Annotated in this window: 66 protein-coding genes (1 of these 66 cut by a window edge); 43 read left to right on the plus strand and 23 right to left on the minus strand. The window is 55.3% G+C overall.

Annotated elements, in window-relative coordinates:
• From VNX88_13480 to rplQ, 30 genes are all read left to right on the plus strand, one after another.
• Window positions 1-265 (plus strand): hypothetical protein (locus VNX88_13480; GenBank protein HWY69675.1); only part of this gene is annotated, 265 nt, incomplete at its 5' end.
• Between the two features lie 110 nt (window positions 266-375).
• Window positions 376-693 carry a 30S ribosomal protein S10 gene (gene rpsJ / locus VNX88_13485; protein HWY69676.1) on the plus strand — a complete coding sequence of 106 codons (318 nt, stop codon included), beginning with the start codon at window positions 376-378 and terminating at the stop codon, window positions 691-693.
• Window positions 694-758: 65 nt separating this feature from the next.
• Complete coding sequence (gene rplC, locus VNX88_13490) at window positions 759-1529, plus strand: 50S ribosomal protein L3 (protein ID HWY69677.1); 771 nt, start codon at window positions 759-761, stop codon at window positions 1527-1529.
• A 2-nt stretch (window positions 1530-1531) separates the two neighbouring features.
• A complete protein-coding gene (rplD, locus tag VNX88_13495) occupies window positions 1532-2206 on the plus strand; it encodes a 50S ribosomal protein L4 (protein HWY69678.1) in 675 nt (224 codons plus the stop codon).
• Entirely contained in the window at window positions 2206-2547 is a 342-nt protein-coding gene (gene rplW / locus VNX88_13500; GenBank protein ID HWY69679.1) for a 50S ribosomal protein L23, read from the plus strand. Before rplD ends, rplW begins: the two co-directional genes overlap by 1 nt.
• Before the next feature lie 78 nt (window positions 2548-2625).
• Window positions 2626-3447, plus strand: coding sequence for a 50S ribosomal protein L2 (rplB, locus tag VNX88_13505; GenBank protein ID HWY69680.1), 822 nt, complete (start codon window positions 2626-2628; stop codon window positions 3445-3447).
• A 7-nt stretch (window positions 3448-3454) separates the two neighbouring features.
• Window positions 3455-3769 carry a 30S ribosomal protein S19 gene (rpsS, locus tag VNX88_13510; protein ID HWY69681.1) on the plus strand — a complete coding sequence of 105 codons (315 nt, stop codon included), beginning with the start codon at window positions 3455-3457 and terminating at the stop codon, window positions 3767-3769.
• 12 nt (window positions 3770-3781) lie between these two features.
• A complete protein-coding gene (rplV, locus tag VNX88_13515; GenBank protein HWY69682.1) occupies window positions 3782-4264 on the plus strand; it encodes a 50S ribosomal protein L22 in 483 nt (160 codons plus the stop codon).
• Window positions 4265-4266: 2 nt separating this feature from the next.
• Complete coding sequence (gene rpsC / locus VNX88_13520; protein HWY69683.1) at window positions 4267-4932, plus strand: 30S ribosomal protein S3; 666 nt, start codon at window positions 4267-4269, stop codon at window positions 4930-4932.
• A 51-nt stretch (window positions 4933-4983) separates the two neighbouring features.
• Window positions 4984-5391 (plus strand): 50S ribosomal protein L16, encoded by a 408-nt coding sequence (rplP, locus tag VNX88_13525; protein HWY69684.1) that lies wholly within the window; start codon window positions 4984-4986, stop codon window positions 5389-5391.
• A 6-nt stretch (window positions 5392-5397) separates the two neighbouring features.
• A complete protein-coding gene (rpmC, locus tag VNX88_13530; protein ID HWY69685.1) occupies window positions 5398-5784 on the plus strand; it encodes a 50S ribosomal protein L29 in 387 nt (128 codons plus the stop codon).
• Between the two features lie 40 nt (window positions 5785-5824).
• Entirely contained in the window at window positions 5825-6148 is a 324-nt protein-coding gene (rpsQ, locus tag VNX88_13535) for a 30S ribosomal protein S17 (GenBank protein HWY69686.1), read from the plus strand.
• A 30-nt stretch (window positions 6149-6178) separates the two neighbouring features.
• Window positions 6179-6550 (plus strand): 50S ribosomal protein L14, encoded by a 372-nt coding sequence (gene rplN, locus VNX88_13540; GenBank protein ID HWY69687.1) that lies wholly within the window; start codon window positions 6179-6181, stop codon window positions 6548-6550.
• 96 nt (window positions 6551-6646) lie between these two features.
• On the plus strand, window positions 6647-6976 hold the full coding sequence (gene rplX, locus VNX88_13545) for a 50S ribosomal protein L24 (GenBank protein ID HWY69688.1): 330 nt from the start codon (window positions 6647-6649) through the stop codon (window positions 6974-6976).
• A 3-nt stretch (window positions 6977-6979) separates the two neighbouring features.
• Window positions 6980-7525, plus strand: coding sequence for a 50S ribosomal protein L5 (gene rplE / locus VNX88_13550; GenBank protein HWY69689.1), 546 nt, complete (start codon window positions 6980-6982; stop codon window positions 7523-7525).
• Window positions 7526-7571: 46 nt separating this feature from the next.
• Window positions 7572-7796 (plus strand): type Z 30S ribosomal protein S14, encoded by a 225-nt coding sequence (locus tag VNX88_13555; protein ID HWY69690.1) that lies wholly within the window; start codon window positions 7572-7574, stop codon window positions 7794-7796.
• Window positions 7797-7955: 159 nt separating this feature from the next.
• Complete coding sequence (rpsH, locus tag VNX88_13560) at window positions 7956-8354, plus strand: 30S ribosomal protein S8 (protein ID HWY69691.1); 399 nt, start codon at window positions 7956-7958, stop codon at window positions 8352-8354.
• Window positions 8355-8422: 68 nt separating this feature from the next.
• A complete protein-coding gene (gene rplF, locus VNX88_13565; protein HWY69692.1) occupies window positions 8423-8962 on the plus strand; it encodes a 50S ribosomal protein L6 in 540 nt (179 codons plus the stop codon).
• An 81-nt stretch (window positions 8963-9043) separates the two neighbouring features.
• Window positions 9044-9415, plus strand: a complete 372-nt coding sequence (gene rplR, locus VNX88_13570) for a 50S ribosomal protein L18 (protein ID HWY69693.1) — start codon at window positions 9044-9046, stop codon at window positions 9413-9415.
• Window positions 9416-9419: 4 nt separating this feature from the next.
• Window positions 9420-9932, plus strand: coding sequence for a 30S ribosomal protein S5 (gene rpsE / locus VNX88_13575; protein HWY69694.1), 513 nt, complete (start codon window positions 9420-9422; stop codon window positions 9930-9932).
• A gap of 4 nt (window positions 9933-9936) precedes the next feature.
• Window positions 9937-10152 carry a 50S ribosomal protein L30 gene (rpmD, locus tag VNX88_13580; protein ID HWY69695.1) on the plus strand — a complete coding sequence of 72 codons (216 nt, stop codon included), beginning with the start codon at window positions 9937-9939 and terminating at the stop codon, window positions 10150-10152.
• A 58-nt stretch (window positions 10153-10210) separates the two neighbouring features.
• A complete protein-coding gene (rplO, locus tag VNX88_13585) occupies window positions 10211-10654 on the plus strand; it encodes a 50S ribosomal protein L15 (GenBank protein HWY69696.1) in 444 nt (147 codons plus the stop codon).
• 15 nt (window positions 10655-10669) lie between these two features.
• Window positions 10670-12061 (plus strand): preprotein translocase subunit SecY, encoded by a 1392-nt coding sequence (gene secY, locus VNX88_13590; GenBank protein HWY69697.1) that lies wholly within the window; start codon window positions 10670-10672, stop codon window positions 12059-12061.
• A 196-nt stretch (window positions 12062-12257) separates the two neighbouring features.
• The gene (gene map / locus VNX88_13595) at window positions 12258-13010 is read left to right on the plus strand and encodes a type I methionyl aminopeptidase (protein HWY69698.1); all 753 of its coding nucleotides are present in this window, start codon (window positions 12258-12260) and stop codon (window positions 13008-13010) included.
• A 25-nt stretch (window positions 13011-13035) separates the two neighbouring features.
• On the plus strand, window positions 13036-13254 hold the full coding sequence (infA, locus tag VNX88_13600; GenBank protein ID HWY69699.1) for a translation initiation factor IF-1: 219 nt from the start codon (window positions 13036-13038) through the stop codon (window positions 13252-13254).
• Between the two features lie 143 nt (window positions 13255-13397).
• Entirely contained in the window at window positions 13398-13784 is a 387-nt protein-coding gene (gene rpsM / locus VNX88_13605; GenBank protein HWY69700.1) for a 30S ribosomal protein S13, read from the plus strand.
• A 2-nt stretch (window positions 13785-13786) separates the two neighbouring features.
• Window positions 13787-14224: a 30S ribosomal protein S11 gene (gene rpsK / locus VNX88_13610; protein HWY69701.1), complete on the plus strand. Its 438-nt coding sequence runs from the start codon at window positions 13787-13789 to the stop codon at window positions 14222-14224.
• Window positions 14225-14386: 162 nt separating this feature from the next.
• Window positions 14387-15016, plus strand: a complete 630-nt coding sequence (gene rpsD / locus VNX88_13615) for a 30S ribosomal protein S4 (GenBank protein HWY69702.1) — start codon at window positions 14387-14389, stop codon at window positions 15014-15016.
• Between the two features lie 157 nt (window positions 15017-15173).
• Window positions 15174-16241: a DNA-directed RNA polymerase subunit alpha gene (locus tag VNX88_13620; protein ID HWY69703.1), complete on the plus strand. Its 1068-nt coding sequence runs from the start codon at window positions 15174-15176 to the stop codon at window positions 16239-16241.
• 136 nt (window positions 16242-16377) lie between these two features.
• Complete coding sequence (gene rplQ, locus VNX88_13625; protein HWY69704.1) at window positions 16378-16881, plus strand: 50S ribosomal protein L17; 504 nt, start codon at window positions 16378-16380, stop codon at window positions 16879-16881.
• 116 nt (window positions 16882-16997) lie between these two features.
• Here the strand turns inward: rplQ and VNX88_13630 are convergent, their stop codons facing one another.
• Together VNX88_13630 and VNX88_13635 are read right to left on the minus strand one after the other, a co-directional pair.
• Window positions 16998-17243 (minus strand): hypothetical protein, encoded by a 246-nt coding sequence (locus tag VNX88_13630; protein HWY69705.1) that lies wholly within the window; start codon window positions 17241-17243, stop codon window positions 16998-17000.
• A 45-nt stretch (window positions 17244-17288) separates the two neighbouring features.
• Window positions 17289-17822, minus strand: coding sequence for an isoprenylcysteine carboxylmethyltransferase family protein (locus VNX88_13635; protein ID HWY69706.1), 534 nt, complete (start codon window positions 17820-17822; stop codon window positions 17289-17291).
• Window positions 17823-17922: 100 nt separating this feature from the next.
• Between VNX88_13635 and VNX88_13640 the strand changes: the two genes are divergently transcribed.
• The 4 genes from VNX88_13640 (at window position 17923) to VNX88_13655 (ending at window position 22304) form a co-directional block, all read left to right on the plus strand.
• Window positions 17923-18579, plus strand: coding sequence for a nitroreductase family protein (locus VNX88_13640; protein ID HWY69707.1), 657 nt, complete (start codon window positions 17923-17925; stop codon window positions 18577-18579).
• Window positions 18580-18835: 256 nt separating this feature from the next.
• Complete coding sequence (locus tag VNX88_13645; protein ID HWY69708.1) at window positions 18836-21217, plus strand: adenylate/guanylate cyclase domain-containing protein; 2382 nt, start codon at window positions 18836-18838, stop codon at window positions 21215-21217.
• A gap of 21 nt (window positions 21218-21238) precedes the next feature.
• Window positions 21239-21817, plus strand: a complete 579-nt coding sequence (locus VNX88_13650; protein ID HWY69709.1) for a hypothetical protein — start codon at window positions 21239-21241, stop codon at window positions 21815-21817.
• Window positions 21786-22304 carry an NUDIX hydrolase gene (locus tag VNX88_13655; protein ID HWY69710.1) on the plus strand — a complete coding sequence of 173 codons (519 nt, stop codon included), beginning with the start codon at window positions 21786-21788 and terminating at the stop codon, window positions 22302-22304. Before VNX88_13650 ends, VNX88_13655 begins: the two co-directional genes overlap by 32 nt.
• Here VNX88_13655 and VNX88_13660 read toward each other — a convergent pair.
• From VNX88_13660 to VNX88_13695, 8 genes are all read right to left on the minus strand, one after another.
• Entirely contained in the window at window positions 22279-22821 is a 543-nt protein-coding gene (locus VNX88_13660) for a hypothetical protein (GenBank protein HWY69711.1), read from the minus strand. The genes VNX88_13655 and VNX88_13660 overlap by 26 nt on opposite strands.
• A gap of 91 nt (window positions 22822-22912) precedes the next feature.
• Complete coding sequence (locus tag VNX88_13665; GenBank protein HWY69712.1) at window positions 22913-23938, minus strand: hypothetical protein; 1026 nt, start codon at window positions 23936-23938, stop codon at window positions 22913-22915.
• A gap of 64 nt (window positions 23939-24002) precedes the next feature.
• Window positions 24003-24344 carry a PilZ domain-containing protein gene (locus VNX88_13670; GenBank protein ID HWY69713.1) on the minus strand — a complete coding sequence of 114 codons (342 nt, stop codon included), beginning with the start codon at window positions 24342-24344 and terminating at the stop codon, window positions 24003-24005.
• Window positions 24345-24474: 130 nt separating this feature from the next.
• Window positions 24475-25632 (minus strand): aminotransferase class I/II-fold pyridoxal phosphate-dependent enzyme, encoded by a 1158-nt coding sequence (locus VNX88_13675; protein ID HWY69714.1) that lies wholly within the window; start codon window positions 25630-25632, stop codon window positions 24475-24477.
• A gap of 91 nt (window positions 25633-25723) precedes the next feature.
• Window positions 25724-27094 carry an NAD(P)(+) transhydrogenase (Re/Si-specific) subunit beta gene (locus VNX88_13680; protein HWY69715.1) on the minus strand — a complete coding sequence of 457 codons (1371 nt, stop codon included), beginning with the start codon at window positions 27092-27094 and terminating at the stop codon, window positions 25724-25726.
• Window positions 27091-27432 carry an NAD(P) transhydrogenase subunit alpha gene (locus tag VNX88_13685; GenBank protein ID HWY69716.1) on the minus strand — a complete coding sequence of 114 codons (342 nt, stop codon included), beginning with the start codon at window positions 27430-27432 and terminating at the stop codon, window positions 27091-27093. The genes VNX88_13680 and VNX88_13685 overlap by 4 nt, the downstream gene beginning before the upstream one ends.
• 14 nt (window positions 27433-27446) lie before the next feature.
• On the minus strand, window positions 27447-28595 hold the full coding sequence (locus tag VNX88_13690; GenBank protein ID HWY69717.1) for an NAD(P) transhydrogenase subunit alpha: 1149 nt from the start codon (window positions 28593-28595) through the stop codon (window positions 27447-27449).
• A 661-nt stretch (window positions 28596-29256) separates the two neighbouring features.
• Window positions 29257-29772, minus strand: coding sequence for a hypothetical protein (locus VNX88_13695; protein ID HWY69718.1), 516 nt, complete (start codon window positions 29770-29772; stop codon window positions 29257-29259).
• A 552-nt stretch (window positions 29773-30324) separates the two neighbouring features.
• Here VNX88_13695 and VNX88_13700 point away from each other — a divergent pair.
• From VNX88_13700 to VNX88_13730, 7 genes are all read left to right on the plus strand, one after another.
• Window positions 30325-30699: a hypothetical protein gene (locus VNX88_13700; protein HWY69719.1), complete on the plus strand. Its 375-nt coding sequence runs from the start codon at window positions 30325-30327 to the stop codon at window positions 30697-30699.
• A gap of 1 nt (window position 30700) precedes the next feature.
• Window positions 30701-30970, plus strand: a complete 270-nt coding sequence (locus VNX88_13705) for a hypothetical protein (GenBank protein ID HWY69720.1) — start codon at window positions 30701-30703, stop codon at window positions 30968-30970.
• A 156-nt stretch (window positions 30971-31126) separates the two neighbouring features.
• A complete protein-coding gene (locus tag VNX88_13710; GenBank protein HWY69721.1) occupies window positions 31127-31606 on the plus strand; it encodes a hypothetical protein in 480 nt (159 codons plus the stop codon).
• Window positions 31607-32030: 424 nt separating this feature from the next.
• Window positions 32031-32522, plus strand: coding sequence for a gamma-glutamylcyclotransferase family protein (locus VNX88_13715; GenBank protein ID HWY69722.1), 492 nt, complete (start codon window positions 32031-32033; stop codon window positions 32520-32522).
• 5 nt (window positions 32523-32527) lie between these two features.
• A complete protein-coding gene (locus VNX88_13720; GenBank protein ID HWY69723.1) occupies window positions 32528-33937 on the plus strand; it encodes a protein kinase in 1410 nt (469 codons plus the stop codon).
• Entirely contained in the window at window positions 33915-35090 is a 1176-nt protein-coding gene (locus VNX88_13725) for an ATP-binding domain-containing protein (GenBank protein HWY69724.1), read from the plus strand. Before VNX88_13720 ends, VNX88_13725 begins: the two co-directional genes overlap by 23 nt.
• A 290-nt stretch (window positions 35091-35380) precedes the next feature.
• Window positions 35381-36499, plus strand: a complete 1119-nt coding sequence (locus VNX88_13730; GenBank protein ID HWY69725.1) for a hypothetical protein — start codon at window positions 35381-35383, stop codon at window positions 36497-36499.
• A 28-nt stretch (window positions 36500-36527) separates the two neighbouring features.
• Here the strand turns inward: VNX88_13730 and VNX88_13735 are convergent, their stop codons facing one another.
• From VNX88_13735 to VNX88_13755, 5 genes are all read right to left on the minus strand, one after another.
• A complete protein-coding gene (locus VNX88_13735; protein HWY69726.1) occupies window positions 36528-37058 on the minus strand; it encodes a BglII/BstYI family type II restriction endonuclease in 531 nt (176 codons plus the stop codon).
• Window positions 37059-37913: 855 nt separating this feature from the next.
• A complete protein-coding gene (locus VNX88_13740; protein ID HWY69727.1) occupies window positions 37914-38675 on the minus strand; it encodes an HNH endonuclease in 762 nt (253 codons plus the stop codon).
• A 287-nt stretch (window positions 38676-38962) separates the two neighbouring features.
• Window positions 38963-39526: a hypothetical protein gene (locus VNX88_13745; GenBank protein ID HWY69728.1), complete on the minus strand. Its 564-nt coding sequence runs from the start codon at window positions 39524-39526 to the stop codon at window positions 38963-38965.
• A 256-nt stretch (window positions 39527-39782) separates the two neighbouring features.
• Complete coding sequence (locus VNX88_13750; GenBank protein ID HWY69729.1) at window positions 39783-40490, minus strand: helix-turn-helix domain-containing protein; 708 nt, start codon at window positions 40488-40490, stop codon at window positions 39783-39785.
• 143 nt (window positions 40491-40633) lie between these two features.
• A complete protein-coding gene (locus tag VNX88_13755) occupies window positions 40634-41023 on the minus strand; it encodes a DUF5681 domain-containing protein (protein HWY69730.1) in 390 nt (129 codons plus the stop codon).
• Between the two features lie 691 nt (window positions 41024-41714).
• Between VNX88_13755 and VNX88_13760 the strand changes: the two genes are divergently transcribed.
• Entirely contained in the window at window positions 41715-41882 is a 168-nt protein-coding gene (locus tag VNX88_13760) for a hypothetical protein (GenBank protein HWY69731.1), read from the plus strand.
• Window positions 41883-42032: 150 nt separating this feature from the next.
• Here VNX88_13760 and VNX88_13765 read toward each other — a convergent pair whose 3' ends face one another.
• From VNX88_13765 to VNX88_13800, 8 genes are all read right to left on the minus strand, one after another.
• A complete protein-coding gene (locus tag VNX88_13765; protein HWY69732.1) occupies window positions 42033-42236 on the minus strand; it encodes a cold-shock protein in 204 nt (67 codons plus the stop codon).
• 167 nt (window positions 42237-42403) lie between these two features.
• Window positions 42404-45418 (minus strand): Rne/Rng family ribonuclease, encoded by a 3015-nt coding sequence (locus VNX88_13770; GenBank protein ID HWY69733.1) that lies wholly within the window; start codon window positions 45416-45418, stop codon window positions 42404-42406.
• Window positions 45419-45890: 472 nt separating this feature from the next.
• On the minus strand, window positions 45891-46985 hold the full coding sequence (rodA, locus tag VNX88_13775; protein ID HWY69734.1) for a rod shape-determining protein RodA: 1095 nt from the start codon (window positions 46983-46985) through the stop codon (window positions 45891-45893).
• On the minus strand, window positions 46985-49066 hold the full coding sequence (gene mrdA / locus VNX88_13780) for a penicillin-binding protein 2 (GenBank protein HWY69735.1): 2082 nt from the start codon (window positions 49064-49066) through the stop codon (window positions 46985-46987). Before mrdA ends, rodA begins: the two co-directional genes overlap by 1 nt.
• Window positions 49067-49209: 143 nt before the next feature.
• Complete coding sequence (gene mreD / locus VNX88_13785) at window positions 49210-49728, minus strand: rod shape-determining protein MreD (protein ID HWY69736.1); 519 nt, start codon at window positions 49726-49728, stop codon at window positions 49210-49212.
• Window positions 49728-50993, minus strand: a complete 1266-nt coding sequence (gene mreC / locus VNX88_13790; protein ID HWY69737.1) for a rod shape-determining protein MreC — start codon at window positions 50991-50993, stop codon at window positions 49728-49730. The genes mreD and mreC overlap by 1 nt, the downstream gene beginning before the upstream one ends.
• 248 nt (window positions 50994-51241) lie before the next feature.
• The gene (locus VNX88_13795; GenBank protein ID HWY69738.1) at window positions 51242-52306 is read right to left on the minus strand and encodes a rod shape-determining protein; all 1065 of its coding nucleotides are present in this window, start codon (window positions 52304-52306) and stop codon (window positions 51242-51244) included.
• 163 nt (window positions 52307-52469) lie between these two features.
• A complete protein-coding gene (locus VNX88_13800; GenBank protein HWY69739.1) occupies window positions 52470-53732 on the minus strand; it encodes a FecR domain-containing protein in 1263 nt (420 codons plus the stop codon).
• 354 nt (window positions 53733-54086) lie between these two features.
• On the opposite strand from VNX88_13800, the gene VNX88_13805 reads away from it, so the two are divergent.
• Window positions 54087-54970 carry the 5' portion of an aldehyde dehydrogenase family protein gene (locus VNX88_13805; GenBank protein HWY69740.1) on the plus strand. It continues 610 nt past the right edge of the window, so only the first 884 of its 1494 coding nucleotides appear in the window; it begins with the start codon at window positions 54087-54089; its stop codon lies beyond the right edge, outside the window.

Raw genomic sequence — 54970 nt, forward strand, 5'->3', positions numbered from 1 at the left:
CGAGATCTACGTGCTGACCAAGGAAGAGGGCGGACGGCATACTCCGTTCTTCAAGGGCTATCGTCCGCAGTTCTACTTCAGAACGACGGACGTGACCGGCGTAGCGGAACTTCCAGCAGGCACGGAGATGGTAATGCCGGGCGACAACGTGGCACTGACGATCGAGCTGATCACGCCGGTGGCGATGGAGAAGGGCTTGCGCTTCGCGATCCGCGAGGGTGGACGCACGGTGGGCGCAGGTACGATTAGCGAGATTGTGGCTTAAGAGAAGTAATCAGTAGTCAGTGCTCAGTTACTGACAACTTACTACTGAAAACTGAGAACTTTTTACCGCAGCGGCAAGACAGACCGCAGCAGATCTTTGAGAGATAACAAATGGTAGGACAGAGAATACGCATCCGGTTGAAGGCTTACGACTATCGCGTTCTTGACCAGTCGACTGGGGAGATCGTGGAAACCGCGCGTCGCACCGGAGCGCAGGTAGCGGGACCGATTCCGCTGCCGACGATCAAGAATAAGTACTGTGTGCTGCGTTCGCCGCACGTCGACAAGAAGTCGCGCGAGGCCTTCGAGATCCGCACACACAAGCGACTGCTCGACATCCTCGATCCCACACAGCAGACGGTTGATGCGCTGATGAAGCTCGATCTTCCGGCCGGTGTGGACGTCGAGATCAAGGCATTCGGAAGTTAGAGAACCTCTCGCGAGAGAGCCTACAGTCCCCGCCGCGGCGGGGATGATGAGGAGAAGAAGAAAAAATGGTTTCAGGAATTTTGGGAAAAAAAGTCGGCATGACGCAGCTCTTCGATGACAAGGGCGAGGTACGCCCGATTACGGTGCTGCAGGCTGGACCGTGCGTGATCACGCAGCGCAAGAACGCGGCGCGTGACGGATACGACGCCGTCCAGATTGGACTCGTCGAATTCGTGAAGGGCAAGCGCGTTACTAAGCCGATGCAGGGACACTTCGGCAAACACAATCTGCCGCCGGTGAAGTTTATGAAGGAAGTCACCGTAAACACTGTAGTGGAAGCTGGCGAGACGCAGTCGAAGGGCGAGAATCCCCCGGCGGAGACGAACGGCCAGGTCAAGGTCGGTGACAAAGTTCTGGTGGATATCTTCCAGGACGAAAAGTTTGTCGATGTGACTGGAACCAGTAAGGGTCGAGGATTCGCTGGCGTTGTTCGTCGGCACCATTTCGGCGGCGGACCGAAGTCCCACGGGCATATGTTCCAGGTGCAGGGTTCGATCGGCGCCTCATCGTTCCCATCTCGCACGTTCCCCGGACAGCGCATGTCCGGGCACATGGGCGTCGACCAGTGCACGGTTCGCAACCTGCGCATCATCGGCATCGACCTTGAAGAAAATCTGTTGATGGTCGAAGGCGCGGTACCTGGTCCCAAAGGCGGATATGTAGTGATCAACAAGGCCAAGAAGCCGCCGCGTGAGCGTCGTGGATTTGCCGGCGCGCAAACGGTCGATCCGTTGAAGGCTGCGAAGAAGGCCGCTGCCGGAAAGGCCAAGAAATAACCATGGCAAAGATTGACGTTGTAGATCTGAAGGGCAAGAAGGTCGGCAGCCTTGAGCTGGCAGACGAGGTCTTCGGCACGATCAATGAAGACCTGCTCTGGGAAGCAGTGACGCATTACCGCGCAGCTCAGCGCGCGGGTACTCACGCGACCAAGAACAAGAAGCTCGTTTCCGGCGCAGGCAGAAAGCTGTGGAAGCAAAAGGGTACCGGACGGGCGCGTGTTGGCTCGATCCGATCGCCTCTCTGGCGCCACGGTGGCACGGTCCACGGACCTCAGCCGCGCAGCTACGATTTTGCGTTTCCCAAAAAGAAACTGCTCGGGGCGTTGCGGTCGGCCCTGGCAACGAAGCTGTCGGACGGCAAGCTGACTGTGGTTGAGAGCCTGGATTCCCTTTCGGGCAAAACCAAAGACTTGCGAGAAGCCCTGGATACGCTGGGTGTCGAGAAGACTTCGTTGATCGTGGCGAACGTGAATTCTGAGACTCGGGAACACGATCGCAATTTGTATCTGAGCGCGCGGAATCTCGACGGAGTGGAGTTGGTGTCGGGTTCGGAAGTGCATCCGTATCACCTGCTTCGTTACGACCGTGCGATTTTCGCGCGGCCTGCGATCGAGCAGTTGCAGGAGACGCTTAAGAAGACCGTATCCAAGCGGCAGAATGCGGAGGTGGCCTAATGAAGTCTGCTTACCAAATCATCCGCCGGCCGGTGATCACGGAGAAGGCTGAGCGAGCGAAGGAATTTGATCCGAAGGCCGCCAAGGACAAGAGTTCGCGCAAGAAGGAAGCAACTTCGGGTCAGCTCGTATTTGAAGTTGCAGCTAAGGCAACCAAGACCGAGATCAAGCAAGCCGTGCAACAGGTCTTCAAGGTAAAGGTTGATACGGTGCGGACCGCGAACTTCCACGGCAAGGAGCGACGCCGCGGCCGTTTCGCCGGACATCGTCCGGACTGGAAGAAGGCTTACGTTCGTTTGAAAGTGGGCGAGAAGATGCCCGAATACGCGGACAACGCGTAGAAAGAAATCGGGCCATCGGGTGATCGGGTCATCGGGCGGTAGAGGCAAGAACCTGATCTTCCTGGAGCTATATAGACAATGCCGATTAAGACATACAGACCACTTACTCCGTCGCTGCGGTTCAAGACGACACTGGTCAACGACGACATCACGACCGATCGTCCGCACAAGGCGCTGACGAAGATCAAGCAGCGTACTGGTGGGCGTCGCAACGCCGGCGACATCACGAGCTGGCATCGTGGCGGTGGGCATAAGCGCAAGATTCGCGTGATCGACTTCAAGCGCGATAAGGCCGGAGTCCCGGCGACCGTCGCGTCGATCGAATACGATCCGAACCGCTCTGCGCGTATCGCTCTGTTGGCATATGCTGATGGCGAGAAGCGCTACATCCTGCAACCGGTGGGGCTGCAGGTTGGGCAGAAGATCGTCAGCGGTCCTGAGGCTGACATTCTGGTTGGCAATGCGCTTCCGCTGCGCAACATCCCTGCGGGTACTACCGTGCACAACATCGAGCTGAAGCCGGGAAAGGGTGCGCAGATGGTGCGCTCGGCCGGTGGCGCTGCGCAGCTGGTTGCGAAGGAAGGCGACTACGCGCTGCTGAAGCTGCCCTCGGGCGAGACACGCAAGGTGCTCATCGATTGTATGGCGACGGTGGGTCAAGTCGGGAATACCGATCATGAAAATGTCTCGATCGGCAAGGCTGGCCGTAAGCGATGGTTGGGTCGTCGTCCGGTGAACCGCGGTGTTGCCATGAACCCGGTCGACCATCCACATGGTGGTGGCGAAGGAAAGACCTCCGGCGGACGTCATCCGGTGACACCCTGGGGACAACCGACACGAGGCTACAAGACGCGCAATAACAAGCGGACTGACAAGTTCATCGTGAGCAGAGGGAAATAAGGTTTTTATGGCAAGAAGCACAAAAAAGGGGCCGTTCATCGACGAGCACCTGATGAAAAGAATCGAGACAATGAACCGCGCGAACGACAAGAAGGTCGTGCGCACGTGGTCGCGTCGGTCAACGATTCACCCTGACATGGTGGGACACACAATCGCCGTGCACAACGGCCGCAAGTTCATTCCGGTGTATGTCTCCGAGAACATGGTCGGACACAAGCTGGGCGAATTTAGCCAGACGCGAAGCTTCAAAGGGCACTCGGTGAAGGCGGCGGCAACGGAAACCGCAGCGAAGCCAGCGCCAGCGCCGACACCGGCGAAATAGCGGAGAGAGAACATGAATTTTGCTGAACAGGAATTTCTAGCCCAGGCGCGCTTCCAGCGTGTCTCGCCGCAGAAGGCTCGCTTGGTATTAGACCTGATCAAGGGCCGCCGCGTGGAAGAAGCGGTGAATACGCTAGCTTTTACCAAAAAGGGAATTGCTCCGGCGATCGGCAAGCTGCTGCGCTCTGCGATCGAGAATGCCAATTATCTTGGGCAGGAGAAGGGCCTCGACGTCGACGTCGATCAGCTCTACGTGAAGCGCGCGATCGCCAACGATGGTCCCCGCATGAAGCGTATTCGTCCGGCTCCGATGGGAAGGGCATATCGTTATCAGCGCCGCATGGCACACATTGAGATTGCTCTCGCTGAAAAGCTTCGCGCACAGACTGGCGGCGCTGCGACCGTAGTCGGCGAGGAAGCTCCGAAAGCTAAGAAGCGCGCTGTGGGCAAGCCCGCGAAGAAGACCGCGTCGAAAAAAGCGACGGCGAAAGGATAACTATGGGTCAGAAGGTACATCCCTACGGATTTCGGCTCGGCTACACCAAGCCCTGGAAATCGCGCTGGTTCGTCGAGCGCGACTACGACAAGCTCCTCCTGGAAGACGTGAAGCTCAAGGCAGAGTTGAAAGACAAGCTGAAGTCCGCCGGCGTGAGCGCGATTGAAATTGAGCGCCCGGGGAATAAGCTACGGATCATCATCAAGACGGCGCGGCCTGGCATCATCATCGGACGCAAGGGCGCCGAGATTGACAAGCTCAAAATCGAGTTGCAGAAGCGGACCAACCGCGATGTCTTCATCGATATTCAGGAAGTGCATAAGCCGGAGCTCGATGCTCAACTGGTCTCCGAGTCGATTGCTCTTCAGCTTGAAAAGCGTGTCGGCTTCCGCCGCGCGATGCGCAAGTCAGTCGATTCTGCCCTGCGGTTTGGGTGCAAGGGCATCAAGGTTCGCGTGTCCGGCCGCTTGAACGGAAACGAGATCGCACGCTCGGAGTGGTACCTCCAGGGAAGGCTGCCGTTGCATACGCTGCGCGCCGATATTGAGTATGGCTTCAGCGAGGCGCGCACGACGTACGGCGTAATTGGAGTGAAGACCTGGATTTACAAAGGCGAGATTCTTGCGCAGAAGAAGCGTGAGCCACAGGTGGCAGCGACGGCGTTTTAGCGAATTCACGAAGTTGGATAGGGCTTTTGCCCAAGAGAAATCTTTATGTTAATGCCGAAAAAAGTTAAGTACCGCAAGACGCAGCGCGGACGCATGGCTGGAAAAGCATGGCGCGGTTCGCAGCTCTCCTTCGGTGACTATGGACTGAAAGTGCTGGAGTGCGGCTACATCACTGACCGCCAGATCGAAGCAAGCCGCGTGGCGATGACGCGTTTCGTGAAGCGTGGTGGCAAGGTGTGGCTCCGGCTCTTTCCTGACAAGCCGGTAACCAAGAAGCCCGCCGAAACTCGTATGGGTAAAGGAAAGGGAGCGCCGGATCACTGGGTAGCGGTGGTTCGCCCGGGCAAGATCCTGTTCGAGATGGAAGGGGTAAGTCAGGCCGACGCGCAGGAAGCGATGCGCCTGGCGTCACACAAGCTTCCGCTTAGAACCAAGTTCGTTGCGCGTGAAGGACATTAGACAGAGATGAATATCGAGAAAATCAGAAATCTTGGTCCTGACGAGCTGCTGCACCAACAGCGCGATGCTGCCGATCAGCTCTTTCGGCTGAAGTTCCAACTCAAAATGGGACAGACGAGCGGCGTCAAAAAAATGCGCGAGCTGCGCAAGGACCTGGCGCGCATCAAGACAATCGCTCGTGAGCGCGAACTGGGAATTGACAATGCTGTAGTTAGTAACGCTGCCAGCACAGCGACAACGGCGAAGCATCAAGCCGCGCCTGCCGCAGCCCCGATGGCTCCCGCAAAGAAGAAGTCCTCGAGGGCGGTCGCAAAGAAGAAGTCGGCATCCGCGAAGAAGGCAGCTGCACCGAAAAAGAAAGTCGCGGCAAAGAAGAGCAAAGCGAAAAGGTAGTTTCGCGCTCCCGTCACGGCGGGATGAAGGAGATTTTTGAATGGCCCAGCAAGCAACCGGAGCAACGGCGCTTAAGACCGATTCACACCGGAATGAAAAGATCGGATACGTAACTTCCACGAAGATGGCGAAGACCGTGGTGGTTGAAGTTGAGATGCGCAAGGCGCACGCCAAGTACAAGCGTGTAATCGCGAAGTCCAAGAAGTTCTACGCGCATGACGAACAGAACACTGCTCGCACGGGCGATGTGGTGCGCATCGTCGAAACACGTCCATTGTCCAAGCTGAAGCGCTGGCGTCTGGCTGAGATCATTCAGCGTGCAGCGATCGTGCCGGGCGCGGAAAAGATCGAGCAGGCAAGCTAGTCCTACTTCGCAGACGAGGAGAAAAAGATTATGGCCGTAATGATGCGAAGCATGTTGGAAGTCGCCGATAACTCCGGCGCGCGCAAGTTGCAGATGATTCTGCCGCTGGGCGGATCCAGTGGTCTGCGCGCGGGTTTGGGCGACATTATCACCGCCTCCGTGAAGGAAGCATCGCCGGATGGAACGGCGAAAAAGGGAACCGTGGTGAAAGCGGTAGTTGTGCGCATGCGCAAGGAGTCGCGCCGCCGCGATGGCACCTATATTCGCTTCGACCAGAACGCCGCGGTGCTGATCAATGAGACCGGCGAGCCGGTAGGGACGCGTGTCTTTGGTCCGGTTGCCCGCGAACTGCGTGAGAAGAAGTTCTTAAAGATTGTTTCGCTTGCCCCAGAGGTTCTGTAAGAGAAGTATTCAGCACTCGGCAGTCAACATTCAGCCCTGCCAGTGCAAAAAAGTTGAACGGCTGAGTGCCTGGAGTTAGAAAACGAGATTTTGATCATGATGGAAAAGACATATGACATCCGCCGCAACGATCAGGTAAAGATCATTGCCGGTCGTGACAAGGGCAAAGAAGGACGCGTGCTGCGTGTGTTTCCCGACAAGGCTCGCGTGTTGGTCGAGCACGTGATGATGGTGAAGAAGAACGTGCGGCCGAATCCGCAGAAGAACATTAAGGGTGGCATCGCCGAGCAGGAGAGCCCAATCGCGATCTCGAACGTAAAGCTCATCTGCCCGAGTTGCGGACCGGTGCGAGTTGGGCACGACCGACACGGCGAGAAGAGCGTTCGCGTCTGCAAACGCTGCAAGACCACGTTGGAGAAGAGCTAAGCCATGAGTGCGAGATTACGAGAAAGATTTCACAAAGACATCGCCCCTGTGCTCCAGAAGGAGCTGTCGCTGAAGAATCCGATGGCGGTTCCTCGCTTACATAAGATCGTTGTGAACATGGGAGTCGGCGAGGCGACGCAGAATGCGAAGGTCCTCGATCCTGCTGTCGCGGAACTCGGCCAGATTACCGGGCAGAAGCCAGTGGTGACGAAAGCAAAGAAATCCATCGCTGCGTTCAAGGTTCGTGAAGGAATGCCGATCGGCGCCATGGTCACTCTGCGCGGGGATCGTATGTATGAGTTCCTCGACCGTTTGATCAATGTGGTGCTGCCCCGTGTGCGCGACTTCCGGGGAGTCTCCACGAAGTCCTTCGATGGGCGCGGCAACTACACGCTTGGACTGCGCGATCAGTTGATCTTTCCGGAGATCGACTATGCGAAAGTCGACAAGCTCAAAGGTATGAATGTCACGATTGTGACGACAGCTAAGAACGACAACGAAGCCCGAGCATTGCTTCGTAGCTTCGGAATGCCGTTCAGGGCCGCGTAAAAGGTTTCACAGTTTCAGAGTTAGAAGAATTTTCTTTAAGGATTGCATGACTACAGCAAAACGAGTCAAGGACGCGAAGATCGAGAAAAAGTTTGAGCAGGCGCGCGGCAGCAAAGGGCCGAAGCCCAAGTTTTCCACGCGCAGGCATAACCGCTGCAAACTCTGCGGACGTCCGCGGGCTTACCTGCGGAAGTTTGGCGTCTGCCGCCTGTGCTTCCGCGGGCTGGCTCTTCGCGGCGAGATTCCTGGGGTTTCCAAGTCGTCCTGGTAGAAGAGGCTTTCGGCGCTTGGCACTCAGCGTTCGGCCGGTCGAGCCCGTGAATGGTTTTAGGCCGAATGCTGAATGCCGATAGCCGAGTGCTCACTGCAGTACGTTTCGGCCTGGTTTCCGCCGCGGCGGACTAACGCGAAACGATAAGAGGAGATAAGAATGAGTTTGACCGATCCGGTCGCAGATTTGTTGACCCGAATTCGTAACGCTGTCAGTGCGCGCCAACAGAAGCTGGATGTGCCGGCTTCGAAGCTGAAGATGGAAATCGCCCGCATCCTCAAAGAGGAAGGCTACATCTCCAACTTTAAGGCCACGGAAGAAAGCGGGCGCAAAGTACTGCGCGTGTACCTGAAATACAGCTCGAGCAACGATGCCGCTATTACAAATGTGGCCCGCGTTTCGCGACCCGGCTGCCGCGTGTATGTCGGCCACACAGAGATTCCGCGCGTTCTCGGCGGTCTGGGAATCAATATCCTCACGACTCCAAAGGGCGTGATGACCGGGCGTCAAGCGCGCAAGAGTGGCATTGGCGGCGAGATTTTGTGCGAGGTTTGGTAACTAGCTAAGAGCTAAATGACGGTCGTGGACTTCCAGAAAACTCTGGAACGACTCACCGAGAGGAACTTATGTCGAGAATTGGAAAAAAGCCGATCACGGTGCCCAGCGGGGTGAAGGTCAATATCCAGGGCAATCTCGTGTCGGTACAAGGACCTAAGGGCAAGCTGGATACGCCAGTCCCAATCGGAATCAAGGTTGAACAAAAAGACGGGCATCTGGTTGCGATTCGCGAGAACGATTCGCAAGCGGCGATTCACGGATTGGCGCGCGCTCTCGTGTTCAATGCCGTCGAAGGTGTGACCAACGGCTGGAAGAAGGAACTCGAAATCGTTGGAATCGGTTATCGCGTGGAAATGAAGGGTAAGGGTACTGTGGTGTTCACGCTGGGGTTTTCCCACCCCATCGAGTTCCCGCTACCCGCTGGTATTGATGTTGCGGTGGACCCAAAGCAGACGCGGCTGACCGTCAGTGGAATTGATCGCCAGAAGGTTGGACAAGTTGCTGCCGATATGCGCTCGCTCCGTCCACCGGATCCGTATAAGAACAAGGGTGTCCGCTATGCTGGCGAGCGCCTGAAGAAGAAGGTTGGCAAGACCGGAGCGAAGTAATCGGGCGATCGGAACATCATCGACCCGGACATACAAAATTGATCGTGCTGCTGGGAGCAGTACGAAGCAAGGGCAAAAAGCATGATTCCGCAGATTTCGAAAGACGCAGTAAGGCGGCGGGTTCACACCCGCATTCGCACGAGACTTCAGGGTAGTGACGAGCGTCCGCGCTTGAACGTGTACCGCTCCTTGAACCATATCTATGCGCAGGTGATTGACGATGGCAACGGCGTTACCCTTGTCTCTGCGTCTACTGCGAGTGGCAAAGAGGGCAAGAGCAAGAAGAATGCGGGCGGCAATCTGGCGTCGGCCAAAGAGATTGGGAAGTTGATCGCGCAACGGGCCAAAGAAAAAGGCATCAAGCAAGTGGTGTTCGACCGCGGTGGCTATCTGTATCACGGACGCATCAAGGCCCTTGCCGAAGCCGCACGCGAAGCAGGATTGGAGTTCTAAACGAATGGCAGCAACCGGAAAGAAGAGAATCGACGCTGGTCAGTATCAGCTTAAGGACCAGGTCGTCGCCATCAATCGCGTTACCAAGGTAGTCAAAGGCGGCAAGAACCTGTCATTTGCCGCGCTGGTTGTTGTGGGAGATCCGGCAGCCGGAGTTGTCGGCTACGGTTCCGGAAAAGCCAAGGAAGTTCCGCAGGCGATCCGCAAAGGTATCGAGTCGGCAAAGAAAAACCTGATCAAGGTGAATCTCACGCAGACCACGGTTCCCCACGCGGTTCTCGGACGCTTTGGCTCGGGGCACGTTCTTCTGAAGCCGGCTCCGGAGGGAACTGGTGTTATTGCCGGTGGCGCCGTTCGAGCGGTGATGACTTCGGCAGGAGTCCAGAACGTGCTCACGAAGTCGCTCGGTACGGCGAATCCGCACAATGTAATCAAGGCAACCTTTGACGCGCTCGGCAAGCTTCGTGACCGGGCTGAAGTGGCCGCACTTCGCGGCAAGACCGCTCAGGAGATCTAGACAGATGGCAGAGAAAAAGACTAGCTCTCAGAAGTCAGGGGCAAAGGGAACGGTGCGTATCCGCTGGGTGCGGTCGTACATTGCCTCTCCGGTGAAACACAAGAAAATTGTCAAAGGTCTTGGATTCACGAGGCTGAATCAAATCGTTGTGCGCGAAGACACGCCTTCGATCCGCGGCATGGTGAAGAAGATCCCGCACCTGCTCGAGTTTGTGCAGTAGCCAGCAGCAACGTAGAGACTCAGCATGCTGCGTCTCTACCATGCAGTAAGAGAACACTATGAACCTTTCCAATTTGCGAGCGCCTAAAAAGGCGAATTCGAACAAGAAGCGTGTCGGACGCGGTATGGGTTCGGGCATGGGCAAAACCTCAACCCGCGGACACAAAGGGCAGCGCTCCCGCTCCGGCTCGCGCATGATGCGAGGCTTTGAAGGCGGTCAGATGCCGTTGCACCGTCGCCTGCCGAAGCGTGGATTCACTAACATATTTAGGACTGAGTACACGATACTGAGTATCGACCGAATCGCCTCATTAGGCGAAGGCGATGTGACCCTCGATACTCTCGTCAAAGCCGGTCTCGCGAAGAACGGAGACTTGGTAAAAGTTCTCGGCGACGGAGAGCTCAAGAAGAAAGTCAACGTGCAGGCTCATAAGTTCTCCAAGTCTGCGCAGGAAAAGATCACCAAGGCCGGCGGCAAGGCGGAAGTCATCGGCGCTGCTTAAGAATGTTGGTCCTCTATGTTTGAGAAGTTAGCGAACATCTTTCGCGTTCCTGATCTTCGGACGCGCGTTCTATTCACTCTGGCGATGCTGGCGGTGTATCGCCTAGGTGGTCACATTCCTACGCCTGGCATTAACGCGGACGTGCTGTCCCAGTTCTTCGATCAGCAGCGTGGGTCGATGTTGGGTTTCGTGGATCTGTTCAGCGGTGGCAACCTGAAGCGCCTGACTGTTTTTGCGCTGGGAATCATGCCGTACATCACGGCGTCGATCATTCTCCAGTTGCTGACGGTTGTGTACGAGCCATTAGCGAAACTGCAGAAGGAAGGCGAGCTGGGACGCAAGAAGATCACGCAGTGGACTCGCTACCTCACAGTTGTGCTGGGTGCCCTGCAGTCGTTTGGTATCGCTGTGACTCTTCAGAAGAACTCTGGTGGAGTGCAGTTTGTGACGAATCCCGGCATCGGCTTCGTGCTGATGACCGTGATTACGCTGACAGCCGGAACCGCCTTCATTATGTGGCTGGGTGAGCAGATTACCGAGCGCGGAATCGGCAATGGAATGTCGCTCCTGATCTTTGCCGGAATTGTTGTGGGTCTGCCTCGCGGAATTGCTGAGCTCTACGAGAAGGTAAAGACCCAAGCCTGGGGCGGATTTACCGTGCCGGCGATGGTGCTGTTGATGGTCGTAATGATCGTTGTCGTCGCGTTCATCGTCTTCGTTGAGCGTAGCGAGCGGCGCATTCCCGTGCAGTACGCGAAGCGCATTGTCGGACGGAAGATGATGGGCGGCCAGAGTACATATATGCCCTTCCGCGTCAATGCGGGTGGGGTGATGCCGGTCATCTTCGCATCGTCGATCCTGAGCGCGCCGCTATTTTTCGCTCAATACTTCAAGAACACTAAGGGCATCGGCTGGATCTTCGACTCGCTGCGGGGCGGGGAGCCTCTGTACGAGTTCCTCTACGTTATCGGCATCATTTTCTTTGCGTACTTCTACGTTTCGATCATCTTCGATCCGGCACGCGTGGCTGACGACATGCGCCGGTACGGCGGGTTCATCCCTGGCATTCGTCCTGGAAAACGAACGCAAGAGTATGTAAACAGCATTCTTACGCGGCTAACGCTCGTAGGAGGGCTTTACCTCTGCGTGGTGTCCATCATCCCGCAGTGGATGATTGGCGGTATTCACTTGAACCATCTCCCGGGCGTTTTAGGGAACTTCTTTGAGCGGTTCCCGACGTGGTTTACCAACGGCCTAGGCGTCACGTTTTACTTCGGCGGAACCTCGTTGCTGATCGTCGTTGGAGTCGCGATGGATACCGTCAATCAGGTTGAAGCGCAACTAGTAATGCGCCACTACGAGGGTTTTACTCCCAAGAGTGGCCGGATTCGCGGTCGCCGTTGGTAGCTAAGTACGTAGGAATGCCGATGGTTGAGGGCCTGATCGTAATCCGCTATAATCAGGGATTGCAACGGCTCTCCGGACGTCGTCCTTGTCCCGCCCGCGGCAGCAACGTTCATCTCACGCCTAAAGGTTCCGATGCCGTTCTCCGAGGAGGAGACGAGCCTGCGCGGAATTCTGTGCTTTGCGAGAGTGTGGCCTGATGGCCATCATGTGCAAGTCGGCTGGTGAGATTGAGAAAATGCGCCGTAGTGGGCGCATCGTCCGGCAGGTACTGGACGCCGCGGTAGCAGCAGTTAAGCCCGGCGTTACCACGATGGATCTTGAGGCGGTAGCTGCCGCCAAGATCGAGGAGTTGGGAGCTAAGCCGGCGTTCAAGGGTTACTACGATTATCCGTGCGTGCTGTGCACCTCGGTAAATCAGGAGATCGTTCACGGTATTCCCTCTGCGAAGCGGGTGCTGACGGAAGGTGACATCGTTTCGATCGACTGCGGTGTAGTTCTGGACGGGTACTACTCGGACTCAGCAGTTACAGTTCCGGTTGGCAATCATGTGAAACCGGAGATCAAGAAGCTGCTTGATGTGACCAAGGCTTCCCTGGAACGGGCGATTCAGACAGCGCGGATCGGAAGTACTGTCGGGGACGTCGGCGCTGCAGTACAAGAGATGGTTGAAGCCAATGGCTTCAGCGTAGTTCGAGAATTCGTAGGACACGGGATCGGTACTCGGCTCCACGAAGAGCCGCAGGTTCCCAATTACGGAACCCGAGGGCACGGTCCTCGACTCCGTGAGGGAATGGTTCTGGCGATCGAGCCGATGGTGAATATTGGCAAGCCAGACACCAAGCTGCTCGACAATAAGTGGACTGCCGTAACTGTTGATGGAAGCTTGAGCGCCCATTTCGAGCACTCGGTAGCCGTGACAAAAGACGGACCAGTAGTTTTGACAGCATAGTTACAACTGAAGACTTAAGGATCGATTGAGCAAAGAAGACGCGATTGAGGTAATGGCAGTGGTGCTTGAACCGCTGCCCAATGCAATGTTCCGGGTGGAGCTGGAGAACAAACATCAGGTTCTCGCTCATGTGTCCGGACGTATGCGCAAGAATTTCATCAAGATTTTGCCCGGTGACCGCGTAGCGGTGGAGCTTTCCCCCTACGACCTGAACCGAGGCCGAATCGTGTATCGATACAAATAACGGTTTAGGGTGCAGGGAGTCATGAAAGTCAGAGCCTCAGTGAAGAAGATTTGCGATAAGTGCAAGGTCATCCACCGTCGTGGTGTGGTGCGTGTGATCTGCGAGAACTCCAAGCATAAGCAGCGGCAGGGATAAGGAAACATATGGCACGCATTGCAGGCGTCGATCTTCCGCGCAACAAGCACGTGGTCATCGCGCTCACATACATCTACGGCATCGGCAATCCGCGTTCGGCGCGCATTCTGGCGGCGGCCAAGGTGGATCCGGACAAGAAGGTGCAGGACCTGAATGAGGATGAGGTGAACCGCATCCGCCAGGTGATCGAAAGCGAGGGCAACGTCGAAGGCGACCTTCGCAAAGACACCTCGATGCACATTAAGCGTCTGATCGAAATCGGCTCTTATCGCGGATTCCGTCACCGCCGTAATCTCCCGGTTCGCGGGCAACGAACACACACCAACGCCCGCACCAGGAAAGGTCCGCGTAAGGGAACAGTGGCGAACAAGAAGAAAGCGGCGGCTAAGACATAACCATGGCGAAACCGGCAGCAACAACAGGCGGCGCTGCAGCAGCGCCCGAGAAAAAAGGCAAAAAGAAGCAGTTTAAGAAGAAAGAACGCAAGAATGTGCCGTTCGGCTTGGCGCACATTCAAGCCTCGTTCAACAACACGATCATCACCATCACCGACAACGAGGGGAAAGTAGTGTCCTGGAAGAGCTCCGGCTCGCTTGGCTTCCGCGGTTCCCGTAAGGGAACTCCGTTCGCGGCGCAACAAGCGGCGATGAACGCTGCCAATCAAGCGCGGGATCACGGCATGCGTTCCCTCGATGTTCGAGTCAGTGGTCCTGGATCGGGTCGAGAATCGGCGATCCGAGCCCTCGCAGCTGCGGGCTTGGAAGTACGCGTGATTCGCGATGTAACGCCGATTCCGCATAACGGATGCCGTCCGCCAAAGCGGCGGAGAGTTTAGTTTTTGCTGTCATTTCGAGCGTAGCGAGAAATCCCTACTCCCACGAAACGGGGTGGGTACAGTAGGGATTCCTCACTACGTTCGGAATGACAAAAAGAATGATCGGGAAGAAGGGCGCGCCGCCTGTAAACCGATCGCAATAACCCGATTCTTGGAGAATAAATGGCACGATACAAAGGACCAGTTTGCCGCCTTTGCCGGCGCGAAGGCATGAAATTATTTCTGAAGGGCACCAAGTGTTTCAGCGACAAGTGCCCAATTGAGAAGCGTAACTTCGCTCCCGGACAGCATGGCAAGGACCGCAAGGCCAAAATCGTTGGCTATGGCTTGCAGCTCCGCGAGAAGCAGAAGGCCAAGCGCATCTACTTCACGCTCGAAAAGCAGTTTCGCAACTACTTTGAGAAGGCAGCGCGCGCTAAGGGCGTGACCGGCGAGAAGCTTCTGCAACAGCTTGAGCGACGGCTGGACAACGTCGTCTATCGCCTTGGTTTCGCGATTTCGCGTCGCCAGGCTCGCCAGTTGGTTCGTCACGGGCACGTGGCGGTGAACGGACGCAAAGTGAACATTCCTTCGTACCAGGTTGCCGTCGGCGAAGAGATCGCAGTGCGCGATAACAGCAAGAAGATGACTGTGCTCGAGACCTCCAAGGAGTTCACCAGTCATCAGCCGGCAGTGAATTGGCTGGAAGTGGATCGCGACAATTACAAAGGACGGGTAACTGCTCTGCCCAAGCGTGAAGACATCAATTTGCCGGTCAATGAACAGTTGATCGTGGAGTTGTATTCGAAGTAGTGATTTGGTAGAGACGCAGCATGCTGCGTCTCTGCGGAACGTAAACACCAATAAACACGAGAGGACAATCGGCGCGGCCGTTGCAAAATGCTTCGCGACGCTATTAGCCGCGCAGGAAACTTCAGCTCACTGAATTAAAGGAAAAGGACAAACGAACATGCTCTGGAAGGGATTTCAAAAACCGAAGCGGCTCGCCGCTGATACCGACACGCTCACCGATAAATACGGCAAGTTTTATGCCCAGCCGTTCGAGCGTGGTTTCGGAACCACAATTGGAAACGCGTTGCGACGCGTTCTGCTCTCTGCCATCGAAGGCGCCGCAATTACCGCGGTGCGAATTGAAGGGGTTCTACACGAATTCCAGTCAATTCCCGGTGTCGTGGAAGATGCCACCGACATCATCCTGAATGTGAAGCAGGTTCCATTCAAGCTGAACAGCGACAATCCCAAAGCGATCTACCTGAAGACCGACCAGCCAGGTGTGATCACCTCCGGCATGATCGAAGCCGACGGCGACGTGGAGATCCTCGACAAGGATATCTACATCGCCACAGTGAGCGAAGGCGGAAAGCTCGATATGGAAATGCGCCTGAAGCGTGGGCGCGGCTATGTTTCTGCAGACAAGAATTTCGACGAGGATCTCGGACTCGGATTCATTCCTATCGATTCCGTTCACTCGCCCGTCCGTAAGTGCAACTATACGGTGGAAGCGGCTCGTCTGGGACAGATCACGGACTACGACAAGCTCACGCTCGAAGTCTGGACCAACGGCGCGGTAGTGCCGGCCGATTCGATCGGTCTGGCGGCAAAGCTGGTGAAAGATCACATGAGCATCTTCATCAACTTTGAGGAAGAGCACGAGACTGAAGGAGCGGAAGATCGCAAGCCGGAGATCCGGAACGAGAACCTGAACCGCTCGGTCGAGGAACTAGAGCTGTCCGTTCGCAGCTACAACTGCCTGAAAAACGCGAATATTCAGACCATCGGCGAACTGGTTCAGAAGTCTGAAGCCGAAATGCTGAAGACCAAGAACTTCGGGCGCAAATCGTTGAACGAGATCAAAGAGATCCTTGCTCAGATGGGTCTCAGTCTGGGAATGAAGATCGACGAACACGGAAACGCAGTCCCAGGACCAACCAGTCAGGCGCCGGCGGCTGTATTGGCGGGTGCATATTCGACTCCCGAAGACGACCTCGACGACGAAGAGCCAGCGGGCGGGTTCTAAACAGGCTTTCGGCAATCGGCGCTCGGCCTGAACACTTCATCGGCCGAACGCTGAGAGCCGACAGCGGAGTGCCAAATCAAATGTAAGAGCGCGCGAGATAGCCGTGCGCCGATTAATGAGTTAGGAATAGACGACCATGCGTCACCTGAAAGCAACCTGGAAACTAGGACGTAACACCAGCCACCGTCGCGCGCTGCTGCGCAACCTGGTGAGTTCTCTCATTCTCGAAGAGCGTATTGAAACTACTGTGGCAAAAGCCAAAGCCATGCGCCCTCACGTCGAGAAGATGATCACCTTTGGCAAACGCGGCGATGTTGCCGCTCGCAGACTCGCGGCGTCCTTTCTCACCTCCCGCGAAGCTGTCGACCGACTCTTCAGCGAAGTCGGACCGCGATATGGCGATCGTAACGGCGGCTATCTCCGAATTGTTCGGACGGGATTCCGTAAAGGCGATGGCGGGGAAAAGGCGTTCATTGAGCTCATCGGTTCGGAGAAGATTCTCGACGAGCGTCGCGAAAAGCGTTCTGAATTGCGCGCCAAGCGCCGCGAGGAAGTTGAGAAGGCGATGCAGGAACAGCAGGCTAACCTCGAAGCTAGCGGTGGTCCTGCGGCAGGCGAGGGTGAAAGCAAGTCCGAATAAGTCGAGAAATGTTGCATTGAGGCGCGGATACATTCCGCGCCATTTCCTTTTACGGCTTTTCGGCTCGTCTTCCCCGCCAATAATTGTTGGGCAACCCGACACACTCCCAGAAGAGTTTATGCGACAATGCTCGCCGCACTTCGGGAGCCGAACATATGTGCATGTTGTGCGAGCTGCAGTTGTTCAACGATCATCAGGCGCTTGAGCGCGAGTTCTACGATGTTTGCCCAAAATGCAAAAAGTTCCCGGCGGACGCCTCCGGCCACGAGTGCTATCACTGCTTCAGCGTCGGCGGCATTGTCGATGAGTGCCCGAAGTGCAATGGCAAACCTTGGAGTGAAGAGTTTTTCGCGGCCAGACACGAAATTGAGGGCGACGAGAAAGATCCCCTCCCATTCTAGGAATTTTCACCTCGTAGCGACGGCTTGCTGTTGAGAGTGTTCCCAAGCCCTCGTTCGCGGAATCCACCGCCGCACATTCTTGCAGTACTCCAGATACTCCGCGCCAAATTTGTCGCGAAGCGTAGGTTCTTCGTAGAAGAAGACGAAAAGATTCACCAGGACGATGATTGCGAGCGCATATCCCACCAACACGCCAGAGAACTCGGCAAAGAGAACCCCGCAGCCAAGCAAGACAAGCCCAGCCCCGAGGTACATAGGATTGCGGACATAGCGGTAGGGCCCGCTGATCACCAGATGTCGCGGCGCGTCAAAAGGGGCCGGAGTACCTTTTCCCACGACGAAAAAATTCACAAAGCAGCTAATTGCGATGATTGCGCCCGGGACGAGCAGAAGAAGGCCGAACCAACGAGCTGGGTGCTGGGACGGAAACTCCGTCGAGCTTCGAATATTTAACCATTGAGGCATCAACCATAGCCACAACAGCATAAAGCCGCTTATGTACAAAGCGCTGCGAAGAGCGAGGAATATCCGCTGGCCCATGATGCACCTCGGATTCTTGCCGCCAGGAGTATAGCGTCGAGAAGACGTTTACTCTAGCATTGCGAGCTATATTTCGGACCATCCCAGGTTGGAGAAGAAAGTGACAGAGCAGAGTCATGAGAAAACCATCAGCACAGTGATTGCTGAGCGACGCTCCACGCCGCGTTTCGCGCCGACACCGGTTGCGGAGGAGGATCTTAAGCGGATTGTTACGGCTGGGTTGGAGTCGCCCAGCGGCTACAACCTGCAGCCCTGGAGGTTCGTGGTCGTCCAAAGTCCTGAACTGCGCCGCAAGTTACGGGCAGCTTCTCACGAGCAGCCGAAAATCGAGCAGGCGCCCGTAGTGATCGTTGCCCTCGGCGATCCGGAAGGTTGGCGTGAGGGGGATCTCGACGCGATGATTCGAATCGGCGCGCAGCATGGGTACTCGCACCCGTCGAAGTCAGGCGAGATGCGCCAGATGATTTCCACGTACTTCAGCGAGCACAAGAACATTCCCATGTGGCTAAACCGCCAGGTAATGATCGCGCTCACAACTATGATGCTGATGGCTGAAGCGCTAGGATACGACACCGCGTTGATGGAGGGTTTTGAGGATGGCAAGGTAAGGGAAGCCATAAGTGCCCCCGAACGCATGGAAGTTATATGCCTGCTCGCGATTGGTCATCGCCAAGGAGAGGACAAGCGTTACGGCGGTCGATTTCCCGCAGACCGCGTCGTCTTTGCGGAAAGCTTCGGGCGTCCCTTCCCGCTCTAGCTGGAATTTGCCGTGGAATGACGTTCGTCGGTGTCCCGCCTCTGCTACCCCGGTATTAGGTTGGAAATGTCATCCCCGCAGTCAAAATATCCCGGAGCTCGGTTAAAACAGGTGAAACGCCTTGAATTGGTTCTCATTTCTCTTAGCTGCTACTGCATTATTTACCACCAGTCTGAGTCTCTAAATCGTGAGAACATGAAGGTCGTTTGCACCTGCTTTTGCGCAGCAAGGGGCGGACGACGAGCGAACGATATTCATGAAGCAAAAACTCCAGCAACTCTTCACAAGGCTTACTGTGCTTTCAGGGAAGAAGGCGCTCAGGCGCGTTGATCTCGCGTTGGCAGTGTTTGTCACGTTGATCGCGATCGTCATTTACTCCTACATCGAGACCAGCGGCCGCAATGCCGCCGGACTGCGTTTTATCGAAAACGTTGAAGCACGCTCTCTCGATGCCCGGTTCAATCTTCGCGGAGAACGCCCACATGACGAGAACATCGTTATCGTTGGGCTGGAAGAGACCACGCTGCAGAAGGTAGGCGCATTTCCGATTCCCCGAGATGGTTACGCAAAGATGGTTGATCAGCTCGCCAAAGATGGTGCGAAGCTCATCGTCTTTGACGTCAATTTCCCGCTCCCGGAAAAGAACTCAGCAGTTGAAGCCCTGAAGAGGCTGGAAGTCGGTATTCATGGACAGGCAAGTCCAGTCGTACTTCAGAAGATCCGAGAAATAGAAGCGAGCAGCGACAACGACAAGGTCTTTGCCGAATCTCTAAAACGAGCTGGAAACGTTGTTCTTGGCCATGTTTTCCTCGATGCCGAGCGTGCGAAATCTGTCGATACTTCCGGCGCAGAAAAGTATTTCGACGTCTTGGCTAAGCATCCCATCGAGCAGATCAAGTCCTTAGGGGGAATTGCGCCCTTTGAAGTATGGGACAAAGTCACGGCGGATGCCAGTGAGTATAGTGATTTAAATCCCAGCGGCGTCTATGCGAATCTGCGTATCCTCGCCGATGCTGCGCGATCGTTTGGCTTCTTTAACGAGGTTCCCGATCCTGATGGAACCTTCCGCAGATCTCCGCTGCTCATTCGCTATAAGCATGGCGACTACGATCAGTTCTATCCCTCACTCGACTTCGAAGCCGTGCGCCAGTATCAGGACATCAAAGAGGAGAACGTCGCCGCATACTTTGCGGAGAACGGTATCGATCACATCGAACTCGGCCCCTACAACTTACGCCCGGGGCACGATGGAACCGTAATGGTGAACTACGCTGGCCATTACAAGACCTACAAGCATTTTCCGATGGTGGACGTGATCGAGGGCAGATTCGCTCCTGGGACCTTCAAGGACAAGCTCGTTGTTTTTGGTGCGACGGCGGTGGCCGTCGGTGATTTGCGTACTACACCCTTCCACGACAATGACTACATGGGAGTCGAGATTCACGCAAATGTGATCGATAACATCCTCCACTCTGGCGAGTTAGGACGCGGATTTATAACTCGCAGTTACAGGGAGGAGATGATTGATCTAGCTTTCATCCTCGCCTTCGGTCTCGGACTGGGATATTGGTTTAGCCGCGCAAAACCGCTCACTGCCACGCTCGGGCTAATACCTGCCCTCTGCGCCTTCTCGTGGATTGTTTACTTTGGGTTTTCCCATTACGGCATGTGGCTGAGCTTCGTTGTTCCCGCGGGGACGCTGGTTGCCAACTATGCGGCGATTATCAGCTTCCGCATGGTCTTCGAAGAACGCGAAAAGCGAAAAGTCCGCCGGACATTTGAGCGGTATGTCTCACCCGGCGTGATTGCGCTGATGGAGAAAGACCCGAAGAAATACTTCAAGACCGGCGGCGAGTCCAAAGAGCTTACCGTGATGTTCAGCGACATCCGTTCCTTCACCACGATTTCCGAAGGACTCACGCCGGACGAGCTCGTTCGGCTGCTGAACGAGTATTTGGGCGAGATGACCGACATACTCTTCCGACGTTGGGGCACTCTCGACAAATATATCGGTGATGCCATTATGGGATTCTGGGGATCGCCATTCCCACAAGACGACCACGCCATCCGAGCCTGTGCGTGCGCCTTGGATATGCGCGCTCGGCTTCGAGAACTGAACCTCAAGTGGGAAGCCGAGGGCCGCAAACCGCTAGCTGTTGGCGTGGGACTCAACACAGGGCAGGTGAATGTCGGCAACATGGGTTCGTCCAAACGCTTTGCCTGGACGGTGATGGGCGACAACGTGAACCTGGCTTCTCGTCTTGAGGGAACCACGAAGGAATATCAAGTCCAGTCTGTGGTTTCTGAATCAACGTATCGCGCCGCGAAGGATCACTATGTCTTTCGCGAAATCGATCGAATCAAAGTGAAAGGCAAGACGTTGCCTGTAACGATCTACGAACTGCTCGACTGGAATCGCAATGAGTTGTTGTATACCGAGCGCATTGTGAGATTCTCCGAAGCGCTTACAGCCTACCGTCGGCGGCAGTGGGACGAAGCGATCGACCTGTTCAGCAAGATCAAAGCGAAGTTCCCCGATGACGGTCCGGCTGAAACATTCATTCGCCGCTCCCACGAGTTGATGGAAGCGCCTCCGGAACCCGATTGGGACGGCGTGTACGCGATGAAGACTAAGTAGTAGTCTTGGCCGGAAAGCTCCATGAAAAGTCTGACCATCTTGATAGCTGCCGCAGCGCTATGCGTGCCGGCCGTTAGTGCTCAGGATCAACCCCCCGGCTCATCTGGACGGAGTTCCGCAGCCGCGGAAAATAATCAACAGGATTCTCAACATACTCAGGACAACAAGGCACAGCCAAAGGAAAGACAGAAGAAGAAAGGCAAGAAAACCGACGACGACGTTCCCAATTCCCCGACTTTCTCTGACGCGGTTGCCCAGAACCTGCTGCAGAAACTGGCCGATGGACTCGAAGGGCACAGCGATCGGCAGATGCTCTCGGTCCTTGACGCTGACAATATGGAGGGTTATCTCACCTTTCAACAGCAGATCGGAGCGCTTTTCCAGCGTTACGATTCGTTCCGCGTTCACTTTCGAATTCTCCAGATCAGTAGCGAGGGGAGCAAGGGCGTGGCCCTTGTTGATTTCGAAATGGAGGAAATTCCCCGCGTAACAGACGAGCAACCGGTACGAAAGCGCAATCAACTGCGTTTCGAAATGGAACGTGGTAACAAAGGTTGGAAGATCGTCGATGTGCACCCGCGAAGCTTTTTCACCGAATGATGCGGTTTCTTGGATTGGACTCAAATTTACCGTGAAGCGCGACTATCCTGACCGCCCCTTGCTCGGCGTCGGTGCAGTGATCGTCAGGAACGATCAGGTCTTGGTTGTTCGCCGAGCGAATCCTCCACTCCAAGGACAGTGGTCGATCCCCGGCGGGCTCGTAGATACCGGCGAGACAACTAAGGAAGCAGTCCTTCGCGAGATCCGAGAAGAAACCAGCCTCACTATCGAGCCGATCGAGTTGATCGAGGTCTTCGAGCGCATTCTACGAGACGCAGATTCGCGTGTGCAGTATCACTACGTGGTAATCGATTATCTATGTCGCTTGGTGTCAGGCGAGCCGAGCCCCGGCAGCGACGTGAGCGAAGCTCGTTGGGCCAAGTTCGAAGATCTACAGCTCCTCGGGATCACGCCAGAAACAACCAGTGTGATTCACAAAGCCTTGAACGCGGCGACCAAATCTAGCGCGTTCCGAACTGATAGCTGACTCCAAAACCCACGCGCAGAAAATCAGCTGCGTGGAATCCTCCACCGTATGGCCGGAAGTATTCCACTTGGATAGCGCGAATCGCAAGGTGATCTGTCAGAGAATAATTCAGACCACCGCCGGCAGCGACGGTGAACGAGTTGCCGAATGCGCTTGAATTGATACTGGTATGTGAAATTCCGAAGAGCCCGCGCACAAACGGCTCAAATCGATAGATGTGAAGTCCAACCTGCGGCCCGGCAAGAAACGACGTTAGCGAAATTCCATGGCCATAGTAGCCTCCAACCTCTCCGGTAGCCCGAACGAAGGGCAGTACGTCCGCAGTTAAAGATCCCGTAAATCCATTCAGACCCACACTCGTGCCAAAGCTTCCATCCGTAGCGATGTGTGCGAACGTTCCTGCCGCTTCATAAGGATGGTAGGACATCATGCCCCTGGCCGTTGGCGTTTGAGCTATGCCGAAGCAGCAGGAGAAGATGAACATAACTAGGGCTGGCCACCGTCTTCCAAGGCGCATGCTGGGTCCTCCTCACAGATCAGAGTGGCACCTGATGTGCGATGTCTCTGGATTGGCGGATGATGTCTAAGCAATCCAGCTTTTTGGGGATTTACCCAAATAAAGCGCCTACCAGCCTTCGAAAAAACCCCTTTTTCTGCCCGCCGTTCTGGGTTTTTGCCTTGGACGGGGAAGGAGGTTCGGGGGAAATAGCGGGCGTCTGAGGCCAGGGCAGTCGTTCGATGTGAACACGCGCCAATGTTGCGGTGACATCTGCATCTTGAGAACTACCCGCCCCCCGGAAGACCATGGGAGCGTCCACCTGAACCTGTACTTGCGAAGCAGGCTGCTGAGGAAGGGAGGCTGCCGCGTTGGCCGCGGCCGCCACAGCAGGTTCATTCACAACAGCGGCAAGAGCGGCCGCATTTTGCTTCGGTGTTGGAGCCTGGTGAACTTGCGCTGGAGGTACCGTCTGCTCTGGCGTCGGCGCAGGCGAAGCTTTTTGTTCGGGCACCGGCGCTGGAGTCGCTTGAGCTGGCGGCGTTGGCGGCGCTGCAGGTGGGATTTCGGCCTGCTGAATCGGAGACGGCGCCGGACATCCGCAGTTTATTGCGTCGTTTAGCTCGGGCCTTTTGACACTCCCCGGATGGAAGATCGCCTGTTCGTTCGGGTGAACGCGATAGAAATCATCGCCCATCAGCTCAGAGACAATGACGTAGGAATCCTCCCCCCGAGAACGCACACAGGCATCGCCGTTGGGACTTGCGCTAATAGAGACGTCCACTTTCGCAGGTCCCGAAATGAGAATCCGAAAATCGGGGGTAAGGATGGCATCAGCCGTTGCTGGTAAATCATATTCGCCTTCGAGCGAGCCGGCACTCATGGCAAGCATCAACTCCTGCCCCTTCGGAGAGCTATTTACCGTGAGGTTGGTGCCGGGACAGATGCGCACCTGACCGCCCCGCGCGAGGCGCACCGAAGCGGAGTGCTGGCCAGCGGTGATCACCGACCCGTTATCAACTTCGAGCCCATTGGGCGTGTAACGCACACCACCTTTTACCGTAGCGTCGGAAGCATAGAGGTCTCCGATGCGCTGCGCGCTGGCGAGAGTACTGAGCAGGCAGAGCACTAAAACCAAGACCCCGCGCCCAGAGCGCGGGGTCTTGGTTTTGGGAGGGTAATGGAGCTTTGGAGACAAAAATCTACGCGTCGGCGGTATCCGGCACGAAATCATACTGATCAATTATCGCAGCGATGCCGGTCTGCTGCGGACGCCCATCATCGATGCGAACGATCCGCCCACGGCAGCGAACACGAATGCTCTCAGTAAGCGTGATCTCCGGAGGCAACGTGAGTGTAAATTCCACTTTTGAGCCCTTGGACAGCTTTGAACCGGTATAGAAGAACACACCCTGAGCGCTCACATCGCGCGTCTCAGCTGGGACTTCTCTTATTTGTCCGTCCTCACAGCGGATGGAAACGGGAAGCTTCAGCGCGAACCGACGGCTAGTTCTTTGCTCGGTCTTCGTAGCTGATGTTGCCATAGGAGTTAACCTCGTGCGGGGACCCTATGAGGATGACCCGGATATTGCCCGCCGTCAAGGCAATTCGAGGAACTCGGAAAGAGGGATTTGCCCGGAGCTCCGGGGGCTCGGCCCACGGGGTAGAGCCACTTCAGGCGACTTTGCCCATCCGATCCCAAACCGCCCAGAATCTCTGCATTTCCGCAGGTTTGCCGAATGAGATCCGGACGAAGTTTTCCATTCCTGGGAAGCGTCGGCCGATAAGGATGCCATTCTGTTTGAAATGATTCATCACCTCGTTTGTCGGTCGTCCTGCATCCATCATGGTGAAGTTCGCAAATGAGGGAATCGGCTTCAAACCTCGGCGCCCGGCTTGAGCGAAGAACTCCTGCCGGTCTGCGGCATTGCGTCGCGTAGCAGCCTGCATCTCAGCAGTGTCCTTCAGCGCGGCGACGGCGGCTTGAGCGGCAACCATGTTGACGTTGTCCTGCGTCTGAAAGCTCCGCATGCGCTGGGCATTTTCGACCGAACTCACGCCATAGCCCAGACGCATCCCGGCCATTCCGTAGATCTTGGAGAAGGTTCGCGCCACGATCACACGGGGATTATCGACGGGCTGGTCGAGCAAGGATACATAGTCAGGGGAGTCCGTGGCGAAGTGATGATAGGCCTCGTCAATCAGGACGTAGCTATTTGTTGGCAGCTTGCTGATAAATGTTTCCAGCTCCTTGCGCGGCGTAAGGCTCGCGGTTGGATTGTTCGGATTGCAGATATAGATGAGCGATGGTGCCGAAGCAGCCTGTGCCAGCATCGCATCGAGATCATGAGCGTAATTGCTGGTTAGGGGAATTTTCTGGATCTCTGCCCCTGTAGCGGCCGCGTAATCGCCGACAGCTTCAAATGTGGGAGTCGGAACAATCAACTTCTTGCCGGGACCAAGAAACGCCGCAACCGCCACCCGCAGGATCTCAGTGGATCCGCATCCGGTAAATACCTGCTGTGGTTTCACCTTATGCAAGTCTGAGATCGTCCATACCAACGCGTCGTAATCGAAGTCGGGATAGCGGTTTGCCCATCCGATCGCCTGCTGCATGGCAGCGACAGTCTTCGGCAATGGACCATAAGCGTTTTCATTGCTGTTAAGCAGAATGGCATTGGCACGCGCTGCGCCGAGCGCTGTCTTAGCGCCGACGGCCTGGCCATGACGTGAGGGCTCAAAAGCTTCGAGCGGAAGTGGTGTAGTAGCAAGCGCTACTCCGGCCGCAGCTCCTACTCCAAGAGAATGCAGAAAGCTTCGTCGAGTAAGCATGGGTACCCCGTTTCAGAGGAAGCGTTCCCCGGCGAACAATGTATTCCTCGAGGCAGATTTATGCCAGCTTGCTCGCAATGACAGCTGGGGTTCAAACCTCCTGTACAGCCTGAGCCAAGTTGGTCAGAGACGACTTTGCGTCGCCGTACAGCATGCCGGTAACAGGTTTGAAGAAGAGTGGATTCTCCAGCCCGGAAAAGCCTTTGCCTTTGCCGCGCTTGAGCACTACGACCGACTTTGCCCGGTCTACTTCGATGATGGGCATGCCAGCAATCGGACTCTTGGGATTGTCCCGCGCATCCGGATTCACCACGTCATTGGCGCCTATAACGACTGCCACATCGGTTTGTGACAGATCGGGATTGATCTGATCCATCTCATAGAGGAGCGAATAGGGAACATTCGCTTCTGCCAGCAGGACGTTCATGTGTCCCGGCATACGGCCAGCCACAGGATGGATACCAAACTTCACGCCCACACCGCGCGCTTCGAGCAGATTGGCCAATTCGCGAACCGCGTACTGAGCTTGCGCGGTAGCCATGCCGTAACCGGGAACGAAGACCACTTGCCTCGCATAAGCAAGCTGCGTAGCCACATCTTCAAGGGATACCTCGCGCATCGTACCCTCAACTGCGCCGGCCGCGGTTTCGGACACTGCACCGAACGCGCCAAAGAGGACGTTCTTCATCGAGCGATTCATGGCACGGCACATCAACACGGAAAGAATGAATCCAGAAAATCCATCCAGAGTTCCGGCGATGATCAGAACGTTGTTGCCAAGCACAAAGCCGGTTGCGGCTGCAGCAAGTCCGGCGTAGGAATTCAGCAGCGACATCACGACAGGCATGTCGGCGGACCCGATTGGAATTACCAGCAGTACGCCGAAGCAGAAGGCCAGTGTCATCATGATGTAGAAGGCCGCCGCTGCGCTTGCGTCGTAGATCAGGAAAAGGAAGCATCCGATCATCACCGCGAGTAAGGTCATGTTGAAGATGTTCTGACCTTTGAATGTGATCGGCGTGCCTTTTATCGCACCATAGAGTTTTCCAAAGGCGATCAAGCTCCCCGTGAAGGTAAGGCAGCCAAGCATGATTTCAAATCCCAGCGCACCAACCTTCAGGGCACCGAGACTGGCACCGTGGTTGGCATATTCGGAGATACCCACGAGGGCCGCGGCCAACGCGCCGAATGCGTGCGAGAGCGCAGTTCGTTCTGGCATCGCAGTCATCGGCATCCAGATGGACATTACCGCGCCGATGGAGCCGCCGATGAGCAGTCCAATCCATATCCACTGATACGTGACGATGTCGGGATTGAAGAGCGTGCCAATGATGGCAGCGGCCATTCCCGCCGCGGCGAGCAGCATGCCCCGTCGGGCGGAGTCGGGATGCGTGAGCCCCTTGAGCCCGAAGACGAAGAGGATGGAAGCCGCGAGGTAACAGAACTCGATGTAGATATTCACTTCGAGTTGCCTTTCTTGTCGGTTGGCTTCCCGGGCATTTCGCGTTTGAACATCTTCAGCATGCGGTCCGTAATCAGAAATCCGCCAATCACATTGATCGAAGCCGAGATCACCGCGATGAATCCAAGCCAGGTGCTGATCGGGCTCTCATTGTGCCGTCCCGCCACTACGAGCGCGCCGACCACAGAAATCGCCGACAGCGCATTTGTAGCCGACATCAGGGGCGTGTGCAGCAGGGGAGGGACTCGCGAGATGATCTGGTAACCGAGGAAGGCTGCCAGTGCAAATACGTACAGCGAGGCCATCAGAACTCGCGGGTCAACGACCAATTGTTCCATTCAATCTCCTCCAACTATCGGGTTACCGGTTCGCCCAGGAGAGCGGCTACACGGGCGTTCACGACCTGGCCCTGGTGGGTCACGCAGGATGGGCCGATCACATCGTCGCTCATGTCGATGTTCAACTGTCCGTCCTTGCTCAGCAACTGAAGGAACGAAGTCATGTTGCGCGAAAAGAGCTGACTGGCGTGATAGGGAACTGTTGCCGCCAGATTCAGCGGCGCGAAAATGGTTGCGCCGTTTGAAGTGACGACGACCTCATCAGGACGACTTAGCGAAACATTCCCTCCGGTCGGGGCAGCAAGATCGACGATCACCGATCCTCGCTTCATGGCGAGCACAGCTTCGTCATCCATCATGAGAGGAGCGCGCTTGCCCGGCACTGCGGCGGTGGTAACGATCACATCTGCAGTGCGCGCCTGTTTGGCAATCAGATCGCGTCCGCGCTTAAGAGCTTCGGTGCTGAGTTCGCGCGCGTATCCGCCGGCGTCTTCCGTAGCGAGTCCGCCGAGATCCACTTCGAGAAAGGTTGCTCCCAGCGATTTCACCTGTTCGCCGGCAGCCGCGCGCACGTCGTAAGCCTCGACCACCGCACCCAGGCGTTTCGCCGTGGCGATCGCCTGCAGGCCAGCGACGCCGGCGCCGAGGATCAGGACGCGTGCCGGAGCCACGGTTCCCGCAGCCGTCATCAACATGGGGAACATGCGGGGAAGTTGGGAGGCCGCGATCAATACCGCCTTGTAGCCGACAACGGTTGCCATCGACGAGAGCGCATCCATCGCCTGCGCGCGCGTTATGCGAGGTATCAGCTCGACGGCAAATGTTGTGAGTTTGAGTCCAATGGCAGGCTCAAGGGCTCCGGGCTCGTCGAGCGGGCGCAGGAACCCAAGCACCACCGATCCCGGGCGCATAGCCGCCATATACGAAGACGTGGGGCGCTGCACGCAAACCAGCACTTCAGCCGCAGGAAGCAGCTGGGTACGATCCGATGTGACCCTCGCGCCCGCAGCTTCGTAATCGGCGTCGTTCACGCCTGCGGCTTCGCCCGCTCCAGCCTCAACCCACACTTCATTCTTAGCTGCGACCAATTTCTTAGTGGATTCAGGAACCAATGCCACCCGAGCTTCACCGGGCAGCGTTTCGCGTAAGACGGCAACTCGCATGAATCTGTTCCTCTGTACCTGTTCGACAGTGTAGCGAAAAACGTCGCGATTGCTAACGGGAGAAGTGAGATGCACCAGGCACAGGCAGTAAGTTCGTTCAGAGGTCGGGGTCGAGGCTACCCTTGCTCGGCGCTTGGGCAAATTCACTGTTAATTCGCTGATGAGGGACCTAACAGCGACCGAACAGCGAATTTATCAGCGTAAATATCAGCGAAATTGTTTTCGAGCGGAGAACCCGCATAAACACTGGACCGCAGGCAGAGGGGCAGGGATTTAGCTGGGAAATAGCAGGGAACTCCAGATTTGTGGATAGCGCCGCCATGGTTCTGCGCCTCCTTCTCTAGTCGCCGTCAAAGCCGCAAGCTCCGGACCGACGAAGCTGCGCAGCCTGCACGTACCGTGTGGCCTTCCTTTCGCTGTGACAACGTATTACGAACCGAATCGCTCGCCGAAAAATACGTCTTCCCCTGACTTCTACTTATGATGGATGTCCCCGGCTTCTGTATACCGAACTCGACTTGGGAAAATGTGTGCCAGTCGCCCCAGACCACCCTTTAGTGAACCATCGAAAAAATCCATTTTCAACTCGATCCCCAAATCTAAAGCACTTAGCATGCGAGATCCCCGACGAATCCCCGAACCTCCCGGGGATCTCCGGGGATTAATCGCCGAACGCGCCGGGGATTTCTCGGGGACGTCTGACCTTCTGCCGCCAAGGCAAAACCGCGGGGCTGCCCGGCTGGCGGGCACGACAGTTCGCCTGCTGTTCCGTTTCGAGAATCCCACAATGGTACAGACCTGCGATGCATGGCACTCCCATGATGGCACGCGCAGCGCGCTCCAGACAAGCTTCGTCCGTTGCTCGCCAAACTTCTTCGGGCAGATGCATCAACAACTTGCAAGCCAAAGAAAAAATATTTGAGCAATCCGTTGCTCTACAAAATTTCACCAGCCAGGTGTGGAAGGCTAAGTTGACGGTGAACGTTCCGTCTTGTCCCTTGGATTTGTTTGCGGGCTTGCGGTCGAAGAACAGGGCGCGCGCCGTCCCACAAGCGTAGCGCTGAAGCTTCTCAGCATCGCGCGAAGCAACCCACAGATCCTGTTGCAGGCATAACGAAATCGTCCTGCGCTTTCGCGTTGCCTTAGGCTGATCGCTGATTGCCTTTCTTTCTGTCATCCCGACGAAGGAGGGATCTGCTGTTGGCTGTTCACTTCACCCAGCGGCTACCGCCGCCGGTACTGACCCTGTCCCCTGTGACCTCCTCCGTTTCCTTAGCCTGCCCTGAGCAAGGCCGAATGGGTGACCTTCGTGTTCGCTGTAGGTCTCGGCTGTTTTACTTCACCCAGCGGCTACCGCCGCCGGTACTGACCCTGTCCGCTGTCACCTTCGCCGTTTCCTTGGTGACCGGAGCCTGCCCTGAGCGCAGTCGAATGGGTGTTCGCTCTAGCTGTTGCCGTTGCTTTGGGCTGTTCACTTCACCCGATGACCCGATCACCCGATCACCCGATCATCGCTCACCCATTCGCTACCGCGAACAGTACTGACCCTGTCCCCTGTCCCCTATCCTCTATCTTGCTGCTAATTGCTGCCTTCCCGGTACTAAGGCCGCGGGATTACGAATGAAATCTTCCGTACTAAGGTGAATTCCCACGCTGGGTGAGGCTACAACCCGTGCTAGGATTGGCTAATTTTTCCCAAAGTTGAATTTTCAGGTAAGTAGCACGTTTCATGACGAACAGGGCCCCCTGCATACTGTCCGTCTCCTACGACGAGTCCCTTCTGCGCACGCGCGAATGGATTCTGAAGAGAGCCGGATTCGCCGTAACCTCCGCACTCGGATTCACCGAGGCGCTCACTCACTGTGGAAACAGCGCCTTCGATGTTGTCATCATCGGCCACTCGATTCCCAAACCGGACCGCATCGCGTTAGTCACTCACGTGCGAAGGCACAACCACACGCGCATCCTGGCATTGCGCCGGCAAGGGGAAGAACATATTCCCGACATTGACCACTTCATCGAACCGTCATTAGGGCCCGATGCCCTGCTTGACGCAGTCCGAACTACGCTCGCCACGCAATCGTCCTCGGGTAACGAGGTCTGACATGAGGAACAAGAACGTCGAGAAGCGCAGGGCGATCCCCAAGCGCAGCATTACCCACCCCGGCGAGGACCATCCGCTCGGCCTCTGGATCGATAAAGATCTGCTGCGCAAACATCGCGATCACAACGCCAAACCCATCACTCACAATCCGCTGATGAGCGCGAACAATCGTTACTTAGAGCTCGCCGACCTCGCCCTAGGCGTCAATAAGCCCAACGGCAAAGCAAACGGAAAGGCAAAGACGAAGTCCAAGAGCGCCACAGCCGGATAGACGGGGCTTCCTGAGCCCCGTCAATCGCTGTCCCCTGTAACCTGTCCCCTGTTCCCTGGACTCTTGTCTTAGCTAATTGCTAATTGCTAATTGCGGCTGTTCCGATTACTGAGTGCCGATCGCTTATTCTTCCTCGCGAGATCCGTCAGTATCTGCATGGACCGCGATCCAATATCCAGACGTGCGTCAACGCGCCTGTGGATTCCGTTTGCGTGTGTGTTGTTCCTCATCGCTCTGGCGGTATCGGCGCTGGTGATTCCGCAGCTTCGTCTCCTTCATCTTCTGCAGGGAGTCATCTACGTTGCCATCCTCGTTCTTGCCCGCCGAAACAGTCCGTGGGCTTACGGAGCCGGAGTCGCGGTGGCAGGCGTTTGGAACAGCCTGAACCTCTTCATCACTCACCTGATGCAGGCCGGCGCAGTTGCTATTTGGTCCTTCCTGCGCTCGGGGCAGGTGCGGCGACCAGACACAATGATGGTAACTGTTGCGGGAATCGCGCATTTCGTTCTCATCATCGCCTGTCTGGACGCCGTCATCCATTCCCAGAATGAGCGGAAATGGCGCAAGTTCGTTTTGGGAGGCGTACTGGCCCTCGCATACTTTGTTGTCATCGTTGCCCTCGCACGACCACGTTGACCAGCGCCCTGCCTTTAGCTTGAGCGCAAAGCGCGACGCCCTGAGTTTTCGAAGGGGAAGTCGAAGGATCTGCTGTTGGCTGTTCTCTGTCCTCCAGCGTCGGACTCAGAAGGATCCCATGTTTGACTTTGGCTCCTCGCCTTAGCTGATCACTGAGTGCTGATTGCTAATTGCCGCCCTTCGAGTAGTATCGCGCCTCATGCGGAGTGCTCAGCAGTGCATCAACTTGAGAGCACGGCAAGATGAGTGCCGTTTCCTCTGGTTCCCTTACTGCCAATTCGGGAAATACATACTTACTTTTTCTAACACAAACTGTGATTATTCATGTAGAGTTTCTTTCCGCATAACTGCACGCAAGCCAACGAGCGGAGTGTTTTTTGTATGAAAAAGTTGCCCGAAAAAAGGCATTCAATCGCCTGAATTAGTGTTTGCATTTGGCTCAAACATGGATATTCAACAGATGCGCGAGCGCTGTCCTCAATCCGAACTCTCGACCTTCGTGGCAGAGGCGCGAGACTGGGTACTCTGTTTTCCGAGGAAGAGCTCAAAGCGCAAAGGTGGGGTGGGCAGCATCGCAAGAAAGAAAGGTAGCTCTGTGTGGGGAGTTGTCTTCTCGGTGTCGGGGAGTGACTTGTCGCGACTTGATGGCTTCGAAGGAGTACCTAATTCATATCGGCGCAAAAAGGTTCAAGTGGTGGATGGCAAAGAAGCGGCTCACAAGGTCTGGACGTATATTGCGATACCTCAAGCCAAATCCGCAGAATTCACGCCGCATCCTGAGTATCTGGCTCTTTACATAAAGGGAGCAAAACATTTTGGGCTACCTCGTCCCTACATTGAATCGCTCATTGCGCAGTATCAAAAATCGGAGGGTTCGTTCTCAAGTGCGACTAGGAACGCCAATAGCAGGATCTGACATTAATGAATGACCGCATAAAACGCCTAATTAAGGAGTGGCAGGGAAAAACGCTGAATGGATGGTTGATCGGCGAATATGTTAACTCGGGCAAATCGGCTTTAGTTTTCAAAAGTATTCGTGGCAATACGACAGCAGCAATCAAGGTATTTGATCCCGAACTTATCGAACGTTTTGGCAAGGAGAGTGAAGAAGACAGGATTAGCAGAGAACTAACACTCGTAGGAAAGCACCATCCAAATTTAGTTCAGATTTTTGATGGAGGCTATTGTGCTGAGCACGATTTGTTCTTTGTAGTTATGGAATTCATTGATGCACCAAACCTTGCGATGCTTTTGAAAGATGTTCCAGAAAGCCAGATCGCCGATCTGATCGGACAGGTCGCCACTGCAGCGGAATATCTGGAACAGCTAGGCATAGTGCATCGCGACATTAAACCGGACAATATCGCCTTTTATCCCGAAACTGGTCGGGCTGTTCTCCTAGATTTGGGCGTGATTCGGCCATTTGAGAGAGACGGTCAGCCTTTGACCGACCGAGAGAAGCAAGTCTTCATCGGCACGCTGCAATACGGTTCACCGGAATTTCTTATGCGCATGGAGGAGCAAACGCCCGAAGGCTATCGCGCCGTCACCTTCTATCAACTCGGTGCTGTCCTCCACGATTTGCTAATGCGACGCCGCATTTTCGAAGGATCTACGGACCCCTATCCAAAGCTAGTGCAGGCGATCCTCTATACGAGACCTCTGATTGACGCTCAGGGTCGCCCCCCCTACCTGGTGAACCTTGCTCAGAATTGTCTTGTAAAGGAATGGCGCGTTCGCCTGCAACTTGTGTCATGGAAGGACTTCCGTCGACGGGAGACGGACATAAATGCTGCGGCCGCAGCAAAGGAATTCATCAAGAAGCGACGGGCCCTCGCGGCGGTTGAGGCTGCTGAAGCTGGAGATGGCGATTGGGAAAAGATCCATAAACAGGAGCAAGCTGTTACCGCGCTAGCTGGCCGCTTGGCCGAACAAGTACGAGCTGAATGTACGGAAGGCGAATTGCCGCCTCGAATCATGACGCACGAAGAAAACGAAAAATCCAGTCAGCTAATTTTCCGATTTAAGAAGTCGATTCGCCGCGGCTTACTTGTGAATCTCACGGTGATTTTGGAATTGGACGTACTCGATTTTGATGCTGAGGTCGTCGGAATAAAGATCGCAGCCCTTGCTGGTGGCGAACGAGAGCAGGAATTACGGTACAAGGAACACGTTTTCGCGATTTTTAGCGGGGTTTATGGGGATTCTGTAATCCGCGACGCTCTGGCCAAGGTTTTGTACCCCATTATGGCGAAAGCGATGACTCTAGCTAGTACCGCAGCTTCAGAATGGATAGCCGTCACGACAAATGACGAAGGAAGCAAGAAATGAAGCAGACGTGGTGGTAGACGACGAGGATCTAAGCGACGAACAGTCAAGCGTTATAGACCTACCGATCGGTAAGAGCTATCTAATTTTCGGCCCTCCCGGCTCTGGTAAGTCTAATTTGATGCTTCTGAGAGCGAATTATCTCTACTTAGCGAAATACACAAACATACAAATTGTTGTATTTACGCGTACTTTGCAAGAATTTATTGGTAGTGGTGGGAAACAGTATGACTTTCCTAGGGACAAGATCAAGACCAGCACTAAATTCTTTCAGGATCTTTTGTTTAAATATGGTGCGAGTGTGGCTCTCCCAGCAACATTCGAGGAACGTCGAGCGATTCTCGTGCAAGAGGTAACGAAGCTCGTCGATTCAAAGCACCTGAAAAACGTCTATGACACAATTCTGCTCGATGAAGCCCAAGATTACCTTCCTGAGGAAATAAGTTTGTTTCGTCGCTTAGGCAAACACCTCTTTGCCACGGCCGATTCACGGCAGAAAATTTATAAGGGCGACGATGCTATTGCCACCCTGCGAAAATCGGTCGACGAGGAGCGCGATTTGGAATTGCATTTTCGAATCGGCGTGAGGATCTGCAAGGTCGCCGATGCCCTTATGAAGGATTCAGATCAATACAATCCGTTGGAGCCGGGATGCCAGTATGATGAGAAATCGGACCCCTCGAAAGTGGAAGTGGTACATTGTGCTGACATTCAGGAACAAGGAAAGAAAATCCTGGAATCACTCCGGCTGCAGGCCAAGACGTATCCCGATCAGTTGTTGGGGGTGATTTGCCCCAAACGTGAAACCCTTGAGGAGATAAAAACAATAATCGCAAACAGCGATCTCTCAAACATTACTGTCATGCAGGGGGATGGGGACGCGATCCATTTTCTCTCCGACAAGCAAATCTGCGTCTCAACTATTCACGCTGCAAAGGGTCTTGAATTCCGTACCGTGCATATCCCTGGCGCTGAGGGCATCAGGAAGTTTCCACATCAGCGCAACATTGCGTTCACTGCTATCACCCGCGCGAAGACGACGGTTTCTGTCTATCACACGGGGAATCTTCCTGGTTTCCTCGAGGACGCATTGCATGCGAATGATTCAAAGCCGTTGCCGGACAAGAAAAGTGTGTTCGGAGGTAAGAAAAAGTGATGTGGAGCAAAGCCGTCAACCGACGGGAATTCGTTGAGATATTTCAAGCCCAGCGGCTGAATTCCAAGATCGGGCTCCGCGAGCGTTCTAGAGCCCTCGAAGAAGGCCAATCTGAAGAGATCGAGCTCCTCTGGAAATTTGAGCCCAATGACTCATGGGCTTTGCCAAACGTAGCTGTGATCGATGCACCTAAACATGTCGAGTTTCTAGCTTGGATTAGCACGTATCTTCCTGCTTCGCGACCGATAACGGCGCAGTGCCGCATTCTCGATCGCTGGACCGCAGATGAAATGTTAAGCATCAACCGCCCTCCTTCCCTCGGTAAGTTTGTAAGCGTTTGCTTAGGGCTTATTGCAGCCGAAGCTGCCTCGTACATAGCTGGAAAGCGCGACATTCGAAGTCTCTCCCCACAGGCGTGTTATGCAACGCTCTCCTTTAGCATTGCGAGAGCAGCTGCACTCGGCATTCCTGTTGAAATTGCTTCCAATCTGCCCGCGCGCTGGAGTCACGCGCGAACGTTGACTGGCTCGATCGCGACCCCCATTCCGCTGGTTCATTTCCACAATGTTTGGGGAGTCGTGGCAGCATTGGCCATTGGCTATGAGCCAGCTACTGGTAATCTGTTTAATGCTTCCGCAAGGTTCCCAAAATGGAGTCCTCCCAATCCGTTCATAGTTAACTGTTGTGCCGAGCTTCTTTCAGGAAACGGATTAAGTGAATCTAGTTGGCTTAACCTTGTCCACATCGCTCCGGAGCTGACAACGTTGAGATCGGCGTTGTCCGGTCCTCGGGAAGGAAGAGTTGCACTTCTCGAGCGCGCACTCGTCGAGTTGAGAGATAAGGCTCCGGAAGCAAGACCGGAAGTAAGATCTATGGCTGCGAGCTTCCTTCTTGCATATCTGGCTAGTGCGATAAATCCAGGTTCATTGGATCACATTCAACTTCTGATTCCCTTGCTGCCCAGTTTCCCAGACATAATCCTTTGGTATGGATTATTGGCTGGTGTGCAAAACCGCGTCGGGAACATTTCAGGTATGAACGGCCTCGGCCGGAAAGTTATCCGAGAGCTTATGCGCGAGGATGACGTACTCTCGTTGCCAGCCTGCGATGTAGCACTTACAGAACTTGAAGTATTGTCGCCGAGTGCACGTCAGAGTCCCGGGTTTAATCTGGTATCACAAAGTGGCATAACGGTCGAAATCATGCCTTGCGTTAATGCCGCATTTCGTTTTGACCGACACGACGAGCCTATTAGCGTTGCATCGGATGAACTGATAACGCTGTGGAAGAATCTTGATGATGAAATCGATAGGTTTGAGCGGAATCTCGATCGGCTTCGGCGCTCTAGTCTGAATAGATTTATTGATGAATCGAAATCTGACCGTCGCACGAGACGCATTAAAACCTAAAGCAGCAAATTCGACCAGACGAAAAGTTTTAGAAATCTATACCCAGAATATAAATTGGAACCTGGATCGCACTCTTGAAATGAGGGAGATATCGCCTCACTTTTTCGAATGTTAGCGAACCTTCCCAATTCTGACTGTAGGACTCCCTCATTACCTTCTGGAAGTTCGCCGTAGTCACGATGTACACGCCGACATCGATCTTGTCCAGAGCCGAATACGAGGCTACTTGGAATTTAAGGACATCGATGCCCAAGAAGGAGGCGTGGCCAAAGCCTACTTCGATTCCAATACGCTCTTTCAGAAAATCCATCTTCGCGCCAGGATCTTTCGGGTCATCGAAGACGGGCGGCTGGCTCGTCCAGCCGCGGCTCACAAAAATTTCATTGAGAGCTGTGTTGAAGGCGGGTCTAGAAAGTGAGGCAATATCGATTGATGGATGCAGGAGAGAACCCTCTATCTCTTCCTTTAGACTCAGCTTGCTATTGAGCACTTGCTCGGCAAAGCGATAGGAGAATTTCTGAAGACGGAGGGCAGCAGATGGTTTAGGTGCTTGTGCCACCAGGCATAATCTCCTTTTTGCCGATTTGGCTCAAGGGAAATGTTTCCCTGTTTCACAACGAACAATCCTCCTTCTCAGCTGCCCTTGATACGAGAGTCCCGTAGCCCAAAATGAAACATGTAATCTTAACGACAGATGGAGCGTGCATCGGCAACCCAGGGCCCGGTGGGTGGTCTGCATCTTGCGATATGAAGACCGTGTGCGGGAGCTAAGCGGCGCGGAAACAAAGACCACAAGTAACAGAATGGAATTGCGAGCAGTGATCGAAGGTCTAAGAGCGCTCAAGGAGTCCTGCGAAGTCACTGTTCGGACCGATTCGCAGTATTTGCGGAATGGAATCGAGAAATGGATTCATAAATGGAAATCCGAGAATTGGCTGCGGAAGGTAAAGGGCCAGGGCAAACAACCGGTTAAGAATCAAGATCTCTGGGAGGAGCTAGATAGGCTGCAAGAGCGACACGAAGTCCACTGGACTTGGGTAAAAGGGCATGGCGATGACATCGACAACAATCGTTGTGATCGGTCAGCAAATCAAGCGGCGCGAAGCCAGTGTAAAACCCTCTAGGTTTCTGTGAGATGTACGGCAAAGACAACAACAGATCAGAGAGGCCCGGCGCCCCGAGGTTTTTCGGAGTACAATTTCGGGATTGTTGCTGCTGCTTGGAGTCTTCCAGCAACAGTAGGGGCTTCCAGATGCGCTTCCTCGGTGCTGTTGCCGTTTGTGCCTTCCTTATTTCCGCTTGCGTTGCTGAAGATGCACAACTGCGCGCGCGGGCCTTTGAACTGGTGGAGCGCGCTCAGGAAGTGAGCGCTCCGAAGCAGTCAACCTCGGGGGGACAGACGGGACGTTTCCTGTCAGCGAAATATCTTCGAGCGGTGATACTCCAAGGAACTTGAATGTGGATGAAACCGCTCCGGCAGCGATATCGGTTTACCCTCCAATTTAGTGAAAGCCGCACGAAAGACTTCGCAGTCTGCTTTGGAGGTCGCGCTCCGGGAAATTCGCAGACGCAGCTTGTTATCGATACACATCAACCCACGATCGAAGGCCCGATCATGGAGTGTGCAGAGGGAAAGTCCATTCCGTGGGTCTGCCCGCAGTTCGATGCTTGCAGTCCGCGGGATGATGTGACTTGCTGAGAGCACCGCCGGTATGTCGATTCGGCAGAAGGCACAAGAGTATCTGTAGGCTGCCAGCACGCTCCTGCGAAAGAAGCTCTGTACAAGGCGCATCGGCCGGGTCGCAGTAGCCTCGGTTGGTCCAGTCGGCATCGCAAACTCAACTTCCGCAGGAACAGCACTTGGAAGTTCCAACCGCCCATACGCCTCTTCGCTCTGCTGAGCTAAGAGATTCGGATTTGCGTTGAACTCCTCCCAGACTGCCCGGTCCAAGCGGCTGGCATTCGCCAGACCTTTGACGTTTCTCGATTGGTGAGCGGGATCGAAACTGGCGAAATTGCTGAGCTTCATAGCCACGGCGCTGGGAGTGCGATTTAGCGCTTCGGCTAGCTGAATTATTTCCGGATTGTTGCGATGGAATTTGCCGAACGGAGTGCGGCAGTAAAAGTTGAAACAGACTAGAAGCTCATCGCGTGTCCAATCTCTGTTATCAGCCACTGTGACTTAGGCGAGCACTCTATCAGGATCAAGTTCAGCTTCACAGTGAGGACATGTGAAGATCAGGTCGCAGTTTCCGGGACTCTCATCCTCTTGGTAGCTGCCGGTCTGAGAATCGAATCGTTTGGTGCCCCACATCTTATAGTCAATCCGGTCAAGTTCCTTCTGACATTCCGGGCATGAAAGCAGTTTGTGCGGCATCGAGATTCCCTCGTTTGTGTTCGCGCCAGCTTAGACCAAAACCGGAACTCGGACGAGTAGTTTTTCCTCTCGGCTCTGGACGACTATCACTTGAAATCTACAGATATGTGCATGCGTCCCGATGAGTCGGTCCACATGATGAGTGCATTCGACTGAATGTTATATCTGTAAAGAAAGAGCTCTCCGTTTGTTTTCATCCATGTGAATCTCTCGATGGCTTCGCCGCGATCGAATTTCGTTTGGTAAACGGTAATCACGAAAGTGTTTCCCGGCGTCGCTTGAACTGTGATGTTCCTTAAGTTTGACTCGCCGGCATTGCCGAGGTTGGTATGAACAACTTGAAGAAAGCGCATAAGTTCTTCTCTCGTGGTTCCGCTGTGCCGGAAGCCCTCATCTGCGTCGTCGACAATTGGCCCGTACTCCGTTCCATTGAGCTGTTTGTGAAAGCGCTGGACCGCAGCGTTCGACAGCTTACGTCCGGCCCGGATCGCTGTGCCGCACTGCCACATTAGAAATGCGAGCACTACGGCAGTGGTGGCAATACTCCACTTCCAGACAACACCTTTGCGCCGTTCAGGAGCGGCAAGCGGAGGGCCGGCGGGTGAGCCTGTGGCAGAGTCGAACGGAAGCGAAGGATTATCAGGCGTCATTGCGAAAAATGGAACGCTTGTTCCTGGTTGCGCAGAATAGCAAAATTCTCAGCGGGTCTGGTACGCCGAAAAAACGGCAGACGGAACGTTTCCTCTCTACTCTGCCGAAGGCTTGCGCCAGCATCGCGTAGCGCTCAACGAAAAAAATGCCTTTGTCTTTGCGCTCCGCGCTTCGCTACACTCTGGCCTGCGGCAGCAAGGAATGATTCCCTTACCCAGGCTCCGGGAAACTCGGGGCCAGTCGGGCTATCAAAAGCTAGTCAGCTCCTTCCGCCATGACAGAATCAAAGCCTTCGCTCGCCATAGTCTCTTCACGCTTCTTGCATCCATTTTCCTGAAAGGCTCGATAGACGGTGCTCTTGCCGACTCCCAGCATTTTTGCGGCGCGCAGTTTGTCGCCGTTTGCGAGATTCACGGTCGCAATGATTGCTCGCCGCTTGATCTCCTCCAGAGTCAGAAAGCCGGTGGTCTTTAGCTCCTCCTTGATCGCCGAGGACGAGAACAAAGAAGTTGCCTTGTGTTTCGCCAGCTCTTGCTTCATTGAGTCCCAGCAGTCCGTTTCTGGATAACCCACCCCTCCCTCGTCTGCATAGTTTTCAAGTATGAAGCGAAACAGGCGGTCGAGTTCGACTGGATGGCAGGGCTTCCTGATTACGTAGCGTGCGCCTAGCCGGAGCGCGAGCCGGTCCTGCCCGTTCTGGTCAGGTTCGGTGATGATGATTAGAGGCGCATTGGGAATTTGTTCCTGCACCTCGGCGATGATCCTGAACGTGTCGCAACACTCACGCACTTCGAGGATGACGATGACTATGCCTCGCTGGTTTTCGAAGAACTTAACCTCCCAAAGGCAGGACGCGTGGACGACTTGCAGTTCGGCAAGGCTGGCAATCTTGCCGACTAATCTGCACATCGGATCGCTGAGGCTAAGCGTTAGCAGGCGAGGTGGATACGTGTGGAATCGCATGAGTACCTCCGGAGAACTGGCTAGCTAGTAGCTCCGTTGCTGTTTGAATGCAAGCGGGAGGGAACCTTGCGCGGTTACCGGGACGAGCAGGACAGCCGTGGCACGCGGCTGTCCTTGGTGTTCTGCATGTCTTCTTCCTGAAATCAGGGTTGGTCCGCTCCCGTAGGCGCGAACTGACGAGCAAGCATTTCCATAACCTTCTTATCGGCCTCCTGGAGTTCTGCCATGGTTGGGGCATTCTGCGGGTCGTCTAGCAGGTGGGTTAGCGCCGAGAGCGCGCGGAACGCATGTCGGTCGCCTTTCACGGCGTTGTCCACGAGACGCTGGATGGTCGCTTCCAGTTTGGTGATCGTGATCTTCTTGTTCGTCTTCTCGTCAACCAGCTCCACGGTTTGCCTCAGCGTGTTTGCGACAACTGTCGCCAGGTTGAGTGTGGTCACCTTTTTGGGGCGTCCTTTGGGATTTCCTGATTGTCCCTTCTTGAACTGCGTGTGTTTCGGTGGTTTGCGGTATCCGACTTCGTAGTTGGCCATTGCGGCGTTCGCTCCTGTGGCTTATCTTTTTGGAAAATTCACCCAGCGGCTACCCTCACCCCAGCAGCCGCAGAGTCGGCGTCCGCCGGGGACCCCGACCGCCGCCGGTACTGACCTTCACTACCTGATTTCGTGATACCACGGGTTCAAAACGGAATCAAACTTCATCCGTTGCTCGACTAACATCGGGTTTCAAAATGGAATCAGTGAGTTGCGAAAAGTTAGAACGACGGTAAAAAATCCGTCGTTCTAGAGAAAATGACGACTGGTTGCGAAATGGATTTCCGCTAATTCCCGCATTCGGAAGGAGTAAAACCTTCCAGAAAGCCGCGAGAATGAAAGATTTGCGAAGTCGGGAATGCAGGTTTTGAAAAAAATTCACCCAGCGGCTACTGCCGCCGGTACTGACCTTTGGCGCGAGGCTGGCGAAGACCAGACAGAGCAAAAGGAAACGGCAACACCAAGAGCGAACACGAAGGTCACGAAGGAAAACGGAGGAGGTCACGGGAAAGCAAGGGAACAGGGGACAGGGAAGAATCGGGTGATCGGGTCAAAGGCCAACCCGAGATCCTTCGACTTCGCTCGGGAGGTGAAGTGAACGGCAAACCCTAAAGAGCGAACACCCATTCGACTGCCCCTTCGATAGCCTCACGCTCTCGCTTTAGCGCCCTAACTGTGCCATCATTCCCACATGGCTGACGACCAACCCAACAAGCCTGAAGGCAAGTTCTCAGAGGTCGCTCGCAAGAGCAGGGAAAAGCGCGCGGCGATGAAACAACAAGAGCCCGTGCGCAAAGATGAGTTTGACCAAGCCAAGTTGGACCAGGCCCGGCCGATCGATCCCGATGAGCGAGGCTGAACCCACAGTTCTTACGCGAAGCACGCACACGCACCTCTGTGAGGATTGCGGCGGTTCCTTCATGTGCGATGGCAAAGAATCGGTTGAGAACTGCCGGCTGCTCCGCCTTTGTCGTCGCTGTGCAGAGATGCGCTCTGCCTAATTCTTCCTTCAGGCCTTGCGGACGTTGCCTGCCTGCGGTCCCTTCTGGCCCTGCTGCGGATCGTACTCGACCTTCTGGCCTTCACTCAGCGACTTGAAGCCGTCTCCCTGGATTGCGCTGTGATGAACAAACAGATCCTTTCCGCCATCGTCGGGCGTGATGAATCCGAATCCCTTTGCATCGTTGAACCACTTGACTGTACCTCGCGCCATAGCTGCCCTTTCCAAACGACAGTAGTGTAGTACATGAGTGTAGTAGGACAGTGAACCGCGCGTAAAGCCGTTTCACAATCGTTCCCTGGGCGGAGTGATACAACCAAGCCCAGGGGCCTGAGGTCCTTAAATGGGCTTACACAAGTCCTTATAGGATCTTACTGTCCTCAATTGATGTCGAACTGCTCCTGGTGCAGCACAGGATCGCTCTTCACGATGATCGTCTTGCCGGCCAGCTCTTCCATCTCCTGCAGCCAGCGGGCGTTGTTTGCTTTTAGCGCTTTCACCACTTCGGGATTCACGCGCAGCATTACGTCATGCCGCTCCATCTGCCGGGCCATTTTCCGCATCTCGACGTAGATCTCGTTGCAGACGGTCTGGACGCTTTTGATCATGCCGGTGCCGGTGCAGTATGTGCATGAGGTTGAGAGCGTGCGCTCCAGCGATTGCTTGACGCGCTTGCGGGTAATGGCCACCAGTCCGAAATCGTTGAATTGCAGGACCTTCGATGGCGCGCGATCGTTCTTAAGCGCTTCCTCCAGTGCCTGCATGACTTTCTGCCGGTTCTTGCGCTCGTCCATATCGATAAAGTCGATGACGATAATGCCGCCAAGGTCGCGCAGACGTATCTGGCGCACGATCTCCTTGATGGCATCGATGTTCGTTTTCACTATCGTGTCTTCGAGTCGCATCGTCTTGCCGACGTACTTGCCGGTGTTAATGTCGATCGCCACGAGCGCTTCGGTTTGATTGATGACGATGTAGCCGCCACTCTTCAGCCAGACCTTTGACTTGAGCGCGTTGTTGATCTCTTCCTGAATGCCGAATTGCTCGAACAGCGGCGTGTCCTTGGTGTAGAGCTTGGCGCGGCGCACCATCGCTGGCTGGAAGCGGCCAAGGAAGCGCACGATACGCTCGTACTCCTGCTCGCTATCCGCCCAGATGTTGGTGAAGTTGGCGGTGACCTGGTCGCGCAGGATGCGCTCGACCAGATTGAGATCGTGATAGATCAGTGCAGGTGCCTTGCCGCTCTCCGCTCGCGACTTAATGTCGTTCCATAGATTGATCAGAAAACGCAGGTCGGAGCGGAGGTCTTCTTCGCTGGCTCCGGCCGCGGCCGTGCGAACGATGAAGCCACCGTGCGCGTTTCCTTTTTCGCTGATGAGGACGCGCTTCAGTCTCTGGCGCTCCTCGTCCGATCCGATCTTGCGCGACACGCCGACGTGGTTCACCGTGGGCATGTACACGAGGAAGCGTCCGGGGAGCGCGATATGGCTGGTGATGCGTGCGCCCTTTTTCGCCATGGGCTCTTTTGCGATTTGAACCAGAATTTCCTGGCCTTCTTTCAGCAGGTCGCTGATGGTGGGCTGGGATTCTCGCTGGATGTTGCGGCGTCCGCGCATGGGGCGTCCACGGCGTCCTCCGCGGCGGAAACGATCCTGCTGACTTCGTTCGGGCCGTTCCACTCGCTGCTGGAACGCTGCTGTATTGGCGGGCGCTCTCAGCTCCGCGCGGCCTTCTTCTTTCAAGCCTTCAGTCTCTTGGTCTTCGTCTTGTTCTTCAGCGCCAATCTCATCGGCGTGCTGGTAGTTCGCGTCTTCCAGATCGGCTGCTTCCATCTGCTCAGAGTGATCGTGAGATTCCTCTTCGGGGATGAAGCCTTCGCCTCCTTCTCCGGCAGCGCGCTCTTCGCCCTCTGACTGGTCGCCTTGCTGCAGTCCGAGGCGCTGGTTGGCGTGTGCTTCGCGCACTGCCTCGACTAGTTGCTCGGCGTTCTCAGCGTCTAGCGTCTCCTCTTCGAGTTCCTCGTAGATGTCTTCGTCGGGGTGCTCGCCAAACGGTGTTAGCTCGCTCTCCTCCTCGTCGATGACTTCTTCTTCGAGTACGCCTGCGCCGAATTCGTGGGGAACCGAGGCATTCTCCTGCTCCTGCTCCGCTGACTCCGGTTCGTTGACAGACTTCGCGCGCTCCGAACGGCTGTCTTCATGCGTTCCGCGCTCGAATGGAGGCGCCTCGTGCGGCCGTCGCTCGACGTCGAATACGTGCTCTACCCGCTCTTCAACTCCGCTCTGTTCGGCAGAGGAGTGCGAAACGTTCGCCGCGCCGGAATTGTCTCTATGCGCGGCTTCCATATCGTTCACGTTGGGGGGCACGACGGTCCCAGAGTGGATTTCATGCGACGACTGCGACGCGCTCACCGGTGCTTCTTCTTTGCCGCGATACTTCGCGAGCGATTCACCGGGCAGAGCCAATACCGGAGGACCGGAAGGTGTGGGTTCCGGCGCAGTGGCGTCACGCTCGGGTCGGCGGCTCGGACGTTCCCAGCGGGATTGGCCTCTACCAAACGAACGTTCCCGGATTGGATATGGCTCGCGAATAGCCGGCTCTGTCTCAGCCTCTTCAGGACCGCGACTGCGATATTTGGAAATGGACTCGCCGGGAAGCACCTGCATCGGTCCTGTGCTTTCCGGACGTGGAGCGAAGGTTCGCTCTACAGGAGCTGTGCTCACAAGGGTAGATTCTCGGCCCTCAGGCTCTTGTCGACTTGGAGGCGCAGAGGGAGGTTGCTCGGCGGACTCCGTTTTTTCCGCCTGGCGGTACTTGGACAGCGACTCTCCGGGTAGAAGAATCGGCTCGTCGTCGGCACTCTCGGATGCCCGCGGAGCCTCTTCACCGGACGGCACTGGCTGGGCAGAGGTTTGCGGCCCACTTTGGTCTTGAAATCCGCCACGACCGCGACGGCGACCGCGACGTCCCCGCCAGCGGCGGGGACCACGATCGAATTGCGAGGTATCCGTTTGCGCCTGATCAGCGCCGTCAGAATGTGAGTCTGCCGGCTCGGCCGCATCTTCTTCAATCAACTGCGCCGGTTGCGCTTGTGGACGCGGCAACTCCGGTTGCGCGTCAGAATGCGCGCGATTTACTACTTGCTCAAAGTCTTCCTGATCTTCCTGTTCTTCGAGGAAGTCGGTGACGTAAAGAAAGGCGTCGCGCTCGAGCCCGATGTCGACGAATGCAGACTGCATTCCCGGCAGGACCCGCGTGACGCGGCCTTTATAGATGGAGCCAGCGAGCGTGTACTCATTCTCACGCTCAAAATAGATTTCGGTAAGTTGTTCGTCTTCTACCACCGCAACCTTGGTTTCGTGCGGGGTAGTCGAAATGAAAAGCTCTTTCGCCATGCTTGCTCCGATAGAGGGCAAGCGAGCAACTAGCTAGGAGGTCACAAGACCTCTGCGGGGAGGAGTATGAGCGCTGCGATGCACGGAAAACTTTGATGGAACAACGAGGTAGGTGCGGGATTCGAAGTCCTGCAGACTGTCGACTCTTCGAATTTTTGAACCTATCGCGATCATGCTCGCGGCCTGGCTGAAAGGACTTGTGGCCACTGTACCCAATCCGCAGTTGCGAATCTGGCCGGGCCGTTAACCTGTCCTTCTACAGCGGTGAAACTCTTGGATCCTCTCCGGCTCGTCTCTCGATTGCCGGCGCCCTCAACTTCGTGGAGGGCAAACGTAATATCGTTGGCGTCCCGCTGGACGCTAACCCCGGTCAGCTCATGCTGTTCGGGTAAAACAGAAAACTTGGTGGTCCGCAGCAGCGGACAATTGTCCGGCCTTGCCCGGACGTCTGAACTTCGTTTAATTAATCCGCCTAGTTCACGAATCTACGCATTCGGATGTTATTCACGATGCCCAGGGCTAAAAACGTGAACAAGACTGACGATCCGCCATAGCTCATCAACGGTAATGGGATGCCTGTAACAGGCATAAAGCCAACAACCATGCCCACGTTGACGAGAATATGAAAGACCAGGACCGCTACTACTCCCATAATTATCAGAGTTCCAGCCCGGTCGGGTGCGGTTTGTGCGTTCTGAATCAAACGCATCAACACGATGAAGTATAGCAGCAGGACGATCAAACAACCTACAAAGCCGTGCTCCTCGGCATAGGCAGCGAAGATGAAGTCGGTGTAGGGAATCGGAATGAATGCCCCCTGCGTCTGGCTACCCTTCAACGCCCCCTTACCGGTCAGTCCACCCGAACCTACGGCGATGAGCGACTGCTGAATCTGGTACCCCGAACCCCGCGGATCGGCTTCTGGCTCGCTAAAACTGGTTAAACGGGCTTTCTGGTATGGCTTAAGGCCCCAACGCCACACCGGATAAATCATCACGGTTCCGAGTAACAGGATGCCGACAGCATGCTTAACCTTGATGCCGCCAAGGAAAAGTGCGCAAATCAAGACTGGAACATAGGTGAGCGCCGTTCCAAGATCCGGCTGTTTGAGCACCATCGCCATCGGAATTCCGGCGATCAGGAACGACTTCACGATGTCTCGCAGCGTGACTTCCCGCCCTGCCAAGTCGGAGAAGTACTTGGCCAGAGCCAAAATGAGCACGATCTTGATCCATTCCGAGGGCTGGAAGTGCTGACCTCCGGGCAGCTTGATCCAGCGCTTGGCGCCAAGCACGCGGGCACCAATGACAGCCACAGCTACTAACGACAATATTGAGGCGCCGTAGAACCAGTGAACGTTCTCGAGCAGGGCTTGATAGTTCACCATGCTTACGAGAAACATGAGGAATAGCCCGGCGATAATCCAGTAAATCTGCTTTTGCTGGAAGCCGATGAACTTTGTCTGCCGGGTAGCGCTATAGATTTCAAGCACGCCAATACCGGAGATAATGAGTACAAAGGCGAGCAGCACCCAGTCAAAATCGCGAAATGAGATAAAGCGACGCATCAGTGGACACTGGCCAAATTGATAGCGGAGCGCCGTGCGCTTCCGCCCGGTGAAGGCATCGATGCACCCCTCAACTTGGGAAGCGGCAGATTTTTCTGATCTTCGATTGCCAACGACTTCGCTGGGCGAGGGCGCCCGGCGCTCCGGTCTGTTACGAGCTCCAGAGTTCCGGCCTGCATGCGATCGGAGACGCCATCTTCGGCTTTTCCGTCACTCCAGATGCCGGTGAGTTCGATAGGGTGTCCATTCTTGTCGACGGCTGCATAATTCTCGTCGTGCCGTACACGGCGTTGCTTATCGACAAAGGCTTTAATGATGGGTGCAACCAATCGAGCGGCTAGCCTTCCATGCTCCCCGCCTTCAAACAAGATCGCGACCACAATGTCCGGATTGCGCCTCGGAGTTAGCCCCACGAACCAGCCGTTCTGTTTGAACTGGTCGCCCTTGGCACCGAGCGCTTTCCTCTTCGCCAAACTGACTAACTGCGCGCTACCGGTCTTTCCTGCAAAGTCGATTCCCGGCAGGTGGGCGCTGGGAGCGGAGCCGCCCACATTCACCACTTCAGCCATCGCGTCAGTGATGGTGAGCCAATCCTGCTGGCGGATATCGACGCGTTGTACCTGCTTGTCACGTCTAGCTACTTCGACGTACTGCGACGGAAGATCATCAGGAAACGCGACGTGAGGTTGAACCAGCCGTCCGCCGCTGGCAATGCCTCCAAGGGCCCTCGCGAGCTGCACCGGCGTTGTGGCTACGGCGCCTTGTCCGATGCCGACCGAGATAGTCTCACCGGCGAACCACTTTTGCTTGAAGAGCTTCGCCTTCCACTCCTCCGACGGCATTACACCCGCAACTTCCTGGGGAAGATCGATGCCCGTCTTCTGCCCAAGTCCGAATTGCCGCGCATATTTCGAGATGCGGTCAATGCCGAGCTTTTCCGCGAGAGTATAGAAGAACACGTCGCAAGACTGATAAATAGCCTTTGGCAATTCAACGTTGCCGTGTCCGCTCGGCACCCAGCAACCAAAGCGGTGTCCGTAGAAGACGGCACTGCCGCTACAGTGCACGTGCATTGTTTGCGCAATGTTCTCCTGCACTCCTGCCACCGACATGATGACCTTGAACACCGATCCCGGCGCAAGCTGTGCCTGAATGGCCTTGTTCAGAAGCGGCTTGGCCGGATCCGAGATGAGGGCATTCCATTCCTTGTTGGTGATGCGAACTGAGAACGCGTTGGGATCGAACGTCGGCCTGCTCACCATTGCGAGAATCTCACCCGTGTGCGGATCCATCGCAATCACGGCGCCATTATGGCCTTCGAGAGCCTGCTCCGCAGCCATCTGGATGTCGAGATCGATGGTCAGCTTGAGTGAGTGACCCGCTATTGCCGGATCCGTGCTCAGCCTCCCCACTTCTTTCCCATGGCTGTTCACCAAAGCACGGCGCGATCCGTCCTTCCCGATGAGAATCTCGTTATAGAACTGTTCGACGCCACTCTTTCCTACAACAGCACCTGGCTGATAGGCCTCGTACTGCGCCGAATTCAGATCTTCGTCACTTACTTCGCCCACGTAGCCGATCAGGTGCGCCAGGAATCCGTTTTTGGGATAAAGACGGCGATGCACCATAATCGTCTCGAGTTCAGGCAGTTCATCGCGATGGGCTTCAATGAACGCTTGCTCATCCGGTGTGATGTCGTCCTTGAGAAGGAATGGAGCGCTCTGATTGTCTGCCATGCGCCGTAGTCGGTCCCGAATGTCATCCTCGCGCATATGCAGTCCCGTGGCGATTTTCGTGATGTCGGCGGCGTTGTCTTTCGGCACCTGCTCGCGAATTAGCAGGGCGGAAACAGAAGGATAGTTATCGACAAGGATGCGGCCTTCGCGATCGTAGATCTTGCCTCGCGGAGCGAGTATGGGCACTTTGCGGATGCGGTTCTGATCGGCAAGACTGAGATATCGTTCACTGCCACGCACCTGGAGATTCCACAGACGAACAACCAGAATCGCGATGACGAGCAGAATCACATACTGGACCGAGGCCAGTTTGATTGACGGGATCTTATCGTCGCGATCGTACATTCACTTCAACTTCTGAATCGGGAGGGAAACCGCAGAGCGGAGCCGTCCCTATATTTTATCCAACTACTCTGCTTAAAGGATGCACGAATGACACAAATCCCTACCTAGTACATTACGAACGGACTAATACGATGGCCTGAGTCTCAGCGCTGCTTCGCTCGATCCATAAGCGCGAAGAGCGGCACGGCAACAATGGCATTCGCCAGCGCCGAACTCAGCTCGTGCAGGGTGCGCCAGTCAGCAGGTATCCCCAGCAGGTGCCGACTAACGATGAAGTAGATGCCATCATGCAGGAAAGTAAAAAAGAACATCATGAGGAAGCGCGAACCGGGATTATCAACATCCACCTTGAGGCCGATGGACGAGGCTGCGTATCCCGCGATGGTTTTTGAGATCCCATAGATCCCGATGGGAAGATGCGTGAGCGCGTCCTGCACCAGGCCAATCGAACAGCCGGTCAGCATTCCCGCCAATTGATTACGGCGGGAGACGGCGAAGAACACCGTAACCATGAGCGGGATATCAAACAGCTTCAGAAACGAGAATCGGGATGAGACGTAAACCTGAAAGAAGATCGCCAATAGCGGAATGCCGATCGTAGCAAAGGCGCTAAACCTGTGGACCTCTATCTCCTCGCGCGAAGTGTAAGTAATTGTGGCCACTAGCGCGGGTTCTCCTGCGGTTGCGCGCTTTCAGCGGGCATGGTGGGTTTAGGTTCGGCGGGCTCAGTGGTAGACGGCGCTTTAGGCTTTTTCGCCTCTGAGGTAGGCGATTCAGTTCCATTTGGGGCCGGGGTCGTACTTTGCCTTGTCTCCGCCGGAGTTTCTCCGGGTTGGCCACCAGGATTGTTAGTCGAAACGGGCGCTGATTGCGAAGCAGGAGTAGCCTCGGCCGGCTTCTTCTTTGTCGCAGGGCTCCCTGCGGAGACTACCGCATTTGTGGACGGTGTCTTGTTCGCGTAAAGGGCACTGGTCGGAGGCGGCTCAGCTCCCTTCTTGTCCGGGGCCTTGGGGGTCACCGTAGGCAGCCGTTGTGCAAGAATATCCGCCGCCCTTACTGGACGCGGTCCCTCTTGGTATTGAGGCTCCTTCTCGCTTACTTGCGTGATAACGAGGACCTCGTCAACTTTGTCAAGATTCGCAGAAGGCTTGACTCGAACCAGCATGAACGGGCCACCCTCTGGATCTGGGGCGGTGCTTTGCACGGTCCCGACTGGAAGGCCAGACGGATAAATCTGGTCGCCTCCCGAGGAGACAACCGTCTCGCCCGGCTCAATCTTCTCGTCGGCCATGATATGCATGATTTCCGGGATGCCTGAAGACGTTCCCCGCATGACTGCTCGCAGGCGGGATCGTCCCAGCATCACTCCGGCACCCGAACTGGCATCGTTGATTTCGAGCACTTGCGCGCTTCGCGAAAACACTTTGTAAACCTTGCCTACGATGCCTTTAGGAGTAATTACCGGCATGTCGATCTTGATGCCATCCTTTGTTCCCTTATCGATAGTGAATGCGCGCGAACGGTCCGTGCCAGTGCTTCCAATTACCTGTGCAGCCACTGTCTGGGCAATGAATTTCTGTTTGAAACCAAGCAGCGCCTGTAAGCGGCGTGCCTGGCCGGCATCCTCAGCGAGACTCACCTGTTCCAGCCGCAGACGGTCGAGCTGCGCTTTCAACTCTTCGTTTTGCGCCCTAACATCGCGCAGATCGATGTAGTTCGTCCAAAGATTACGTATACCGCTCCCTATAGAAGTAATTGCCTTTTCACCCGGTACGAAGATCTGGACCACCCAGGCGCGCACCAGGGACATGGACTCTCCCGTCGCGGTGTCCGGGCGACGAACTTGCGTAGCTAGAACAATGACCTGTGCCATCAGCAAGAACAGCAGCACGGTCACGTTCCGGTATCTTGTGAAGAAGTTTTCCATCTAGATCAATTATTTCACCACGGAGACACGGAGACACGGAGAACAGTGAAAAAGGCGCTTCGCGTTTCGAATTTCAGGTTTCGGCCAAGCAGGCAGCAAACCTATGGCAACCACGCTGCAACCAATCTGGCTTTGCCGAAACTCGAAACTTGAAACCCGAAACGCCTCGCTGGAACCACAGTCATTCGGGATCCACTCTTCCCGATCTTCTCCGTGCCTCCGTGTCTCCGTGGTGAAATCCGATTTAACTACTCGATCGAAATCTTGCGCAACAGCTTGAAGTCGCTGAGCATCTTGCCCGTTCCCAGCACTACGCTAGCGAGGGGATCATCGGCAATCGAAACCGGCAGTCCCGTTTCCTCGCGAATACGCTTGTCCAGGTTCTTGAGCAGTGCCCCGCCACCAGTGAGAACGATGCCGCGATCGCTGATGTCGGCGCTCAACTCCGGAGGCGTACGCTCCAGCGCCACGCGAATCGCGTTCATGATCGTCGAGACGCATTCGCTGAGGGCCTCGCGGATTTCGCTGTCGTCCACCGTTGCTGTCTTGGGGACACCCTCAATCAGGTTCCGGCCTTTGATCTCCATCGTGAGCGGCTTGTCCAGGGGGAACGCGGAACCAATTTCGATCTTGATCTGCTCGGCCGTGCGCTCGCCGATCAGCAGGTTATATTTGCGCTTCAAATAATTCATGATGGCTTCGTCCATCTGATTACCCGCCATGCGCACCGATCGCGAGTACACGATGCCAGAAAGTGAAATCACGGCGATGTCAGTGGTTCCTCCGCCGATGTCGACCACCATGTTTCCACTCGGTTCCGTAATGGGAAGTCCAGCTCCGATTGCGGCCACCATTGCCTGTTCAACCAGGTGAACTTCGCTGGCTTTCGCGCGATACGCCGAGTCCATGACCGCGCGCTTTTCTACTTGGGTGATCTCAGAAGGAACGCCAATCACGATGCGCGGATGCACCATCATCTTGCGGTTGTGCGCCTTCTGAATGAAGTAGTTCAGCATCTTCTCAGTGACCTTGAAGTCGGCGATTACGCCATCTTTCATCGGCTTGATGGCTACGATGTTGCCGGGCGTGCGGCCCAGCATCTCTTTGGCTTCCTTGCCGACGGCCTCGACTTCGCCAGTGTTCTTGTTAATGGCGACGATCGAGGGCTCGTTGACGACGATGCCTTTGCCTTTGGCATATACCAAGGTATTGGCCGTGCCCAGATCGATGGCAAGGTCGCTGGAGAACATGCTGAACAGTGAGCGCAGACTGTGACTGCGCGAATTTTGTGAGCCAAAACCGTTCGACGACATGAATGAACTTCTTTCTATCTTTCGGTTATTGCCGCTGTATCTTTTTGCCTGGATCCATTACCGGACGCCGGAGCCAGGATCAGATTTTCGCCGTCTGAATCGGTTGAGCGGACTACCTGAAAATCAATTTACTTTCGGGCTCTTACACGGAGAGCCATGGGCCCTACTGCACTACGATCTTCTTTGTCTGGGTGCTTACTCCACCCTTCGCATTCTGCGCTGTTACTGTAATAACGCTTTCCCCTTGCGGGAGCGGAGGCGTGTAATACCGGAAGGTGCCATCTCCGCCGACCACCGGAACTTCTTCGCCGTTTACCATCACGCGGGCGGCCGGATCCGTTTTGCCGCGAACTTCAATCACATGTCCGTGCTGCACCAGCGGATCAAGTTCCAGTGCGAGCCCTGCATTTGCCGCTTTCGCGATAATTGTGAACTTGTTGTGTTCGCTTTCTACAGATTCCCTGCCTTGCGGATCCACCGATTGCACTGTCCAGTAGTATGCGCCCTCTGCCAGTCCGGCCGCTCTAAATTGCGGCATGACCAAGGTTTTGTCTTCGACTAGCTGCGTGAAATAGGGATTCTTCGAGAGCCTCAAGTGGTACTGCCGCGTGTTCTGCATCGGGGTCCAGGTGAAATCAACTTGCCCTTCGTCCTTTGCCGCGAATACCGGCAACATATTTGCTGGAGTGATCAAGGTGGGGGGCCCAACCTCTTTGGCCCTGGTCATCTTGACGTCTTCGGCCTTGAACGAAACTCTTTCATAGCTGCCCAGGCGAACTAGTTCGCCATTACGCAAAACGCTGCCCGAACCCTGCTTCAGCAGGATCGAGTGATCATTGTTACGATTGTCGTTGTGCACTTGCGCCGAGCTCTCAGGCGCGAGGCTCGCGGTAGCGCCGGCTACGGTCACCCGCGAGCTGGAGCCCTGGGAGTACGTTGCGGTCGCTAAATCCACAGTGCCGGTTGTTACCTGCACAGCAACCTGTGTTTGCTGAGCCTCGTTAGTTGAGTTTTCCTCGATGACAATCAACGAATCCTGCTTGATCGTGTAGTTGCTGCCATCGGCAAACACAATTTTGGCGATTCCTTCGGGTCCGGTCTGAACTACGTCACCCCTGTTCAGCGGAAGATCGTAGCTTGCGTTTGCCCATCCGCTGCTGTTGTTTCTCTTTACGCGGACCGTGCCGTCAATGTTGGTGAAGTGCGCCTGCTGCTGCCCGGTCTCTTTCGCGAGTGCTCGCGTCGGAGAATCCAGATGCAGCATTTCCACCAGTTCGCTGACCAAGGCTTTCGTTTGCTGCGGAAAAAGGAAGTAGCTAACTGCGCTCACTAACGCGACGATCAGGAGAATGGCAAGCAGTACGCTCCGGTACGTGACCGTGATGTACTGGATATAGCTCCTCTCGTCTTTGGGCTTTGGGGACACTCTTATCGCTTGACTTTTCCGATGGATTCAGAGGGAGAGTACCACAAGAAAAAACCCTATCAAATGGGCGAAACCCTTAATAGTCACCAAAGTTTCAATACAAAACCTTATGTCGGAAGGGTGATGTACGAAGGTAACGGAAGTAGCATTCAGCACTCAGCATTCAGCCAGCAGACCTTTTCGTCGTTGCGCAGGAGCAGGGAGCATCGGGGCCTGCTTTGTGCCTGACGGTAAGGTTTTGAAATCCCAAACAGCGAGCTACTCCATAGCCGCTAATCGGCTGAATGCTGAGTGCCGAGTGCTGCTTCTGATACGATTAAGAGTTTTGCATTCCTTCCCAGGACTTCCAGCTAGATGCCCGCAAAAGTTTATAAGAACCTGATCGGAGGCGAGTGGGTCGAATCGCGCTCCGGACAAACATTCGAGAATCAGAATCCCGCGAACGTCAAGGACGTAGTTGGAATCTTCCCAAGATCCAATAAGGACGATGTAGACGAGGCGGTTCAGGCTGCCACAAGAGCCTTCGAGCGCTGGCGGCTTACTCCTGCTCCTCGCCGCGGAGAGATGATCTATCGCTGTGCGCAGATTCTTCAGGAGCGAAAAGAGGACTACGCGCGCGACATGACTCGCGAGATGGGAAAGGTTCTCAAAGAAACTCGCGGCGATGTCCAAGAGGCCATCGATACCGCCTTCTACATGGCAGGCGAAGGGCGGCGTCTCGACGGACATACAGTTCCTTCCGAACTCCCCAACAAGTTTGCGATGGCAATGCGTGTGCCTCTCGGCGTAGTGGGAATGATTACGCCCTGGAATTTTCCGATGGCGATTCCGTCATGGAAGATTTTCCCTGCGATCATTTCGGGAAACACCTGTGTCATAAAGCCGGCGGAAGACACGCCACTCTCGACGGTTAATCTGGTGCGCGCTCTCATGGACGCGGGGCTTCCACCGGGAGTCGTCAACATTGTCCATGGTTACGGTCCTGAAGCTGGCGCTCCACTGCTCGAGCACGAGGACGTCCGCGCGATCTCGTTCACGGGATCGAGCGAAGTCGGCCGCATCATCGGCCAGGCGGCCGCACGCAATTTCAAACCGTGCTCACTGGAAATGGGCGGAAAGAACGCCATCATCGTGCTTAACGATGCCAATGTGGATTTGGCTATTGATGGCGCCCTCTGGGGAGGCTTCGGCACAACCGGTCAGCGCTGCACAGCCGCCAGCCGCGTGATCGTGCAAAA

The organism is Terriglobales bacterium (assembly GCA_035567895.1).
Taxonomy (GTDB): domain Bacteria; phylum Acidobacteriota; class Terriglobia; order Terriglobales; family Acidobacteriaceae; genus Gp1-AA112.

What these genes read in the sequence shown, in the direction of transcription:
- mreC (HWY69737.1), bottom strand. Translation starts at nt 50,993, where the DNA reads ATGGAAAACTTCTTCACAAGATACCGGAACGTGACCGTGCTGCTGTTC.
- VNX88_13700 (HWY69719.1), top strand. Translation starts at nt 30,325, where the DNA reads ATGACGAACAGGGCCCCCTGCATACTGTCCGTCTCCTACGACGAGTCC.
- VNX88_13710 (HWY69721.1), top strand. Translation starts at nt 31,127, where the DNA reads ATGGACCGCGATCCAATATCCAGACGTGCGTCAACGCGCCTGTGGATT.
- rpsQ (HWY69686.1), top strand. Translation starts at nt 5,825, where the DNA reads ATGGCCCAGCAAGCAACCGGAGCAACGGCGCTTAAGACCGATTCACAC.
- rplN (HWY69687.1), top strand. Translation starts at nt 6,179, where the DNA reads ATGGCCGTAATGATGCGAAGCATGTTGGAAGTCGCCGATAACTCCGGC.
- rpsC (HWY69683.1), top strand. Translation starts at nt 4,267, where the DNA reads ATGGGTCAGAAGGTACATCCCTACGGATTTCGGCTCGGCTACACCAAG.
- VNX88_13695 (HWY69718.1), bottom strand. Translation starts at nt 29,772, where the DNA reads ATGACAGAAAGAAAGGCAATCAGCGATCAGCCTAAGGCAACGCGAAAG.
- VNX88_13765 (HWY69732.1), bottom strand. Translation starts at nt 42,236, where the DNA reads ATGGCGCGAGGTACAGTCAAGTGGTTCAACGATGCAAAGGGATTCGGA.
- VNX88_13645 (HWY69708.1), top strand. Translation starts at nt 18,836, where the DNA reads ATGAAGCAAAAACTCCAGCAACTCTTCACAAGGCTTACTGTGCTTTCA.
- secY (HWY69697.1), top strand. Translation starts at nt 10,670, where the DNA reads ATGTTTGAGAAGTTAGCGAACATCTTTCGCGTTCCTGATCTTCGGACG.
- rplE (HWY69689.1), top strand. Translation starts at nt 6,980, where the DNA reads ATGAGTGCGAGATTACGAGAAAGATTTCACAAAGACATCGCCCCTGTG.
- rpsJ (HWY69676.1), top strand. Translation starts at nt 376, where the DNA reads ATGGTAGGACAGAGAATACGCATCCGGTTGAAGGCTTACGACTATCGC.
- VNX88_13660 (HWY69711.1), bottom strand. Translation starts at nt 22,821, where the DNA reads ATGCGCCTTGGAAGACGGTGGCCAGCCCTAGTTATGTTCATCTTCTCC.
- VNX88_13745 (HWY69728.1), bottom strand. Translation starts at nt 39,526, where the DNA reads ATGACGCCTGATAATCCTTCGCTTCCGTTCGACTCTGCCACAGGCTCA.
- VNX88_13690 (HWY69717.1), bottom strand. Translation starts at nt 28,595, where the DNA reads ATGCGAGTTGCCGTCTTACGCGAAACGCTGCCCGGTGAAGCTCGGGTG.
- VNX88_13650 (HWY69709.1), top strand. Translation starts at nt 21,239, where the DNA reads ATGAAAAGTCTGACCATCTTGATAGCTGCCGCAGCGCTATGCGTGCCG.
- rplQ (HWY69704.1), top strand. Translation starts at nt 16,378, where the DNA reads ATGCGTCACCTGAAAGCAACCTGGAAACTAGGACGTAACACCAGCCAC.
- rpsS (HWY69681.1), top strand. Translation starts at nt 3,455, where the DNA reads ATGGCAAGAAGCACAAAAAAGGGGCCGTTCATCGACGAGCACCTGATG.
- rpsH (HWY69691.1), top strand. Translation starts at nt 7,956, where the DNA reads ATGAGTTTGACCGATCCGGTCGCAGATTTGTTGACCCGAATTCGTAAC.
- VNX88_13675 (HWY69714.1), bottom strand. Translation starts at nt 25,632, where the DNA reads ATGCTTACTCGACGAAGCTTTCTGCATTCTCTTGGAGTAGGAGCTGCG.
- rplR (HWY69693.1), top strand. Translation starts at nt 9,044, where the DNA reads ATGATTCCGCAGATTTCGAAAGACGCAGTAAGGCGGCGGGTTCACACC.
- rplB (HWY69680.1), top strand. Translation starts at nt 2,626, where the DNA reads ATGCCGATTAAGACATACAGACCACTTACTCCGTCGCTGCGGTTCAAG.
- VNX88_13720 (HWY69723.1), top strand. Translation starts at nt 32,528, where the DNA reads ATGAATGACCGCATAAAACGCCTAATTAAGGAGTGGCAGGGAAAAACG.
- VNX88_13635 (HWY69706.1), bottom strand. Translation starts at nt 17,822, where the DNA reads ATGGGCCAGCGGATATTCCTCGCTCTTCGCAGCGCTTTGTACATAAGC.
- rplV (HWY69682.1), top strand. Translation starts at nt 3,782, where the DNA reads ATGAATTTTGCTGAACAGGAATTTCTAGCCCAGGCGCGCTTCCAGCGT.
- VNX88_13705 (HWY69720.1), top strand. Translation starts at nt 30,701, where the DNA reads ATGAGGAACAAGAACGTCGAGAAGCGCAGGGCGATCCCCAAGCGCAGC.
- VNX88_13670 (HWY69713.1), bottom strand. Translation starts at nt 24,344, where the DNA reads ATGGCAACATCAGCTACGAAGACCGAGCAAAGAACTAGCCGTCGGTTC.
- VNX88_13655 (HWY69710.1), top strand. Translation starts at nt 21,786, where the DNA reads ATGTGCACCCGCGAAGCTTTTTCACCGAATGATGCGGTTTCTTGGATT.
- rplP (HWY69684.1), top strand. Translation starts at nt 4,984, where the DNA reads ATGCCGAAAAAAGTTAAGTACCGCAAGACGCAGCGCGGACGCATGGCT.
- rpsK (HWY69701.1), top strand. Translation starts at nt 13,787, where the DNA reads ATGGCGAAACCGGCAGCAACAACAGGCGGCGCTGCAGCAGCGCCCGAG.
- VNX88_13730 (HWY69725.1), top strand. Translation starts at nt 35,381, where the DNA reads ATGTTAAGCATCAACCGCCCTCCTTCCCTCGGTAAGTTTGTAAGCGTT.
- VNX88_13770 (HWY69733.1), bottom strand. Translation starts at nt 45,418, where the DNA reads ATGGCGAAAGAGCTTTTCATTTCGACTACCCCGCACGAAACCAAGGTT.
- VNX88_13750 (HWY69729.1), bottom strand. Translation starts at nt 40,490, where the DNA reads ATGCGATTCCACACGTATCCACCTCGCCTGCTAACGCTTAGCCTCAGC.
- rplX (HWY69688.1), top strand. Translation starts at nt 6,647, where the DNA reads ATGATGGAAAAGACATATGACATCCGCCGCAACGATCAGGTAAAGATC.
- rpsD (HWY69702.1), top strand. Translation starts at nt 14,387, where the DNA reads ATGGCACGATACAAAGGACCAGTTTGCCGCCTTTGCCGGCGCGAAGGC.
- VNX88_13685 (HWY69716.1), bottom strand. Translation starts at nt 27,432, where the DNA reads ATGGAACAATTGGTCGTTGACCCGCGAGTTCTGATGGCCTCGCTGTAC.
- VNX88_13620 (HWY69703.1), top strand. Translation starts at nt 15,174, where the DNA reads ATGCTCTGGAAGGGATTTCAAAAACCGAAGCGGCTCGCCGCTGATACC.
- VNX88_13555 (HWY69690.1), top strand. Translation starts at nt 7,572, where the DNA reads ATGACTACAGCAAAACGAGTCAAGGACGCGAAGATCGAGAAAAAGTTT.
- rplW (HWY69679.1), top strand. Translation starts at nt 2,206, where the DNA reads ATGAAGTCTGCTTACCAAATCATCCGCCGGCCGGTGATCACGGAGAAG.
- rplF (HWY69692.1), top strand. Translation starts at nt 8,423, where the DNA reads ATGTCGAGAATTGGAAAAAAGCCGATCACGGTGCCCAGCGGGGTGAAG.
- map (HWY69698.1), top strand. Translation starts at nt 12,258, where the DNA reads ATGGCCATCATGTGCAAGTCGGCTGGTGAGATTGAGAAAATGCGCCGT.
- rplC (HWY69677.1), top strand. Translation starts at nt 759, where the DNA reads ATGGTTTCAGGAATTTTGGGAAAAAAAGTCGGCATGACGCAGCTCTTC.
- rpsM (HWY69700.1), top strand. Translation starts at nt 13,398, where the DNA reads ATGGCACGCATTGCAGGCGTCGATCTTCCGCGCAACAAGCACGTGGTC.
- VNX88_13755 (HWY69730.1), bottom strand. Translation starts at nt 41,023, where the DNA reads ATGGCCAACTACGAAGTCGGATACCGCAAACCACCGAAACACACGCAG.
- VNX88_13795 (HWY69738.1), bottom strand. Translation starts at nt 52,306, where the DNA reads ATGTCGTCGAACGGTTTTGGCTCACAAAATTCGCGCAGTCACAGTCTG.
- rpsE (HWY69694.1), top strand. Translation starts at nt 9,420, where the DNA reads ATGGCAGCAACCGGAAAGAAGAGAATCGACGCTGGTCAGTATCAGCTT.
- rplO (HWY69696.1), top strand. Translation starts at nt 10,211, where the DNA reads ATGAACCTTTCCAATTTGCGAGCGCCTAAAAAGGCGAATTCGAACAAG.
- rpmC (HWY69685.1), top strand. Translation starts at nt 5,398, where the DNA reads ATGAATATCGAGAAAATCAGAAATCTTGGTCCTGACGAGCTGCTGCAC.
- rpmD (HWY69695.1), top strand. Translation starts at nt 9,937, where the DNA reads ATGGCAGAGAAAAAGACTAGCTCTCAGAAGTCAGGGGCAAAGGGAACG.
- mrdA (HWY69735.1), bottom strand. Translation starts at nt 49,066, where the DNA reads ATGTACGATCGCGACGATAAGATCCCGTCAATCAAACTGGCCTCGGTC.
- rodA (HWY69734.1), bottom strand. Translation starts at nt 46,985, where the DNA reads ATGCGTCGCTTTATCTCATTTCGCGATTTTGACTGGGTGCTGCTCGCC.
- VNX88_13725 (HWY69724.1), top strand. Translation starts at nt 33,915, where the DNA reads ATGACGAAGGAAGCAAGAAATGAAGCAGACGTGGTGGTAGACGACGAG.
- VNX88_13760 (HWY69731.1), top strand. Translation starts at nt 41,715, where the DNA reads ATGGCTGACGACCAACCCAACAAGCCTGAAGGCAAGTTCTCAGAGGTC.
- rplD (HWY69678.1), top strand. Translation starts at nt 1,532, where the DNA reads ATGGCAAAGATTGACGTTGTAGATCTGAAGGGCAAGAAGGTCGGCAGC.